Genomic DNA, 41906 nt, shown 5'->3' with positions numbered 1-41906 from the left:
ATGACCCCCTCCCCCCACTTTTCACGAGAGTTGGTTCGCAAGCGTGTGTTCAGAAAGAATGTCTGACGATCTTCTAAACAACCTCTACTACGAAATAAAGTTGTTAGCTGTGTTACGGTTATGGTTGTAGATGTAGCAACTTATAGATAGTGGTTCTAGAGAGAAGGTTCTACCCCCACCCCCTATTCGTGTAAAAACTCTCGTGAAGAATGGGGGGAGGGGGTGGTTTAAAGAGTTCCCACTCATGAAACTCGTGAACCGTGGTTTTATATCATATGTTATCTAGACCTATTGCAAGATGGGTCTGGAGAAGTTTTCGCCGGATAAAACGATCTTCCAAGACGAGAACGTACTCCGTGATTCGTATACTCCAGACCAACTCATCTGCCGTGACGATGAGTTAGCACAGTATCAATCCGCTCTCCGTCCTGTGATTAACGGTGCCCAGCCCAAGAACATCTTCCTCTATGGCGATGCCGGTCTTGGGAAAACACTCGCAACCGAACTTGTCCTTGATCGCCTCCGGACGGATCAGGAAGACTACGACCATCTCGATCTCCATACTGTTTCACTCGTCTGCAAAACGCTCTCCTCTAGCTATCAGGTCGCAGCCAATCTCGTGAATGAATTCCGTCCCCCAGAAGAGCAAATCAAAGCGACGGGATACCCTGCGGGAATGGTCTATAATATGCTCTGGGAGCACCTCAACGACCTTGATGCAACGCACTGTTTAATTGTCTTAGATGAAGTCGACTCGATCGGCAAAGACGACGACATCCTCTACGAACTCCCGCGCTGCAACGATAATGGAAACGTCGATGATACGCTTGTTGGCGTGATCGGGATTAGTAACAATTTCACATTCCGTGATAACCTGAGCGCACGCGTGAAAGACTCATTATGCGATGATGAAATTCACTTTCCACCCTATGATGCGAACCAACTCCGTCAAATCCTCGAACAACGGGCTGAGAAGGCATTCCACGAAAACGTCCTCGAAGGTGATGTCATCCCCCTCTGTGCTGCCTTTGCCGGCCAAAAATACGGGAGTGCTCGGCAAGCGCTCAAACGTCTCTACAAATCGGGTGATCTCGCGCGAGATGAGAACGATTCCATGGTTCGCGAAGCTCATGTTCGGGCTGCCGATCGGATCGTCGAGAAGGACAAAATCATGGCCGAGCTGTCGCAGATTCCGACACAGGAAAAACTCACGCTCTATGGGTTGTTGAAACTCGATGAACAGGATAGAACACCCGCAAAGCGGTCTCATGTGTATGAGCAGTACACGATTGCTGCAAAAAGAATCGACGCCCAGGTCGTCTCTGATCGAACAGTCCACGACAGCCTCAGCAAACTCACGCTTAAGGGATTCCTTGATGTCAATGAGAAGAATGAGGGCCCTCATGGAGGGAGTTATTACGAATATTCGTTCAGTATTCGGCCCGATTTAGCACGTGAAGTCTTATCCGAGGATAGTCGATTGGCGTCACTTGGAGAGTGAGCTGCGTGGGTATTATTCTCTGTGTTAATTCTCTCGTCTTTAGTCACGAGGTCGTTGCACAGTAATCACTGTTAGTCACTTTGGAATTTATGTCCGTTCTATTGGTTGGACATTCATCTTTTCGACTATACAAATAGGCGAATATTCGCCTATTCGAATAGTCAAATTTTATGGGCGAGAAGATAACTTATCAACAGACATCCTCATTTACACCTGTTAAGAATTAGCATACTCTCGTGAAATATGGGGTGTCAGACGTACCGCTGTCTGCCATATCCGATTACAACGCGTCAGTTTCTCCCTAGGTTAGTATCCCATACTAACGTCAGTGTCAGCTTGAGTTACATTGAAGTATTTGATTCATCGTCAGCAGGTTGCTTCTTAGTAGTTGAGTAGTTAGGTCACGCGAAGCTGTGTCAGTTGGGCCATTACTGAGTCTGTCCATCTATCCAGCTCGTGCTGTAGCCACTCCGTGGTTTCTGCGAGTGGTTGAGCGACATGAAGAAATTTGACGCCACCGTTGGAGACAGTGCGTGGATACCGAGTGACCAACTCCTGTTCGTAAAGTGGTTGCAGTTGTTTCCCAATGGTACTCTGATCGCGGTCGAGAATGTCGGCAATTTCAGCGATCGTGCTGTGAGGATGGTCGAGAACGGTGAGATATACACGGAATGCTGCTATATGGATATCACAGACCGTGGCCATCGTCTCCGTGAGTTCCAACTCGGATTTTTCATCCAGTAGCTGCTCGAACCTTACTACGCGTTCGTCTGGGAGTCCCTCCTCCTCTGTCAACTCATTGTCTACAATCTCCATATGTGAGAGGACTAGTGACGGCTAATAGGTCTTTCTCACACACCCACCAAATCTACTGACATAGAAGCGACGAGTATGCTTACCGCGGCCGAAGTTGCATTGGGAGCCCATTTTTCGTCTTCATCGTCATCTCGGGCTCAATTGAAACCGCCTCCTCACCCATCCATTCAAGCGTCCAGTGTTGACCAATCGTCGCTAGCACAAGTGTTGCTTCTAGTGAGGCAAATTCTCGCCCGATACATGTCCGCCGTCCCCCACCAAATGGAATATATGCGTAGTCAGGCAGTGATTCCTCAAACTCTGCTGTCCACCGATCCGGATGGAATGACGAAGGATCGTCGTAGAATCGTTCATCACGGTGTATCGCTAGGAGTGGAAGATGAACTTGCGTATCCGCTGGAATCTGATACCCATCGACTTTGACATCCCGCGTTGTTTGGCGGGGAATTGTGTGTACTGGCGGATACATACGAAGTGTCTCGGTCACAATCCGCTGTGTCAGTTCTAAGTCACTAATGTCCGCGTGTGTCGGTGGCTCACCGCCTAATACCGTATCAAGTTCCTCATGAAACGCCTGTTGAATCTCGGGATTTTGGGCTAATGCGTACCAGGCGAACCCAAGAGCGGCTGCAGTCGTCTCATATCCTGCAAAGAGCATCGTGAGCAGTTGTCCCTCGACCTCTTCGGTACTCAAATGGTCTTGACCGCTCGCTTCGCGGGCCTCCGCAAGTTTTGATAAGAGTGTTTCTTGGTGGAGGCTGTCTGGCTGTGACCCTTCTCCGTGTTCGGTAAGCAGTCGGCGAATTTCCGATCGAAGATGTTCCTTTGACTCAGAAAAGTGGCGGCGTGATGGCGTTGGGATCCAATTCGGCAACAGCCAGGACGTTGGTGCGAACCAGCTATTGAGACCATCTGATGCGGCTCGGAGTTCGTTACCCTCTCCTGGTGCTAGCTCGCGGCCGAAGAGTGTCGTAAAGAGAATTTCGAGGGTGAGATTTTGCATCTCTGATTCGATATCCCGAGTTTCGCCTGCCGACCACGTCTTGAGACGACGCTGTGTTGCCTCAACCATGTAGTCCCCGTAGCCGGCAACTTGCTTGCGGTGAAACAGTGGTTGGAGGATATTCCGCTGTCGGCGCCATTGGTCGCCCTCGGTAGCGAGCACCCCTTGGCCGAATGCCTTCTGGAAATCCTCTGTTTTGCCGAATGCCTCGACGTCGTCCACCAGCGCTTGCCTGAAATAATCGGGATGAGCTAGAACATAGATCTCTTCGGTTGGGAGCACCAATCGATAGATATCTCCGCATTCGTCGATTGCATCATACGTAAACTCAAACGGATCTTGCGCAAATGCGAGAGTGTGACCGAGCACCGGGAGGCCCGATGGGGCCGGTGGTTGCCGCGGTTCTGAACCCATAGTCGCACAACACTCTAGGAGTTAGATAAACCCATTGTACTCCAGGCCAGGCTATGGGTGTGGATGGTACTATTGAAGTGGTCTAATAGGGACAATCCTAATCTCTTATTTCTTGATCCTTATAAATACAGATTCTCAACTAGATTACGGACGATATTCCAAAGCAAATAATATATTAGACTGAACAGCCGAATAAGCACTATCGATACCAAACCGTGATTGCTACCCCTCACGATGTACAGCACCCGCTGATAGATGAAGCACTCACTATTCGCAACGTTATCAACGAGATTGTGGATTCAGCGCGTCTTGCAATGCTTCGTGCCCTTAGGGATCTTGCAACCCCGACTACTCAAACTGACATCGCGAATCATATCGACCTCTCTCGCCAAGCGGTTTCTCCGTATCTTGCCGGGCTACAGGATCATGGGTTTGTCCGCTGTTCTGATTCAGGAGCCGAACTAACCGCTGGAGGAAAACTCCTTCTAGAAGAGATGGAGAAATGTCTATACTCGATCACGGACGAACAGCTTTCCTCTGTAACGCGATCTGCCCACCCACTCATACTCTTACAAGAACTTACAAAGAGCCCCTATCGATTAAGGGATCTTCAGACGACAGCGAGCAACTTGCCGTCGAAAGCTACGATTCGACGTACTCTCACCGAATTTGTGCAGTATGAATGGCTTGAGGAGGATGCCGGACAATACCGAATCACAGCCGTTGGATCAGATGCATTGCAGGCATACAGCGAACTATCTACTGTTGTTGAGCAGCTCATCAAGAAGATACCGTGGCTGCAGCGTCTTCCGCTGGATGCCGCGACGGTTCCAGTAGAAGCACTCGCTGAAGCCGATCTGTCCGTCTCGAACCCTCGTAGTCCCGCATCGGCTCTCTTGACTTGTCTTGATCTCTATGATCCCCATATCCATAAGTTCCGATGTATGTGTTCAGTGTATAATCCCGTACTTTTTCACGCCTACCATGGGTTGCTAAAACTTGGTATTGAATCGGAAGCTATCCTCGATTGGCCAACGTACGAAAAAGCCGCAGACAATTCAAGAACTCACTATGCAGTGGAATCCGAACGGTATGACCACTACCAGCCTCTGGTTTTGGAAGAATCCCAGACAATGGGAATCGGAATATATGACAATCGGAAAGTTGCTATTGCAGCGTACAATGAAGCGGGGGATGGTAACCATATTGCCATGATCCAGAGTTCAGACGATCGGCTTGTCGGCTGGGGCATTGAGTTATATGAGTCATTCCGAGCAAAAGCACGACCGACATCTAAAATCCATTCTGAATGAGTGCATATCTGTGAATCGCCAGTAAGGTGTACTATTTGGTCCAAAATATACCGCTCAGAAATGTTGGAATAAGTTCCAATATTTCATAGGTGTTTACGCCGTAAAGGACGGTGCAAATAATACACCCCGATGAGAAGCGATAGCCACGCCGGAGGTCAATTCCCGATCCAGCAGCCAAGCGATATCGTCGCATGACAATCGCATGGCTCTCAGGTTGGTGTCGGCGGTGCGCAAAGCAGCGAACGTCCGTGGGTCCAATCACTCGTTCGCAAGCGCACCGGCCACCTCTGGCACAGAACACACCCAAGCATCACGCTTAGCTATGTCCCAGAGCACTCGAAACTACGAAGCCCCATCTTGTAAAGTTTCCCCGCTGCCGGATGAGCAGTGCCGACTAGATCAGTGGGCGAATTCCTCGGACGAACAGCAGAGTTCGTCGTCTCCGAATTCCTCCACACCTTCGAGAAACACTCCACAGCGACGGACCTCACTGACGACACCCGACGACCTCGAACACCATCCGTACCGTGATCCAGAGCAGCTTCGGACTGTCTACGACCGAGTGGGAACAATCGTCGGTACTGCCGCGCACTTCGACGTGTCAGAGACGACAGCCCGCAACTGGTTGATTCACCACGAGATCTATGACCCCAGGGTACAGGGCGTGTCATCTGTTGCTGCCCAGCTGGAAGAGCTGTCACCCGAGGATCTTGGACTTCCACCACTGGGTGAGCGTCGATGAGGACGACAGATTTCGGAGGTGAGAACTGATGTCGATCGGACTGTCGTCCGACGAAGCTGACGAGAACGCGGTATCGGACGAAGATTTTGCCGCCGCGATGGGGATAGACATGGCAGAGCCGGGCACCTCGAACGCAGTCACGACCGAGCAGGAGGTCCCAAGCCGAGAAACGATGTGGGCGGTGATCCAGCAGCAGACCGAGCAGATCGAATCGCTCCAGCAACGCGTGGAGACACTGGAGCAAGATCGTGAAACCACCGAGAAGAAACTGGCCGACGCACGAAATCGTGCCGACCGCGCCGAGGCCGTGGCCGACGCCGCGATTGCTCACGTTCGAGGAATCTACAAGGAACTCAATTCACTACGGAAGGGTCAGCAGGGTATCAACAAGACACTCTGGGAAGACCGTGATACCCACGATGGAACGGGGAAAATCAAGTCGTTCAACTCTCGAATCGCCGATTTGGAACACGACCGAGTGGACGTGAGCGACCTGATCAACGCCGACGTTACCCACGACCTCGAAATTCAACGGAAGACGGCCGCACGACTGGCTGCCGAGCGGAAGGACGCTGACTCTCCCCTGTCGGGGAACAAACACCGCATGACGTTCCTGTGGCGCGAGTTCATCGAATCGGCACAGAAAACGAAAGGCGGGAAGCTAGAACTTGATTCGTCATCATGCCGTCGTCGGTTGGAAACCCGCGCAGGGATTCTAGACCCGAACACGAATACGGTGCAGCGATCGATGAAACTGCTGGCGCGTCACACGCGGCGAGACGGTGGCGTCAGTGGGTCGGGCGAGTGGGACGATGAGAACAACCTTGTTCGCTTCGAACCCGGTAAGCGGGGCGGACAGGTTGCCCGCTTGGTCGCTGATGCGGACGAATTCCGTGAGTTCGCTGCCGAACAATCGCGGGCTGCGCTCGAACAGGGGGGTGACGAAGCGCGATAATTACACTGTCGTAATTATCCCCAGAATGCGGGGCGTAATCGTGCCCCGAAGCGGTTCCGGGGGACTTCTCCACAGATGACAAGGGGGGCGCAAGTTGCGCCCCCCTTCGATGCGGAACGAACGGTTGGCTACTGTGGGGTGTAATTACTCCCGCTTTTCCTACCGCGCCTGCGAGGTGGAAAAATGAGGAGGAACAGTTCTGGCGTGATTACGCTTCACTTCCGGGCGTTAATTACGACAGTGTAATCTTGGCCGAGATGGAGATCCGTTTTGGGTGGAACCGTAGAGAGCTACCGACCAAGGAGTCGTGCTAGCAGAGCGGTGCTATGGGGCGCGGTTCGGGAAAACGGTGAGAGCAGCGACAGACGTCGCTACTACGGACGGACTGTGTCCGTCCGTTGCTTCGCATTCGCTGCTACGGAGTTCGTTAGTGGAACAGGCGTAAAAACATTTTATTTCAGTTGAGAGCTTTAAATAGCCCAACTATCAGACGTTCTAATAACTATCCTCCAGAAAGTCATTAAACTCGCCATTCTAGCGGAGTTTCTGGAGACCCGTCTCCACCTCCGAAGCGATTTTCCACCGAGAGGATTTCCCGTGAGTCTAGTACCACTTCAAGACACTGTCCGAGTGAAAAGGTATGCGTGTGAGGAAAGTACTAGAAAGGGCCTCCTCAGCGGTGAGGATCATCAGTCAAAATGGAGTCCGCCACACCGATCTCACTGAATTGCTCCTCAATGACTAGGAGGACGAGAGAAGGGATGTTTTTGTATCCTGGCTACATAGTAGTCCATGGACATGGAGGTGTCCATGGACATGGAGGTGTCCATGAACATGTCGAACACGAACGGCGATACAAAAGTCGTCCAAACCGAACTCAATCCCGCCGAATACGCCCGCTTTCGCCGTCTCGCACAGGAGGAAGGAAAATCGCTGAAAGAGGCACTGCGCGAAGCCGCTACCGAATACATCGACGCCCATGACGCGCCAGACCCGAGCGATCCGCTCTTTGCGGTCGCCGATGAGATGGCCGCACTCAATGAAGGCCGACGTGGTGAGCCGCTCGCCCCGGATGAGCTTGACGACGCACTCTACGAGCGTCCACATGGGGATGACGATGAGTGACGAAGACGACTCGCCACTCGTTCCACCAGCGTTCAGACCACCAGGGCAGGGCGCGACACCACTCTTTCTTGATACAAGCGGCTTGTACCCGTACTTTGATACCCACTCGCCAGTCGCGGAGGCAGCGACCCAGTTTATGCAAGCACTGCCGGACTTACCCTATCGGCCGTTACTCACGAACCAGTACGTCGTTGACGAACTGATCACCCTGCTCGACTCTCACGTCAACCATGCAACAGCCACACGAGCATTCGAGACGCTCCGTGACTCGGAGGCGATCCACAGCTTGGACGTGTCAGACGATCTCTTTTGGGCGGCTGGAGAGCAATTTTGCGCGTACGACGACCACACACTGTCGTTTACTGACCATCTGATAAGCATCCATGCCCGCCGTGAAAACGCCGAGCATATTTTGACGTACGACCCAGACGACTTCGCTACCCTCGGACTGACACCCATTCCACGAGCGTAGACACGGCACGAGAGGCGCCGTCAGCCGATTACTCAATAGTCGGTTAGCCGAAGCTTGCCCTCGACTTCGTAAAGATGGCCGCACATGGAGAGTCGTTCGATGATATCCTCGGCAGCAGGCTGATTTGGATCTTGTTCCTGTACGTTGGCAGGAAGGCCACCGGTCAAAATGGAGTCTGTTACACCGATCTCGCTGAATCGCTTCCCGTGGTAACTGGAAGGGTGGCGAGAGGAGGGATATTATTCATCCGAAATCCGGAGTATTGTACTGTTGATTGTCCACTGCTAACGCCATCAATTCAAGGAGTTCCAGACGTTTTCTCACGCCTCTTCAGGCATCATTCATACGTTGTCTTGTTTCCGTACCACATTCTACACATTCTGCAGTACGATATGGTTCTCGTGAAAACCCTTCTCCATCATCTTCGCCTTCTTCGATTATTTCTATGGAAATCTTGTGCATGGTTTCCCCTTCACAGGTTGCACATTCTTCGACATGGGTTTCGTCATCCATACGAGATCTTCGGCAGCCAACGGTAATTAGCTGCTCGAAAACCCCCAGGCGGAAAGGACAGAATCAACCACTTTGCCATCCGCGGTGACGATATCCTATAAAAACCGAAAAGGGCTTGTCAGTAACTGCAGCGGAGCTTCTTAGTCAATCATCAATTAGGCTTGGGCGAATCTGCGACTCATTTGGCGGTGTTTCACCATCCGATTGGGATACCGTTTCAGGGAGAAGTATCCACACCAAAATTGCTATTGAGGACGTCGAAGGCAAACCGTTCACACTGAGCGCATTTCTGTGCCGTCCCGTCAGTGTCACGGTCTGCGGTGAGTTCGTACTCATGATCTTTTCTGAGTTAATTCTAACCGAGGCCAGTAGATTCTCTTCAAGCACCAAACGTAAAAATCCGGAGACAGCGTACCGCTATAGATCGCGGGGTTGGACGGTTTTACGATCGTTTTCTTCAGCTCGCCGGGCAGCGTTTTCGAGAACCGTTGCGACTTCCTTGTCAAGTGCGTCATAGAAGTCACCGGCAACATTCTGTCCTTCAAGCTGTTCCTTCACTGCGGCTTTGACGATTAAATCAGCCATACAGCCATACAGCCATCCAGACGGTATAATACTACAAAAAGACAGGGGTAAAATAGATGGGAAAACCACTACTTTGTCAACAAGTTCTGTATAGCTTCACTCCTATATCGAGGGTGGAATGGAGAGAAATGACGTATGAGTACACGCCACTTCCTCATAAGCGCGATGAGGGTAATCATTATACAGTAGAGCAGCAACTAGCAGAGGCATGAAAATCGGTCCATTTCACATCCATCGTAAGAAATCGAAAGCCGAGAAACTCGTGAGGGCGGCCAAAGATCCGAAAAAATACGCCAAACGAAAGACGACAGGGAAAGTAAAGCGGAAGGTTCGGAAGAAAACAGGCGCCTCGAAAGCGTCTGGGACTGCACAGAAAGTTAAGAACCCAAAACAGTATGCAAAGCGCAAAGCGAAATCGAAGATCAGATCAGCGTTGAAAAAGCTCCTGAAATAAATTTGTGGCAAACGTTGTAGAGGAGTACGAACTCGTCGCCGAGACCGGGATGACCCTCCAGATCGATGCACCCGAACTCCTTACTGTCGGCCACACAGCGGTGTATTCAGACGAACCCCTCGAGGAGGTCAAGGAGGCCACGCGCCTCCATGTCGAGGCGCTCAACGAGGCGCTTTCGAACGTCCCGGAAGAACAGGTCCGGCTCCACACTTGCTGGGGGAGCTACGAGGGCCCCACCACCTCGACACGGAGCTGGTCGAAATGCTACCGGAAATCTCTGAGGCCGAAATCGCGACCGAGCGCATTTACGAATACATACTCGTGGTACTAATTTCGGTAGGCGTGCTGAATACAGGGCGCAGATCCCTCAACAGACACCGAAATGTTCGGGGTTCTCGCTCTACGATACGTTAGCCGTCATTTTCTGCTTCCACGGCCTGTGCTTCAATCCGAACGTTCTCTATGCTATCTGGGGGGACAGTAACCACATAAAAGACGGTGAAACTTATGGAACCTCAATCGAATCGGTACTACATGGTGAAGACAGAGGCGGTCGGAAACGGGGGAAGGGATGGATTAAACACCCTGTTTGCGAGCCTCGCAAACAGTAACCGTCGCCACCTCCTCGGAATACTTTACGACCAGGCACCCGAGTCCCTGACCCGGCGCGACCTGGCGTCACAGCTCGTTCACCTCGGGACGCCTCGGGATCAAGAATCGAATGAAACGGTTCAGCAGGCGCTCGTCACCTTGCACCATACGCATTTACCAGAACTCGAAGTCGCTGGGTTACTCGACCACGATCCGAATCGAGGGACAGTGACGATCACTGACCACACCGCATTTCAAGATACGGGCATCGTCGATGTTATCAGTGCTGAGGCGAATGCGGATTCCGAATCACTCGATGCACTGTTTGCTGCACTCGCCGATGCCCGCCGTCGAACGATCCTCGACAGTCTTAGCCACCAGTTCCACCCGATTCATATAGAGACGCTGGCCCGCGAGATCTACGCCAAAGAACACGGCATCTGTGAAGCGGACGTACCCACGGAGGAGGTCGAGCAAGTTCTCGTTGGTCTCCATCACGTCCATCTCCCCAAGCTATCCGAGGCGGGATTGATCGGGTACGATGCTGACGAACAGAAGGTTGCCTACGAGGGACACTCCAAATTGCGTGTGCCGTGGATGCACTCCGTTCTGGAGCCGAACTTCAGAGCAAGCTTGACGGGTGAGTCGGAAACGCAAGAGATGGGGGAGATCGAGGGGCGGGAGGAAGTTATCTCATATGGCCAGTCTCTCGGTGAACGGGCCGAGGAAGAATTGTTCTGCATGTTCACGCATAAGGATATGCTTGAAGCAGGGTGTTTCGCCCGCATCATGGATGCTGCCCGTCAGGGCGTTGATGTCTACATCGGAACCTATGATCCGACCGTTCGAGAATACGTCCGCGAGAATGCCCCCGAAATTGTCCTGTGGGAACCCAAAACAGACTGGCTGAACTTGCCCGTCGAAGAAAGCAGAGTCGGACGCCTCCTATTAGCCGATCGGGAAGCCGTCATGCTCGGGACGCTCAAGGAGAAAACTGACGATGGTTTTCCGGAGGAAAAAGCCATCATCGGCGAGGGCACCGATAATACGTTGGTCGTCATGATTCGTCAGATGCTGAGCCCCTACCTCGAACAGATTGACGAACAAACTGAAGACATCGAGTCCCACCTGCCATTCTAACGCAAAACCATGCCACAGCCATCAGATTCAACACAAAGTGAGCCAGGGTATATGTACGAACGACATCCCAATGAACCACCAAGTAAGGCCGTGATTGTCGCAGTCGCTAAAGCGACCGATCAATCGCCGTTAGAGATAGAACCGCTTGCCGAGGTGATTGATCCTGATGCATTGGATGCGTTACTCGGCACGGATAAAAAAGCGCCGTCTATGGCTTTTACCTTCGAGTATTGTGGAAGGCAAGTAACCGTGACGCCGAGTGAAATCCAAATAGACCCGTGAGCGTAAGATTTCTGTGGCTGACAAATATCCTGCTTGTACCGGATTGCTGAATACAGAGGTGTATTCAGCACGCGACTCACATCAACTGCTGAGGATTTCAATAGAGCCATGAGTGTAATAGAGCAGTATTTCGCACCCCAGAAGGGGTGGAGGCTCGATTTAGATGAGCAAGTGACCAGCGATATCGGTGCAGCGGCAGACAGCCTTTAGCGACGATGGCCACCTCGAAATCACGGAGACGAGCATTGAAACCTCACTCGAGGACTTCGGTGTGGAGGTAGATTATCGCGAACGTGATTCGCGACTGGATCGGCCAGCAGCCAGTCAGTTTGGCGTCGGTGATCGTCCCCAAGTAGCGCAATCATCCAAGGGAGACCAGTCGACACTGTTCGCATAAACCGCTGATGATCAGCAAACATTAGTGTGGGACACAGCAAACACGCACTGTCTGTTCGAAGAGTAACCAACAACCATTGGCAGAGTTGACGTTGGTTAAGACGCACTAGTGCGGTTTATATCGCCCTGGAAGGGCTGCGGAGCGACAGCGTCCCGCAGGTGACCTCCTGTGTCGATTCACGAATTGTCAGAGACGACCAAATCAGAGGACTATAGAAACCCACGTTGACCCTGCGACCGTTCACCCATCGCAGCGACATTCATATGACTGTTGACTGAAATTCTTCACGTGATCGTGAATCGTCACCGCGAGAGTAAACATCATCTCGGCTTGCTCTGTGGTCGCAACCGTATCACGATAATACGCCGCTGACCGATTATCGATATAGAGTGTTTTGAGACGGCGAGCCGTATGCTCGGAGAAGACCCCTAGCGCCACAGCTCGGTCGTAGGCTCGTGTATGGTTCTGAAAATTATCGATCGAATCGTTCGATGCAGACAGTGCATAGAACTCAAGAGACCGTTCGATCGCAGCGAACGACATCTCGATTACACTCGTATGGTAGCCGTCATGCTCACGGAGCGTCCGGCACGCGTTGAGGAGTCGGCATGCCTTCCGAAGCTGGATTACTGGTGGTTGGTTTGTCTCGGGGTCAAGGCTTTCTTCAAACTCAGGTGCACCAGTCGTGTACCCGCCAAATGCATCCTCGACTCGATCGAGCGCATCGAGAACCGTCGATGGGTCATCAGGCATTGCTCAGTACCTCCTCTTTGAGCTGTCGGAGCGCCTCGCTCTCCTGAAGCGTGATGGCATCGGTGAAGATATCCCTAAGACGGTCGGCATAGCTGTATGCGGATTCTATCGACTCGACCATTACTTGGAACGCATAGCGCTCCCCGTTGAACTGTTTCTGTCCAAGTTCCTTCGCGATCTCATTGGCTCGGTGCTGCTCGCTTCGTGAGTCTTCCACCAACACCCACAGATCGATGTCACTCTGCCTGTCTGCCTGTCCTCGGGCGACGCTCCCGAAAACGAGGACACCTCGCACATCATCTAACTCAGTGGAGAGTCGGTCAAGCGCAATTCGGACGGGATCGTGGAACTCCGGTTGCGGAATCCAGAGGACAGGATCATTTGGTTTGTTTACTCGGGCTCGATTGATCCCAACGGGGCGACGATTGCCTTCTGGCTGAGTAGTGACAAGACCATTGTCCTCCAGAACGTCGACGGCGCTCTTGATAGAGTATGTCGAGTGGTCGGTGAGGCGACTCAATTCTCGAATTGTGAATGTCTCGTATGGGTTGTCGAGAAGGAGTCGAAGGATATCATTCGTAGCCTTATGTCGGAATAGGTTTGGATTCGGTGCCGGGATTGGAAGTCGGATCGCTGCTGACTCAGTTGTTCTTGTAGCCCCGTCATCCGAGTCATTCTGTTTTGTCATACCTAACGCGTTTGCTCTAACAACACAGTACTTAAAGTATCTTGCGATGGTCTGCCGGGCGATTCGACGTGAGATGTATTTTCTTCCAGTCAGCACCAACACAGCTATCTCACTAACTATGCGTTTACCGGACCGATACCTAGAGAAGCCGTTATCAAGTGCCGACCACGGCGGGGTTCCTCACTACCGCAAAGAAAAATAGAGAGCTACACTGGTGACCGCTCTTCTGAACCGAATTCTCAACATATCCAGTTTCTAAGTTGCTGTCAATAGAGTCTCCCGGGATTCAGACTCTACACCAATATCACCAATGGTAGAAGAGGCACTCACACATCTCCGTGCCCGCTTTGATGCAGATGAATCATTCACCTATGAACAAGCGACAGAGGTGCTGCGAATCCACGATGTGGAACAGCTTCTTGTCGGCGATCTGCTTGAGACATTGTTACTCCGTGGGTATCTCTATGAAGTCAACGACAAATTGCGCATCACGGAGAAATCTACCACGATAAGTGGTATTTGCCGAGTCAAAAAACGAATTCTAGCGAGCTGCCACGCGCGCTGATGATGCGCTCCACGATCGATGAATCCCTATGTTTGAGATAGTTTTTCGGCCCCCAAGGGGTGCGGGGCGCTCGATAAAAGCGTCCGTATTCGAAAATTAATGGCGACGAATACCACCTCTGTGGTGTCGTTTGATGAGTACGACACCCGACGTGACGAGATGCACAGCACGATCGAACACTGGATCGACGACCTCACTGCCTTGACTGACGAGGCGAGAGCGAGTCAACAGTTCCAAGAGTGGTTAGATGTCCAGTCGAAATTCCACGATTACTCCCATCGGAACACGCTCCTGATTACTCTTCAATGTCCGAACGCGACGAAAGTTGCAGGATACAACACCTGGCGGACCGACTTCGATCGTCACGTCCAGGAAGGCGAGAACGGAATCTGGATCTGGGCGCCGATCATCACAAAGCAGTGTCCCGACTGCGAGAACTCGCCCAAGTACCACGAGCAAAGTGATTGTGAATATGACAAGACACCACCTGAAGAGTGGTCAAAAAGACTGGTCGGTTTCAAGCCCACAGCTGTCTTCGATGTGTCTCAGACGGAGGGTGAACCACTTTCCGAATTGGAGACCGAAGCAACAGGAGATGCTGAAAATCTCGTGCCCACTCTCCAAGATGCAGCCGACGATCTTGGTGTGACGGTTCGTATCGTTGACGCTGACGACTGGGAACACGGCAAAGCGAAAGGTGTTTGCAAACAGCGGAGTCTGTACGATCTCCAGCCCATCGTCGAAGTGAAAGCACGGGCAAACCAGGCGGATCTCACGGTGATGCTGATCCACGAATACGCTCACGCACTGCTGCACTTCGATGTTGACGATGAGTGTGAGCGATCGAAACGTGAAGTCGAGGCGGAAGCCGTCGCGTACATCGTTGGTCGGTACATCGGGCTGGACACAAGCGGATCAGCGTTCTACCTCGCGGCGTGGCAGGACGATGATGCGGACGTGATAAAAGAGCGGCTTGGACGAATCCGGACGACGGCAGCGAAGATTATCGACGTAGTCGAAACAAGATGTGAATAAGGTTAAAGATGGCGGCTTGGAGAATCCACTGTGACCCTACCAACGAAGCCATTTACTTTTCAGGTCTGTAATCAGTGAGCCGGAGCTTCCCTTCAACCTCGTAGAGATGGCCTTTCATATACAGGCGTTCGACGATATCTTCGGCAGCGGGTCGCCCAAGATCTTCTCGCTCATTGAGAACCGCATACGCTTCGTCGTAGGTGAGCTCTCCTTCAGCCGGAAGTCCCTTTGCGAGTGCGTCGAGTGCTTCTTGCGCAAGTGGAGTGAGTGGCGACGTCTCGTTTGAAACCATTGGTACTACAAAATCCGTGGTCTCGACAAGTAAACCCTTGGACGGTGTATTTCTGTGAGACTGGTTACTTCAGCTGGACAAGGGGAATGAGCACACGGCGTGGGAGGGTGGGCTTGGGATGAGTACGAGAACCCACGCCATCTGCTGGGTTACGCTAACTGCATTCCCTACTTGAGACGCGATGGATAAAGTCCTAAGCCAACCACAGCGGAAGTGAAACTGAAACGAGTCGACAAGCAACTGTATACATCTACACTTTCTCTCGAATGCAATCTACCACTGAGATCGTCACGGTCGCACCATCCCAGGGCAGTAGTTTTAAAGGCAAGAAAAGCTACACATGATGGATTTAAGGGTGTATCAGTCAACTTCGACGTTGTGATCGAGCTTTTCGAACTGTCGCTCCATCACGGATCACATCAGGGCAGTTTGGACAGACACGTGGGTCAGCAATCCCATCAGGTGTGAAAACACGAGCATAGTCTGCTGTGACAAAGGTCCCGCAGTTTTGACACTCCGGCATACCTAGGCCTTCCAAATTTCGCTATTAATAATTGTTGATTTATCCCAGACGCACAGCATTCGCCCCTCTCGAAAAACATGCGCACAAAAGAACCGGCGTGAAGTTCTCCCTGTAAATACATACCATAAAATGAATCCCATGTGAAAATGTCACCAATAGATAAAATATCAGAATATGAGTTACTAAAACAACAATCGGTACTGTGGATCTTTCTTCTTCTATCCTTCTATGGTTCTCTGGAGGGCAGTGGTTCGTAAGAAGGTATGTGACGACGGTGTTAGGGGTAATTCGAAACGTGAGTAGTTTTGGGCTCTGGGTTGTTTCACGTTCGTCGGGGCGAATTTCTTGACAAGGTATCCCGACATCGGTGATCATGATAATTGGTGGAAAGGTTGTTTGGAAAGCGGCAAGGGTAGTAAGCGGCGACTCGCAGCAAATGAGCACGCATCTCGAACGTGGGAGTGGTTCTGGTGAGAACGCATCTGTAGTGTGAAAGCACGCCGTCCCACGTTGCCGGGTGAAGATTGATAGGTGTTGTTGTGAGCGAGTCGAATTCTCTCCACACCCGACAAAGCATGTTATTCACTCTCATGCTTAGATGCTTTGGCTACATAACGACAACATGAATACAATCGGTTATCCGTTGTTCCACTCGAAATGCGTCGCACGCACGTCTGACTGGATTTATTGGGATTCCAGCACGATTGGTGAGGAAGGGAGGTAGCCGAAATTGCAGGCAAGCCACTACAAAGAAAGAGACAGTATGAACCGATCCCCCTAAGCCGAATTCTTAACTTATTGGATATCGAAATACCCACTAGCATGCTATGATGTCTCCCCGAAATACTGAGACCACACCATTATCACCGATGACAGAAGAGGCACTCACGCATCTTCGTGACCGCTTTGAGCCTCTCGTCAGCCACTGTCCAAGTCGTCAATCAAAGCGACTTATATGAGAGGCAGTTCAGAGCGGTTCCCACAGCCGAGTAAGTGAATCAGTCAGTATAGTGGAGATCAGAAGCTATTCTTCAGGTGAGGAGGAAGATGAGAGCTGAAAATGTCGTGGTATCTCCTGATACTGGCTGGCTTGTTTGAGATCGGGTGGGCAATCGGCCTCGAATATTCAGACGGGCTCTCAAAACCGGTTCCTACGCTCGGTACCGCAGTCGCCCTCATCATTAGTATGGTACTACTGGCACAGGCCATCAAAAACCTCCCCATCGGCACAGCGTATGCTGTCTGGACTGGTATTGGGGCTGTTGGGACAGCTTCGCTAGGGATTATTCTGTTTGACGAACCCGCAACCCTTGCCCGAATAGGGTTTATCAGCGTGATTCTCGTCGGTATCGTCGGTCTCCATTTCTTTTCTGGTGGCCACTAAATCTCTGCTGGTATCGTACGTCTTGTCTCAATCCGAACACACGAATGTGAACTAATTGTTATGTAGGATTACAACCGACCACCAGTATTTCATCACCAGATAAGCTACAACCAATGAAGACGGCCTCGTTACAGAGTCAGTTCGAGACCATCTTCGGCAACGATCACATCTCCGTCGAAGACCGATTCGGCGTTTCGTTGCATTGCGTCGAGGTCGCGATACGGCATGATATGCGTGAGAACGAGTGTTTCCGCACCGGCGTCTCGCGCGATCTCGCCAGCGTCTGTGGCGTCACAGTGGTTGGCGGTCAACGTGGATCTATCTAAGCCCCGTTCTCCTTCAGCGTGCTGTGGCCAGACGAAGTGATCGTCTGGGTTCGGCACACGATTTTCGTCAACGGGAGCCGTGTTACAGTCCTGAACGAGGACATCTGCATCTACGGCGAACTCGGAGAGCGACTGGATTTTCCGAGTATCACCGGAGAAGACGACCGATGAGTTGGACTCGTGTTCCTCGAATCGATATGCGTACGTCTCGATCGAATGTTCCACCGGGAGTGCTGTTACGTCCCACCCGTCCATCTGCCGACTGAACCCGTCCGCAACATGTTCACAGTCAATGGTCGAGATACCGTCGGTCGGATAGATGTCCTTCCGGTACTCGATGTCTTCTCCATAAATATCGTACAATGCATCGACGAGCGAGTCTGTACCGTCCGGTCCATATACCGTGAGTGATTCACGGCCCCCCTCGGTCCAACTCGTGAAGGCGAAGTGGAAGAACGATGCGTTGTGATCCATGTGGTGGTGCGTGAAAAACAGCGTCTCGATGTTTCCCATGTCGATGCCGGCATCCATCAATCCGTAGACCGTCTTCGGCCCACAGTCGATTAGCACCGTTTCGTCAGCAATGTCAATAACGAGGCTCGTGCCACCACGCTCTGGAATCGGAACGGGACTTCCGGTTCCAATCAAGGTAACGTCCATGTCGGACGGTAGCACGCGCTCGCATTAGTTTGTTCGTGTTCTTACCCTGTCACCCAATTTGGGTGTTACTCACGAACTGAAAAAGTAACTCAGGGAGTTTTCCGTCATCTATCGCCATACCGGCCCCACACGGCAGCGAGCAATCCTGCGACGACAACGCCGGTAAACGAAAACGCGAGAACCATCGTGAGGACGTCTGGGTCGGCAAAACTCGTTGTTGCGATAAATAACGCGATTGCCGCGTTTCGAGCGGCGGTCGTAGTGGCCAGCACTTCTCTCGTGCTCCGCTCAGGCCCTCCAAGAACGTACCCGAACAGTATTGCAGCTCCGACGACGATGGCCGAGACGAACAGCGTTCCTGTACCGACGAGTAGAAGCATCTCGTTGAGATAGACGACGAGCAATAGAACAATCAGCCCGACGAATGAGTAGTCAGAGAGGCGTTGTACCGGCGGATACAGACGGTCAGCGATGGACGGGCACCGGGCATCGATTATGAGACCGGCGAGCAGCGGGAAGAGTTGGACAACGACAACCAACTGGGCGATCCTGATCGGATCTGCAGTCACGTCGCCAGGCAGGAGTAGCGCCGCCGTTATCGGGATCGTCACGACGGAGACGAATCCCAACACGGCCATGAGACCGCTTGCAAACGCGATGTCGCTTGCAGAAATTTCGGCGAGCTTCGGTCCAAACGGCGCGCCAGGTGCCATCGCTATGAGCAGGATTCCGGCTGCGTACCCGGTTTCCATAGGGAAGGTAATGACGAGCGCATAGGCGAAAAACGGGATGATGATTATATTTACTGCTAGGGATTTCGCCATAAGTCGTCGCTTGTTCAGCGATGCGACTAGTTGGTTGGGGGTCAATTCGAACCCCATTGAGAGCATCGTCGTGAGGACAAAGATTGTTGTAGTGAAATCGACTATTGCCTCAACCGTGATCTCGACCATCTAGATTCCCTGTTTGGCCCCCACGGAAATACCTGGCATGGTTGTTCGTGTTAATGAACATCCATAGTCAGTCCATTGTGACGCATTAGCGAGGCAGCGATAAAGGCCGGAGGCGAAGCGCTCATCAGGCTTGCTATCCTGGCTTGAACCAGTGACGCAGGAGATCGTCGACGCACAGTTTGTTGATCCATTCGCCGTGATGAACACGATTGGACTCATCGCGTTTGCGCTGGTCGGCGCAACCAAGGCGATACGCGAGGAGTTCGATCTGTTCGGGGTCACCGTGGTCGGCCTCGCCACGGCATTCGCTGGTGGGATGACCCGTGACCTCCTCGTTAATCGGATTCCGCTTGCACTCAGCTCACCAATCGAGATCGGTCTTGGCTTGGTCGGGGTTGGGCTGGCAATTGGGGTAAGTATTGCACTCGAGTCAGCCGACAACCATCCACTGGCACTGCTCTCGGATGCGATCGGGCTCGCCGCGTTTACTACCACAGGCGCCATCGTTGCAACGCAGGCCGGCATCCCGGCCTTCGGCGTTGTCGCGATTGCGACAATCAACGCCGTCGGGGGTGGTGCCGTTGCGGATATCCTGCTGGATCGCTCACCATTCATCTTGCTTGATGACTTTTACGCCAGTTGTGCGGTGCTAGGTGGCAGCACATACTGGGTTGTCGTCACTGCCGGCGGCTCGGACGTAACCGCTGCAGCGGTGTGTGCAGCGATGGTCGTTGGAGCACGAATTGCGGCACTCATCTACGGATGGTCGCTCCCGACAGCACAAGTACTGGGCGTGACACGCGAGTAGCGCCGTTCGAGATTCCCGAGCTGCAATGTGACCCCGATGTCATCGCCCTCTTCTGGAAGTAATCGACATGGGAACCATTCTAACGGATGCAGTCGATACCGCCTTTCTCTGCCCTAGAGGGAGAGCAGATCGTCAATCGGTTCCAGATGAAGGAGCTCCCCAGTATCTCCAGGAAGTCATCTAGTCGGGCAAATAGCGTTAGATTGATGTACTCTAATGCGCTTTTTTGTTCTATACCATACGTTGATGGACAGAATAGAACATCATACTGCCCGTATCTGTGAGGGCGAGAACCTCAAAGCCGAGGCTACTCGAGAAGTGACACACCTCCTATTCAAGGAGGCAACCGAGACCCAGATCGGTGCACTGCTCGCTGCCCTCCGTACGAAAGGTGAAACTGGAGCTGAAATCGCAGGATTTGCGCGAGGAATGCGCGACGTAATGAGGACGATCGAGCCCGACCGTTCCCCGCTGGTCGACACCTGTGGGACGGGGGGAGATAATTATGATACAATCAATGTCTCAACGACGAGCGCGATCGTGGCAGCTGGCGCGGGTGTAGCGGTCGCGAAGCATGGGAGTTACTCAGTGTCGTCATCGTCCGGCAGCGCCGACGTCCTACAGGCTGCCGGCGTCGATATCGACGCCGAACCTCGAGAGGTAGAAGCAATGATCGAAGCGGACGGGATTGGATTTCTGCTCGCATCCAAATTCAATCCGGCGATGAAGCGAGTGATCGGCCCCCGTCAGGAACTCGGTGTTCGCACAGTTTTCAATATCCTCGGCCCACTGACGAACCCCGCTGGCGCAGAGGCACAGTTGGTCGGAGTCTATGACCCGGATCTGGTACCAATCGTAGCTGACGTACTCGCTCGATTAGCTGTCGATCGTGCCCTAATCGTACATGGGGCAGGGCTGGACGAAATCGCGGTTCACGACGAAACGACCGTCGCCGAAGTGTCGGGGAGCTGCATCGAACAATATAGTATTGGTCCTAAAGATATCGGCGTCGAAGCACACGATATCGAGGCGATTGCTGGCGGGTCACCCGAGGAAAATGCGGCGGACCTCGAGAGTATCGTCACCGGAGCCTCGACTGGTGCGAAACGGGACATAATACTCGCAAATGCGGGTGCGACGATATACGTTGCTGGCCTCGCTGAGTCACTGGAAGCAGGTGTCGCCCGAGCCCGCATGGCAATCGAATCAGGTGCAGCAGCCGCCAAATTCGACGACTTACGTGCCAATTAGTGATTGCGAATCACCCTGGGGCCGTGCACGATGAGGTCAGTTGCGGAAGTCTGAGACAAAATTTCCACGTAGCGAGCAGATTAGCCTGTGAAATGGTTGCGTTAATTGATCCAGTCCTCGCCCCAGGCGTCGAGCGACTCGAACACAGGACAGAGGGCATCCCCCTTCTCGGTCAGCGTGTAATAACTCGCGACCGGCGATTCGAACTCCTTTCGATTCTCGATGAACCCTTGCTCCCCCAAATCATCAAGTACACGCGAGAGCGTGTAGGAGCTCGCGCCTGTCGAGCGCTTGAGTTCGTTGAACCGTTTTTCACCGTCACGCAGGTCGTTGAGGACAATAAGCTTCCACTTCGCTCCCATCTCTTCGACAGCCCTGACGACATTGCAGACGTCTGCGTTCCGTCGTTCGACGTCGGTGGCTTCGTCAGTATCAGCCGTTGGTGGTTGGGTCGCCATTACTTGGTCACACTATTGTTGCCTGAGCTATATATAGGTTTGGGAGCAAACTAGGTAACGTAATGGAACTACAACACTCAACGGTGCTCGTAACCGGTGCCACTGGCAACATGGGCCCGTACGTGACGGATTCGCTCATCAACAGTAAGGCCACCGTCATCGGGACCTACGTCACCGAAGCGGCGAGAGATGACGTCGAGACCCGCGCTGAGCACGCCGACGCAGTAGCGTACCAACAGATCGATCTGACCGATCAGACGGCGGTCGAAGCCTTCGCTGAGACTGTTGCCGACGAACATGGGTCGATTGATCACATCGTCGGTCTCGCTGGCGGCTTCTCGATGGGCGGCATCGACGATACCGACGGCGATGCGTTCCAAAACGCGCTGAATCGCCACGCCACGACGGCGTTTCTGACCGTCAAGGCCTTCGTGGATCATCTCACTGCGCAGAGCGGTGTCGTCCTATTCAGCTCCGACCGCGCAATCGATCCGGTCCCGGGAACGCTCGCGTACAACGTGGGGAAGGGCGCGGTCCGCACGCTGACCGAGTCGCTCGACGTCGAACTCGATGCACGGGTTAATGCAATCGCCCCGTTCCTCATCGACGTGCCGGGGAATCGTGAGGCAATGCCCGATGCCGATTTCTCAGCGTGGACGGCCCCCGAAGTCATCGTCGATGAAGTGCTTCACCTGCTGACGAACCAAGGCGTAACGGGGCAAATCGTCCAGATGACCGGCGGTCAACCGGAGGGAGCGGCTTGATGGCGCTGGAGACCACGGCTGGCGGTCTCGCTTTCTTGATGGGTCGACTCGTCTTCGGCGTCCTGCTCGGATTCATGGGGCTCAATCACTTTACGAGCCTCGACGGAATGAGTGGCTACGCCACGGCCAAGGGCGTTCCAGCTCCCCGGCTTGCCATCATTGTGTCCGGCCTCATGCTCATCCTGGGCGGGCTTGCCATCGCGCTCGGTGTCTACCCACTCGTCGGCGCAGTGGTGATCGCGCTGTTCTTCCTCGGTGTGACTCCGGTCATGCACGACTTCTGGACGGTTGACGATCCCGAACAGCGTCAGTCCGAAATGACGGACTTCCTGAAAAACGCCACGCTCTTTGGCGCTGCACTCGTACTGGTCGCAATTAGTAGAACCACCTGGCCATACGCGCTCAACATCGGCCTCTAAGATGCCCACTATGCCCACACCATCGAAGACAGACACGCTCCCGCAGGGGACACGTATCGGACGAACTGCACTCCGTGTCAATGACCTCAACGAGCTGACCGAGTTCTATCGAGACGTTGTTGGCCTCAGTGTGCTCAACGAATCCGATACCCATTCGGTGCTCGGTGTTGCGGACACCCCGCTACTCGTCTTGGAGGGCGATGCAGACGCACCCACACGGCATCGGTCAGGCGCCGGACTCTACCACACTGCCTTCAGAGTGCCTTCGCGAGCGGCGCTCGGTGACGCGCTGGCTCGGATACGGGACCACTGGCAACTCGGCGGTGCATCCGACCACTGGGTTAGCGAGGCCCTGTACCTCACGGACCCGGAAGGAAATGGAATCGAAATCTACCGCGACTTCCCCCGCGATGACTGGCCCCGTAGCGACGACGGTCGTGTTCGGATCAGCACGGAGCCGCTCGATCTCGAGACTATCGAAGCCGCGGCCACAGGGAACACCCAGGCTCCTCCCGGAACGGATATCGGACACATCCATCTCGAGGTTTCTTCGCTAGACGCGTTCAGGGACTTCTACGTGGACATACTCGGGTTCGAGGTGCAAACGACCCTGCCCGCCGCAGCCTTCGTGTCCGCCGGTGGATACCACCATCACATCGGCGCGAATACGTGGCATCACCGAACGGCCCCTATCAACGGTCGTGGGCTGTCGTGGTTCGAGGTGCTCGTCCCGGATCAGAGTGCACTCAGCGCTGTTCAGTCGCGACTGGAAAGCAGCGAAATACCAGTCACAGAGACGGATGGCAGGCTCGTCATCAACGATTCCGACGGGATCGAGGTTCGAATTCAGGTCGAATAATCCCCTGTAGACCAGGTATAGATGGCACAATTGTCGTAAAACGGGGGTTCTTACTCTCGTGAATCGCACTAGAGGAAGTATCGTAGCCGCAGTTCTCGAGCCACGGTTCAATCCAGCCACGTCGGGAGAGACGGCTGCCCGTCCTGCCAGCGAATCGATCCTAGCGCTAGAGGCAACTGCTGGAGTCGGTCATCAAACACGGAGAGTGGGTGCGCATTGAGAAACGCCGCCTCATGCCGATCGACGGGTCTGTCTTCGAAATTAAGCTGGATGTGGCAGGGACCAAGATTTTCGTGATCGGCATCCTGATGGAAGCCGAGCATCAGGTTCCGGTCTGGTTCGACCCAGTTGATGCGATAGTATTCGTACTCCACACTGGCCGGATACCAGAAGCGAACCTCCAGCCGGACATTCTCGGCCTTGTACGAGTCACCCAAGAATACAGTCGTATCGATATCTGCGATCACGTAGCGAGGGCGGCGACGAGACGGACAATAACGGACGTTCTCACAGCCAGCTTGGTTCGCCAACCGATCATGGATATCTCGGAGGAGGATTCGTTGCGTAAGACGGTCGCGACCAGCAAGAAAGATCATAGAATGGTGAAAACCGATTAGCTCGTGGCACGGTCGGCCACATTCGTCATGTGCTCGCGTGCGGATTCGACATCCGCGTACAGCTCCAGCGCATGCTTGATGAGTCGACGGTCTTCCTCGTTCTCGCACCAGAGCGCGATCACATCGCGGCGTTCGCGAAGATCAGCACTCGAGAGGTCACCGTCAGCAAGCGACTGTTCGAGGTCCTCCCACGTCTCGACGTCGTAGGTCGCCTGCCACGCCTCGATCTCCTCGGTGATCGCCGCTAGCTCATTTCGGAGTTCCTCACGTGAGTTTTCCTCAATGAGCGTGCGGATTTCGTCGAAGAGCAATTGCGTGTAATCCGGCTGATAGAGTGTCGTCTCGCCGGCCTCGACGCGGCGCAGCTGTCCTTGATTGACGAGGTCTTGCAATTCCTCGTTAGTCGTACTCCAGGCGGCGTCCGCCTGGTCGCTGATCCAATTGACCGACCGGGGTTCACGAAGCGTTTCAGCGACCGATCGAATACGTTCACGGGCGCTCATCGACTCGGTCCACAACTGGACATCATCCCGTGAGGGCTCGGACATTCTGGACACCTCTACCAACAGTGTTCGTGCTATACTCCCATATATGTTTGTATCTTCGTATATAATCGAGAAGTGATCGCGAGCACGGCACCCTGACGTTGAAATACGATCACGGCAGAACGTACGAGCCAATCGATGTATAACCGATATTCAGACATCGAGGAACTACGTCCAACGGGAGAAGCGTCCCACATTCTAGACAAGAAGTTCAACGAGGGTGTGACGGCGAATCTCGACGGCAACGCATTGCAACGAGTACGGGTGGCTACCCCCGACAAGCCGACGGAAGCTGGCGGTGAGTGCCGGTCCTGTGGCGCGTCGGTTCCAGTTGGGCAGACAAAATGCCGGTTCTGTCTCACCAACTGTCTCGGTGACGAAGCTACCGGTACAGACGAGCCAGCAGACGCGACGCTCCTCGGGATCGTCCATCTAGTCGTCGAGTTGATCACGTTCTACGGCGCCGTCGCGAAGGGCGGGGCCGCCGCGAATCTCCTTACCTCGAACAAGACGGAACCGGCTGTCGACGACTACATGCTACTCTACGATCTCGACGAGGTGCCTGCAGCTAGCCGCCCGATGTCCTTTACTCCCCGCCGCGGTACAAGTTGCGTCAGGGGAGGGTAAGCAACTTCTCAGAGCCGCCCGTGACCGGAACAGGGTGGAACGGGCAGGCAGCGTCGGAGCACTACCAGGCAGTCACGACGCGGCTTACAACCAGCGTGGAAACGGTATCTGCGACGAGTCACGTCTCAGGACTATGGTGAATTGGGCGAGTGGGCGTAATCGCGAGAACTATTTACGCACGCCGTCTTGAGTCTACTTGAGACCACAATGGAGGTCGCACTACTCGGTCCTGAAGGGACGTACACCCATCAAGCAGCAGATCAATATTTCTCCGACTACGGCTACACGCCAACCTTCTATTCGACGATCACGGACATCTTTGACTCAGACATCGAGACCGCGATCATCGCCTTCGAGAACTCCCTCGGTGGCGGCGTCGAAGGGATGATTGACTTACTTCGGGAGCGATACATAACAATCACTGGAGAGCAGATTCTTGAGATTGATCACTGTCTGCTCTCTCGAGAGAGTGATTTTGAGGCGATTGAACGAGTTCGATCCCATCCACAGGCACTCACCCAGTGTAAATCACTCATTCAGGAACACGGCTGGGAGACTGTCGAAGCATCCTCGACTGCGAAAGCGGCGAGCGAGGTCGGGGCAAATGAGGCCGCGCTCGCATCACCGCTTGCTGGAACGGTTCACGGTCTGAACGTCCTCGGGGAAGGCGTTCAGGACACGAAATCGAATGCTACCCGGTTCTTAATTCTGAACGGACCGATGGACGAAGAGAATGACAAGACATCACTGATACTGGACCCACCTGAAGACCGTCCAGGCCAACTCCACAGTATTCTCGGCAGTTTCAGTGGACATGAGATCAACCTCTCATACATTCAATCGCGGCCAACGAAACGCGAACTCGGCGACTATTATTTCTACATCGAGGCCGAAATTGATCAGGAGAGCGAGGCGTTCGGGAAAGCCCGTCAGTGCCTCGAGACATACACTGCAGTGGATGTCCTGGGTTCGTACCCAAGCGCAAACCATCCATAGCGGAGTTGAAAGCGCATTTCGGACCTTATCCTCTGCTAGGTGCCAGTCAGTTTGACCGCTGAATCCGTCAGTGGGTCCCCTGTACAGACCATTTGTCGGATGCCGCACAGTGGTGTGAGAACTCATTTATGATACTCGTTGTCCGCCGAATGCAGTGGGTCACTGCGCGTCGATTCCGGCTGAACCTATGATTCGTTACGGTCCACCCCACCCGCCGCTGCCGCCCTCCGGTCACCGTTCGTTACCGAAGTGCTCTATGCGGTCGCGCCTCGCTCCGCTCGCGACCGAACAGGGGAGAGGGCATGGAGTCTCGTAGCACCCTCGTCAGCGCGCGCTGTCGCTCCAGGGAGTCATCCCCGAAACAAGCGACAAAGCGAGCCATCGGCTTCTCCACGGTCTTCCCACTCATTGTAAACAGGTGACCGACAGGTTGGAACAGACAACTGATGATCTATCCAACGTAGTCATTCCAATCCTTGGCATCGCCTATGGCGACTATATCCATGACTGCCGCAAGTTACAGACGCAATATGAGGAAGAGAGTCACGACCAGCTCCACACAATTCTCGGTGATTTATCGTCTGATTTAGAGAACATCGATGTTGCTCGACAATACTTTACGACCACGTTCATGAAAGAAGAACTCGCGATGTTTTCTCGCTCACTCCTCTATATCGGAATCTTGGCCGTCTCCACGCCGCTTGCTCTCCTCACCCAACTGATTTCTTACACTACTGCGACTCCCCCTACGCCGACACTGTTCGCCCTCACTGTCTTGACAGTAGTATTCGGCTTGGCGCCACTTGCACTCTTGATAGCATTCGTCATTCGGATTGCAACAGTCACACAATATATCGCAGGGATTACGCCGTTCGAGGCGTGACAACGCGTCGTGATGGGTCATCGATGCTAACACGCGGGTACGATTTAGAACTTCTAGTGACCTGTGCTACCCGCTGTCGGCACATGGTATTAGCGTTACTTGCCTCGCTGTTGTCGCCAGACCAATTCGATGAGAAGGGTCGATTTGTATGCTATCGATTCCATCACTAATCTCACCTTGGTATGAGAATTTTTGTTCGTGGTCACAATCGACGAGTGGCGCAACGCCGCCTGCGTATCGGTCGGATTCATCTGAAACAATTTATCATCGAGACCGTAACGGGCTCCGTGTGGTTTCAGATACTCACCCTCTGTATTGAGATCGGCTTCCTCACATAGACGCTCGATTGATGACCGTGCGCCCTCCGTCAATAGCGCAGGGTGCACGATATTGTGTTCTCAAATCGGTGGAACATAGTATCTTCTCTGAGCGCTATTTCCCCGGCCAGCGAAGAGCAATGATTTATTTGATAATTCATCAATCTACGTCAGTATATCACTACCTACGAGTAACTGAGAATGCTGATTTCGAGTTCTGGTAAATTGACACTCAAAAAATAATTCGACAAAGACAAGGGGCCGTCGCCGCGATCAAAATGTACGAAGATGGCTACGAAAAATTCCACAATTAGAGAGCGAAGGCAATGTTGCATGATCGAAGGTACCGATGTAGATCCAGTCGTGTATCGTAGACAACAGAAAACCATCACAACCAAGTAATGACTGAAGCAAGACAGCTCGCGAATGAACACGATGTTACAGGGACGCCTAAACGCGGACTTATCATGTCCACGCTCGTCTTCTATGCGGGTCTGACCACCATCGTGTTCTACGGGGCGGCAGGGCCAGTCCTCGAAGAACATCTAGCGCTTGCCGGCGTCCTTCATGGCCTCTTGCTGGGCTCACCGCACCTCAGTAAGGCGATTCTCAGGATTCCATTCGGTGCATGGGTGGACGAAGTCGGCGGACGGAAACCGCTCCTCATCCTCATGGCCTCGACGATCATCGGGACAGCAGGCCTGGTTGTCACACTGTTCCTGACCTATCCAGAGAATTTCGACATGAGTCTCTATCCTGTTCTGGTGTTTTTCGGATTCCTGGCGGGTGCAGGTGGAGCGACGTTTTCTGCCGGAATCACACAAACCTCCTACTGGTATCCCAGCGATAAACAGGGATTCGCACTCGGTGCGTTCGCTGGCGTCGGCAATATCGGCCCGGGGATGGTCGTTTACGTCCTTCCCGTCCTCATCGGCATCTGGGGGCTGACGATGGCCTACTCGACGTGGTTAGTGTTCCTGCTGGTGATCACCGCAATCTACGCAGTGTATGCGGTCGATCCGTACTACTTCCAGCTCCGCAAAAATGGAAAAACGCCGGAGGAATCACAAGAAATCGCTGACGAACTCGGCCAGGACATCTTCCCGTCGGGTGGCACGTGGGACTCGCTGAAAACGTCCGCAAGAAACCGCCGAACATGGATCCTCGTCTTCCTCTACACCGTCTCCTTCGGTGGCGGGTTCACCTCCCTGTCAGCCTGGTTCCCCACCTACTGGGCAGAGTTCCACGAACTCGGGCTCACAATGGCCGGCCTTCTCGCAGGTATCTTCATCGTCTACGGGTCCCTCATTCGGGTTCCCGCCGGGAGTATCAGTGACCGATTTGGCGGGGAACTCGTTGCGATCATTAGTTTCGGTGTGATGGCCCTCGGCGGTGCAATTATGACCTTCTTCACTGAATTCTGGCCCGCGATCCTCGGCATGATGGTCCTCGGAACGGGGATGGGGTTCGCCAACGCAGCCGTGTTCGAACTGGTGCCGAAGTTCGTCCCGGAGGCCGTCGGTGGAGCTTCGGGCTGGATCAGCGGTATCGGCGGTGGCGGTACTCTCGTTATCCTCCCGCTGATGGGGCTCTTCGTGGATATCTATGGGCACATTGGATATGCGAGAGGATTTGCCGTCTTCATTGTCTTAAGTGGACTCTGTGTTATCGTTGCAGCCGCCCTCAAATGGCTGATCTCGGAACCTGAAGAGACCGCAGACGAGGCTGCTCTTCACTAAACTCCCTTCACACCAACCCTTACTGAGAAGCCGCGACAGGTTAGCGTCCGAGCCTTACTCTTCGGGGTCTCGGTGGACAGTTAATACCGGAATCTCGGAATGGCGAACGACGTTTTCGGTAACGCTTCCGAGGAGGGCTCGTTTGACTCCAGTGCGTCCGTGCGTTCCCATGACGATGACATCGATACCGTTGTCGTCTGCGTACGTGAGGATGTCGTCATTCGGGTTCCCGCGACGAACCGCTGCTGTCGTCTCGATATCTCGCTCGCTGGCTTGTTCGACGACAGCTTTCGTTGCCTGTTGGCCCCGATCTTCAAGCGCATCCATGAGGTCATCCAGACCGGAGAATCCCTCCCCCATGCCGGAGACTGACGTGGGCTGATCAACGATATAGAGCACGTGGAGCGTTGCATCATGGACTTCAGCGAGGTTGATCGCCATCTCTACCGCGGGCTTGGCTGGGTCACTACCGTCCGTTGGAATGAGTATTCGGTCGAACATGCTCGGAACGTTCCTTGTCCACACGGATAATATTGTTCACCGGAGTTTGCCAGCTCATGATGTGGCTACACAAAGCTACACGCCTATGAGAGTCTCGCTCCAAGTTAAGTTGAGGCTCGTATTTACAAACGGTATTGGTGATAGAACGTTCCTGTGAGATAGACGCTCTCTATTCAGCACGCCTTTTTGTCAGTCTAAAACCATTTTAACAAAGCCGTAATTCTGGGAAACAAATTGAGCTGCCGTTGCATCATCTTTTCTCGAATTCTCCGATTCTTTCTGTTACTCTCCGTTGTGTAGGAACTCCTGACCATCGTCAGTCAAGCAATAACGGCCACCGCCGATCGTAGTAATATATTCATCGTCATGGAGTTGTGAGCATGCTTGATCAACGGTGATGGGATGCTCATCGATTCGATCGGCAATTTCTGTGATGTGTAAGGGATCGTCAAGAGAGAGTGCGCGGAGAATGCTTTGTCTCATACTTATTCCCTCGACTGTCTGCCTTGTGCTTCGAGGAGTTCTTGGTAACGGTTTCTAATAGTAACTTTACTGACGTGAGCAGCATTACTCACCGTTTCTTGCGTAAGGGCTTCGTTCGTCAAATGGGTTGCAGCGTAAAGGGCAGCCCCTGCAAGTCCAGACGGACTTTTTCCACTGTGAACACTCTGTGCTTTCGCCGTTTCCAGGAGCTCACGTGCGACACGCTCAGCCTCGTCGCTTACGTCGAGTGTTGATGCGAATTGTGGGATGTATTGCACTGGGTCGGCCGGTTCAATTTCAAGACCAAGTTCACGAGAAATGTATCGGTATGCACGGTGAATGGGTCGTTCCTCGACACGGCTGACGGTCGCAAATTCGGCCAACGTGCGAGGCGATCCCAGCTGGCGGGCAGCTGCGTACAGACTAGCTGTCGCCATGCTCTCAATCGAGCGACCTGGAAGCAATTCTTCCTCGACAGCTCGACGATAGAGCACACCCGCGGTCTCCCGAACATTTTCCGGGAGATCGAGGGAACTAGCCATCCGGTCGATTTCGCCGAGGGCTTGTTTAAGATTGCGCTCCTGCGCGTTTTTCGTCCGGAATCGCTCATCCCACGTACGGAGTCGCTGGAGTTGTGCTCGCCGATTCGAAGAAATAGGATTTCCTTTTGCATCCTTATTTTGCCACCCGATGGTCGTACTGAGTCCCTTGTCGTGCATGAGGTGCGTGAGTGGTGCCCCCACTCGACTTTGGTTTGCTGTTTCTTTGGAGTCGAATGAACGCCATTCTGGACCGCGGTCTATGGCGTTTTCATCAAGGACAATACCGCAGTCCTCACACGCTGACTCACCGTGTTCCTCATCGTGGATTATCCGTCCGCTACATTCAGGACAAATTTCGTGCGTTTCCTCATCGGGAACATTGTTCTTGGAATCACGCGTTCCGGCGTGATTCTTGTGTTCAATGGATATTTTATTCATGGGTCTAGTTTCCTAGGGTGATTACGTTGCTCAGACCGAGTGTGTCTCTAGCATACTACTGGAGGCAACTAAGGTAAAGAATCGGTGGAATCTCATATTCTGAGAATCAGGCTACAAAGAACATATGTCGATGAAAAACATCAATGGGAAAATCAATGCAAATTTTTCAGCGAAGCAGGTACTCTTCTTCAATTCAAATACAGTTTGATAGTTAAATTGCATCACCAGAGAGCATATGTTCCTAGAGATAACACTCGAGGTGACAACCAAGCCTGAACAAAGTCAACGCATTGAATACTCTAGCGATAGATTTTCACTCAGAAAGTGAAGCTATCAGACAACTTTCTGAAAAATCGCCATCATATTGAACTTCAATCTAAAAACTATTGTTAGTTTCCTTCTCCGGTTCTCAATCCGAATGACTGTTCGGCAGACTATAATTTACTACCTGCAGTATAGCACTGAAAACAGCACATAAGCCACTGAACAGCCCAGTTGGGAGCCAAGAAATACCTCTTTAGCTCAATCAGAGAAATGCCGCCCGAACCGATTTACTTACAGCCATCGTACTATGAGGCATGATTCCATATATCTTGCTGCAACTCCAACCCGTAGAGTTCACCGAAAACCAAGTCAGCCGAGAGAGGGAGGCTTGCCAATGACGAACAACTACCCACCTATTGAGTCATACGGAATCGTCGGAAACTTGGAGACCTGTGCGCTTGTCGATCCGACTGGCGCAATTGCGTGGTACCCATTACCGCACATCGAGTCACCAAGCGTTTTTGCGGCCATCCTCGACGCCGATCAAGGCGGTCATTTTCGAATCAGCCTGCTCGGAGCGTACGAAACTGAACAACGATATCTTCCCCAAACGAATGTCTTGCAAACCGAGTTTCGAACCGACGATGGCACGGTTCAGATAACCGATTTCATGCCACCAACCGAGGCCGGGATGCAGGAACCCTGTCGGGCACTCTATCGCAAGATCAAATGCACTGACGGGACGGTCGACCTTGAGGTCGACTTCACTCCACGACACGATTACGGTCTGGCGGACATGGAGGTGTCTTCTAACGATGGTAATATCACCGCGAAAGGTGGTAACCAACAACTCACTCTCTCAAGCGATATCGATCTCCAAACGGAAACCGATTCGATGAATGCGGCCGCCACCACCCAACTCGAAGCGGACGAAAGCCGATGGCTCGTCTTGGCGCATGGTGACGGGTCCCCACCAGACGCCACAGGATGTGACCAAGCACTTGAACGAACGATTTCGTACTGGCGCGAATGGACCCACAACTCCGATGAAGCTCCACTATTTTCCAGCGACTTCGACAGTTCTTGGCAGGAGATCGTCATCCGCTCAGCGCTCGTTCTAAAGCTACTGACGCACACCGAGACAGGTGCCATTGCGGCGGCTCCGACGACATCATTGCCCGAGGAGATTGGTGGTGTTCGTAACTGGGACTACCGCTATAGTTGGCCGCGTGACGCTGCCTTTACCGTCCAAGCACTCACGCAGATGGGTTATCTGCAAGAGGCAGACGCGTACTTTGAATGGTTTCTCGAACTTTGCCGGATGCCACCTGGCGAAATTCAACCATTATACGGCCTCCACGGCGAAGTTGACCTCGAAGAACGAGAACTCGATCATCTCGAAGGATATCAGGGTTCGAGTCCCGTCCGCACTGGGAACGCTGCTGCCGATCAGCGCCAAATTGACGTTTACGGCGAACTCGTCCTTGCGGTGTCAGTGGCCGTTCACCACGGCTGGGAACTTGGAGAGAACGACTGGCGTGCGTACAGCAATATCGTCGACTACGTGATACAGATTTGGGAGCAACCTGATAGCGGTATTTGGGAGGTTCGAAGCCAGCCACGTCATTTTGTCCACTCGAAGGTAATGTGTTGGACGGCACTCGATCGTGCTATCGCATTGGCCGAACAGAGCGAGTGGGACGCTCCACTCGATCGGTGGCGAGACTCTCGCGAGCGTATTCGGACGACCATCCTCGACCGAGGATTCAACGAGGAACGAAATACGTTCACTCGTGCATTCGACGGTGAGGAACTTGACGCAACGGCACTCCTGATTCCGATGGTTGGCTTTCTCCCCTTCAATGACGAGCGCATCCAAGGGACGATTACGGCCATTCGCCAAGAGCTCGAAACTGATGAAGGATTCGTACGCCGTTACAATGGAGAAGACGGACTTCCGGGTGACGAGGGTACATTCGTACTCTGTTCGTTCTGGCTTGTTGATACATTAGCACTTTCTGGGCAGATTGAGGAGGCTTGTGAACGTTTCCAGAGTCTTCTCGAGTATGTCAGTCCGCTTGGGCTATTAGCTGAAGAGATTGACCTTGCTGACGACGCCAGCACGCATCGTGGGAACTTTCCCCAAGCATTCAGTCACATCGGAGTGATCAACAGCGCACTCTACCTCAATTGGTTGAGTGATTCCGAGACGACCGCTCCTGAACCAGTTGGTATCTGGTTGGGTGAAGGAGTAGCCATTCCCGACTGACATTATGTCAATCATAGCGGGTGTACTCCTTCCATTTTGCATGGTTATTTCACTGATTTTCTTCTGCATTCAATGACCCAATTGAACGCGAGGGAATAACGAATGAGCTATTGTAAATTCCAAATCGGTCTAAACAAACGCTCAAAGAGGTCCGCGAGAATATGGAGACCCTCCGAGAGTACATCCACGATCTCGCCGAAGGCGCCCACCAGATCCAATCAGGAGACGATAACGAGTTGCGGGCCGGTGCTGTTTCTTATCGCCTCAGAAAGCATGGAGGTGGCCTGCAGTGAGCGACACGGGAGAGCACGACCCAGATTCGAGTGAACTGTCCCCGGGATAGCGTCTCGACCCACCAAATACGCGACTCATCAACGCCGGCATCATGACGATCAACGACATGGAGACACTGCGAGCGCGTGTCACCTACGAGAGCGCCCACCAGCAACGCATCTAGATCCTCCGCTGGCTTGAAGACCTGGCCAGTGGGATTCGGAAGGAGGATACCTGAAGGGGTGCTCGCGAACTGTTTGTCGGCATCATCACGAGTGAAGGTTTGAAACAGATAAACGACCAACCCGAGATCGAGATCCAATGACAGACTGCATTCGAAGTCGATGGCCAACTTGAAGTTACAGAGATGAGCGTTAAGACCTCGCTCGAGAACTTTGGCACAAACGTCGAACACTACTACTGGGATTCGCGGCTGGATCGATCCAAACCAGTGAGTTCGGCATCGATGATCGACCCGAAGTAGCGCCGTCCGCAGTGGGTGATCAGTCCACGCTCTTCGCGGATACGGACGCCGACCAGCAGGCGCTCACCGTTAGTGAAGCAGCGATACAGTGTCTGTTCGAGGATTAACCAACAATCGGCTGAGATAGCGTGAAGAGTTGGTTAAGAAAGAGAGCGCCAGAACACCAGTTCATCTTTGATTGAAAAACAAGAGAGTAGTACGACAGCTACTTTCAGGAAACATTGCTAATCGGAAACGAGTACGAACATCAGCGGTTTCTCGTTCATAATTTACTCTGCTCCTCTCGGGTTGAATAACAAACACCCATATCTATTCTGGGGTTTAAAGACTAACTAGTCATGATTGGGCGACTCAATTCAGTACTGCAGAGGTGGACCCACCTCAAAATCGCCACTAAACTATCTTCCAACCGGACTTTGGCTGTCGAATGATGGGCTTATCTCCATCCGTACTCGACGGTTCCTCTGTCTTACTTGTCGGGGCTGTTGAGTGGGTCAAACAATTCGCAGAGACACTTGAAACATGGACTGACGCGACAGTCTATATAACCGAAACCGAGGCGGAGGCACTCGACGTCTTCCGGACCGAGCCACTCGACTGTCTCATCAGCGCATACAGCCTTGACGGGAATACTGGAGTAGACCTACTCCGTGAAATTCGCACCGAAACCACCACGCTTCCCGTCCTTCTCGGGACTGCCGCTGGGAGCGAAGCCATCGCCAGTGAGGCCATCGAAGCCGGCGTCACCGATTACATTGCGGTCACAGACCCAGCCAAACAGGTGACCGACGAGCTCGTCGAACGAACTGAACGTGCGATTCGGTCCGCACAACGGTCGGCCACCCAGCGGGAGCGCGCCAGACAATTCGACGCAATCTTTAACGATTCACGAACGGCAACCTGGGTGCTCAACACGGATGGCTCACTCGTTCGTGTGAACCGGACCGCACGGGAGATGATCGATGAGAACGTTGACACAATTGTCGGCGAGCCATTCTGGACGCTCCCATGGTGGTCACAGCTGGGTGCGGCGAACGCGGATGTCCAACAGATCGTGGAGAAAGCACTCGACGGGACGTTCGGCAAGGCGGTCGTCTCACAGCTGCCACACGTCGATGACCCACGCGTTATCGACCTCTCCGTACGCCCCGTCGAGAATGAACGTGGTGAACTCGTTTCGGTCGTCGTTGAAGGCGTCGACATCACCGAACGCGTCGACCTTGAACGGAATCTCCGACAATCGGAGGAACTCCATCGCGTCACGCTCAACAACATGACCGACACTGTCCTCATCACGGACGAAGCCGGCGAGTACACCTACGTCTGCCCCAATGTCCACTTCATCTTTGGGTATACAGCTGAGGAGATACGTGAGCTAGGAACAATCAATGACCTCCTTGGCGAGGATCTCTTCGACCGGGAGGAACTCGCGGAAGACAGCGTTCTCAAAAACATCGAAACCACGGCGACAGACAAGGCTGGTCGCGAGCACACGCTTCTCGTCAACGTTCGTGAGGTCTCGATTCAGGACGGGACGCTTCTTTTCAGCTGTCGGGATATCACAAAACGCAAACAACGCGAGGAGGCACTCGCTACGCTCCACGAGACAGCCCGTGATTTCCTCTACGCCGAGACTCATCAAGAGATTGCCCAACACATCGTCGATGATACACCTGGAGTGCTCAATCTCGATGCAAGTGCAGTCTATCTCTTCGATGCCGATGCCAACGACCTCCGACCTGCAGCACACTCGGTGACAATGACTGAGCTAAACGGACCGCTCCCGACTGTCCACGCCGATGGTGAAACGCTCCCGAGCTACAGTTTCGTCGAGGATAAAGTGCTGTTCTTCGATGATGTCCACGATGCAGACCGGCTCGGAAACCATGCCACCGACCTCCGAAGTGCGACCTACATTCCACTCGGACACCATGGCGTTTTTATCGCGGGCTCAAACCAGATCGGAACCTTCGACGATGTGACGGAGGAACTGGCCGACCTGCTTGCAGCCACCGCCGAGGCAGCCCTCGACCGCGTCACGCGGGAATCACGACTCCGGGAGCAAGACCGGACACTCCAGGCGCAAAACGAGCAACTAACCGCCCTAAATCGCATCAACGAGACGATTCGGGAGATCGATCAAGCCCTCGTACAAGCGGAAACGCGCGAGGAAATCGATCATACGGTCTGTGAATTGTTGACCGCTGATGATCGGTTCCGGTTTGCCTGGATCGGGACGGTCGATCCAACGACCGACACCCTCGAGCCACGGGCCTGGGCCGGCACCGAACAGGGGTATTTAGATAGCCAGACGTTCGCCGTCCAAGCGTCAGGTGCAGAGCCAGCCAGCCAAACCGCAGCCACCGGCGATGTAACGATGGTGACGAACGTTGCTGCTGGTCTCCGTGACGAAGCGTGGCGGAAGGACGCTCTTTCTCGTGATTACCTCTCCGTACTGAGCATTCCGCTCGTGTACAACGACCTTACGCACGGCGTCTTGACGGTGTATGCACCGACCCAGGATGCATTCAACAAGACGGCGAAGGCTGTCCTGGCCGAACTCGGCGAAACCATCGCGTCCGCCCTGAGTGCGATTGAGCGGAAGAATGCCCTGCTCACGACGTCAATAACGCGCGTCGAATTCACCATCGACGATCCAACGTTCGTCCTCTCACGGCTCGCGCAGAACGCGGGATGCACACTCTCGTATCAGGGTGGCGTCCAGCAATCCACGGAAGGAAGCTACGTGTTCGTGACTGTCGACGACGGGGCAATAAATGATGTTGCAGACGCCGCCTCGCAGATGGTCGGCATCGACGAGGTACAACAGATCAGTACGGATGGTGAGGGTGGCGTACTGCGGCTCCGGCTCACACAGCCGTTTCTCGCCTTAGAATTGGCTGATCATGGCGCCGTCTTCCGCGAAGCGACTGCGAATCCGACCATGACGTCGCTCGTCATCGATGTCCCGGATAGCATCGACGTCCGAACGATCACGCAACTCGTCCGTGAGACGTTTGCTGATATCGAACTCCGCGCCAAGCAGACGCTCGATCAGTCGATAGAACACGACCTATACTCGAAGTTCCTCGAGGAGCTGACAGAGCGGCAACTTGAGGTGATCCAGACAGCATACTATAGTGGCTACTTCGAGTCACCGCGCAGGAGTACTGGCGAAGAAGTTGCGGAGACGCTCGAGATCTCTCCACCTGCATTCTATAAGCACGCCCGCACTGTTCAACGAAAATTGTTCACAACGCTCTTTGAGGAGAACAATCTCTCTATCGCGGGGGCGGTCAGGTTCAATAACTAACCTCTTGTTCTGAGATCGGTATAGTAATTAACCGTGGAATATTCCCTAATACACTTACTACCTCTACACAGAGTGCCAAGGTTACTTGCTGGCACTCGTGATTCCACAATGAGAGATGTCAAACCCGAACCGGACAAAGAAACCCCATACGAGTGCTTCGAGTGTGGCAACATCATCATCGCAGTGAGTGGCCCCAGTCAGTGCCCTGATTGTGGCGGGCCAATGCGAAACCGTCGAATACCGCTGGAATAACTATGACATCCCAAACCGATGCTACCTGCGATGAATCAAATAATGCGCCAATGGAATCGACCGAATCAGAGTCAGCGCTCGAAACGGCTCGCCGACAGCTGTACCATGCCGCCAATCACCTTGATATCGACCCCAATATCGTCGAACGGCTCAAATATCCGAAAAAGGTCCACGAAGTAACGGTTCCAATCAAACGGGACAACGGAACCGTCGAGGTGTTCACGGGCTACCGAGCCCAGCACGACAGTGTCAGAGGCCCATTTAAAGGCGGGCTTCGGTACCATCCTGAGGTGACTCGGGATGAATGTGTCGGGCTCGGCATGTGGATGACTTGGAAGTGCGCAGTCATGGATCTCCCATTTGGGGGTGCCAAAGGAGGTGTTGCTGTCAACCCGAAGGAGCTGAGTTCGACCGAAAAAGAGCGGCTCACTCGACGGTTTACACAGGAACTTCGCGACGTTATCGGCCCCAACCAAGATATTCCCGCCCCCGACATGGGAACAGATCCTCAGACGATGGCGTGGTTGATGGACGCGTACTCGATGCAGGAAGGCGAAACAACACCGGGTGTAGTCACTGGCAAACCGCCAGTCATCGGTGGCAGTGAAGGCCGCGAAGAAGCACCCGGACGGAGCGTTGCAATTATCACGCAACTAGTCTGCGAGTACTATGATCGGCAGCTTGAGGATACCACCGTGGCAGTCCAGGGCTACGGGAGTGTCGGGGCGAATGCAGCTCGACTCCTCGACGACTGGGGCGCGACCGTCGTTGCAATCAGCGACGTGAATGGAGCGATGTACGAGCCAGAAGGGATTGATACGGCCTCAGTCCCATCGCACGACGAGGAGCCAGAAGCCGTCACCACATATGCAGACACCGTGATTTCAAACGACGAGTTGCTTACGCTCGACGTCGACGTTCTCATTCCAGCCGCACTGGGGAACGTGCTCACCAAAGAGAATGCGGAAGAAATCGCCGCAGATCTCGTCATCGAAGGTGCGAACGGCCCGACGACATCCACGGCTGATTCAATTCTTGCAGAGCGGGATATCGCTGTAATTCCCGATATTCTCGCCAACGCTGGCGGCGTCACAGTGAGCTACTTCGAGTGGCTCCAGGACATCAGTCGGCGGGCGTGGTCACTCGGACGGGTGAACGATGAACTCGAAGCAGAGATGAAGGCTGCCTGGCGTGCCGTCCAAACTGAGTTCGAGCAGCGTGACGTTACTTGGCGTGATGCAGCGTACATCGTCGCACTGTCCCGCATCGCGGAAGCACACAAAGCAAGAGGGTTGTGGCCGTAGTAGATGCCCCAACCTTCAACTATGCGAGCGTGGCATCCATCAACGCCGCTTGAGCGAGGGCTTTATCAAGTATTCCGGCTGTCATTGGTTGGGAGCGCAGTGACAGTGATCGGCTTCGTCGGTTATCTTTGCATCGGCATTGCTCTCCATGTAGCTGGTGTCTATACGCCCTCATTCCCACTGTTGAGTTTCTCAGATCCCGTGTTCACGATTCAGGGGTTTCTCATCGGGGGATTCATCTGTCTCCTCTCTGGGTCACTCACACTTCTCATACTCCTTGCGAGTGTGAAGGATGCTAACGCCAAATTTGTCCTATTTATGAGTCTCATCGCCTTCGGATTCGGCGCAGCCACGGTCAGGGTCACGGCTGGGCCAGTTCTGAGTTGGCTTGCTGTAATGGGACCGGTGTAACGCCCAGAAAATAACGGATTTCCCAGACCGCTACGCACGAATTCCAATACGAACATCTCCAATAGCGCCATGTTTCAAAACATGAACAATCCGACTGTAGCTGTCCTCCGACCCGATGACAATCGTATCGCCGACGCAGTTGAGTATCTCTGTTCACTTGGAGTTTCAACAGTGGCTGATCCAATGTTGACAATTCGTCCGACCGGAGAGACACCATCGGCAGCAGATTACTGTGTTTTCACAAGCCAGACCGGAGTAAAGATAGCTGTCGAACAAGACTGGCATCCAAGCGGTTCAACGGTGTGTGCCGTCGGCCAGCAGACCGCTTCGGCATTACAAGACTATGGTGTTTCAGTTGATGTCGTGCCGTCGACGTTCACGTCCACATGTCTCGTGGAAGAACTCGCTGTTGAGGTCGACGGATCGACTGTCGAGATCGTTCGGAGTGCACATGGGAGTGATGTACTCGTCCAGGGGCTCAAGGCCGCCGGTGCAGATGTCCATGAGACGCAGTTGTATCAATTGGATCGCCCGACGACTGCTGGTAGATCAGTCACCCTCGCAATGGACGGACAACTGGATGGGATACTTTTTACGTCACCGAGAACAGTGGACCATTTCTGCGAAATCGCTGTGGAGCAAGACGGTCTACCCGCACTCCAACGAGGAGTAGCGGGGACAATTATTGGGGCCATTGGGACACCGACAGCTCGTGCTATCCGGAAACATGGTGTCACGGTGGACGTCATACCGGACACAGTAGGTTTCTCTCAGCTCGCAGAGCTTACCGTGAAGGAAATCGGTTCCCGTAATTAACCCTATGTCCTCATACCCCCTCTGAGCGGCAGTATAACCACTCCAGGAAGGGGTAACCGAAAATATGTGTGAGCTCCTTTCACTGAAGTGCATACCCAGAGAGTTCGTCGAGAATTTTTTACAGTGCTAGCGTCACGCGTTGTTCATCCGCTGGTCCGTCGTTTCGCGGCATATTTGACATTGTGGATGTCCTACCTGCTGGAGCATCAACGGCTTAGGCCAGCCACACCTCAACTCTTGCACGATCACAGAAGCCCCCATCGGACAGGGTCGACACAGACGTCCACCGAGAGGTTGACTACGCTGGGCTCCAAACGGCTAAGACAGAGATCATGATCACTTCCGACCTCCTCGATGATACGTACGTCGCAGCGCTACAGCATGATCTCGTGGACATTCCTGCGAAGGCTACGCTCGTGGGTGTGGTTCGACGGCCAACTGGCTGGTTCAGATCAACAATCGATGAGAACCATCCAGCACTCGGTCCTCCGGTAGACCTCCTCGACGAGTTCAAACAGCGTCACAAAGATTTTAAAATGCAGGGAATGTGTGACGAAGGGGCACATAATGCTGCCTGGGACGAGGTTGGGTTTGAGGACCGGTACCGATCACATCTCTCTGAGGCCACGGGTGCTCAGGAGGCGATCGCTGAACTCACGGACAGGCTTCGTGACGACGAACAGCTCATCTTCGTCTGTTTCGAAAACACCGACCAGAAACGATGTCACCGAACGCTGCTTAAAGAGCACATCACTGAGCAACAGTAGTCAAGGTTTGTCGTGTAGCTCTCT

General features: G+C 53.5%; 40 protein-coding genes and 6 pseudogenes. 31 read left to right on the top strand and 15 right to left on the bottom strand.

Translation table 11 applies throughout. From position 1 onward, the window contains the following. Positions 1-298: 298 nt before the first annotated feature. The gene (locus tag LIX00_RS24215; protein ID WP_227357272.1) at positions 299-1501 is read left to right on the top strand and encodes a Cdc6/Cdc18 family protein; all 1203 of its coding nucleotides are present in this window, start codon (positions 299-301) and stop codon (positions 1499-1501) included. A gap of 396 nt (positions 1502-1897) precedes the next feature. Here LIX00_RS24215 and LIX00_RS24210 read toward each other — a convergent pair whose 3' ends face one another. Next, entirely contained in the window at positions 1898-2317 is a 420-nt protein-coding gene (locus tag LIX00_RS24210; RefSeq protein WP_227357271.1) for a helix-turn-helix domain-containing protein, read from the bottom strand. A gap of 79 nt (positions 2318-2396) precedes the next feature. Next, positions 2397-3734, bottom strand: coding sequence for a cytochrome P450 (locus LIX00_RS24205; RefSeq protein WP_227357270.1), 1338 nt, complete (start codon positions 3732-3734; stop codon positions 2397-2399). A gap of 215 nt (positions 3735-3949) precedes the next feature. Here LIX00_RS24205 and LIX00_RS24200 point away from each other — a divergent pair, with 215 nt between their 5' ends. The 4 genes from LIX00_RS24200 (at position 3950) to LIX00_RS24185 (ending at position 8341) form a co-directional block, all read left to right on the top strand. Beyond that, a complete protein-coding gene (locus tag LIX00_RS24200) occupies positions 3950-5047 on the top strand; it encodes a transcriptional regulator FilR1 domain-containing protein (RefSeq protein WP_227357269.1) in 1098 nt (365 codons plus the stop codon). A gap of 770 nt (positions 5048-5817) precedes the next feature. After that, positions 5818-6744: a hypothetical protein gene (locus tag LIX00_RS24195; RefSeq protein ID WP_227357268.1), complete on the top strand. Its 927-nt coding sequence runs from the start codon at positions 5818-5820 to the stop codon at positions 6742-6744. An 810-nt stretch (positions 6745-7554) separates the two neighbouring features. Further along, entirely contained in the window at positions 7555-7869 is a 315-nt protein-coding gene (locus tag LIX00_RS24190) for a ribbon-helix-helix protein, CopG family (RefSeq protein WP_227357267.1), read from the top strand. Then, positions 7862-8341: a type II toxin-antitoxin system VapC family toxin gene (locus tag LIX00_RS24185; protein WP_227357266.1), complete on the top strand. Its 480-nt coding sequence runs from the start codon at positions 7862-7864 to the stop codon at positions 8339-8341. Before LIX00_RS24190 ends, LIX00_RS24185 begins: the two co-directional genes overlap by 8 nt. 330 nt (positions 8342-8671) lie before the next feature. Here LIX00_RS24185 and LIX00_RS24180 read toward each other — a convergent pair whose 3' ends face one another. Further along, positions 8672-8854 (bottom strand): DUF7835 family putative zinc beta-ribbon protein, encoded by a 183-nt coding sequence (locus LIX00_RS24180; protein ID WP_227357265.1) that lies wholly within the window; start codon positions 8852-8854, stop codon positions 8672-8674. A 417-nt stretch (positions 8855-9271) separates the two neighbouring features. After that, positions 9272-9439: a DUF1931 domain-containing protein gene (locus LIX00_RS24175; protein WP_227357264.1), complete on the bottom strand. Its 168-nt coding sequence runs from the start codon at positions 9437-9439 to the stop codon at positions 9272-9274. Between the two features lie 208 nt (positions 9440-9647). On the opposite strand from LIX00_RS24175, the gene LIX00_RS24170 reads away from it, so the two are divergent. From LIX00_RS24170 to LIX00_RS26430, 5 genes and pseudogenes are all read left to right on the top strand, one after another. Further along, on the top strand, positions 9648-9893 hold the full coding sequence (locus LIX00_RS24170; RefSeq protein ID WP_227357263.1) for a hypothetical protein: 246 nt from the start codon (positions 9648-9650) through the stop codon (positions 9891-9893). A 13-nt stretch (positions 9894-9906) separates the two neighbouring features. Beyond that, positions 9907-10184: pseudogene (locus LIX00_RS24165) on the top strand (methionine synthase); the annotation flags it as partial. A gap of 243 nt (positions 10185-10427) precedes the next feature. Then, complete coding sequence (locus LIX00_RS24160; protein ID WP_227357262.1) at positions 10428-11624, top strand: DUF7344 domain-containing protein; 1197 nt, start codon at positions 10428-10430, stop codon at positions 11622-11624. Positions 11625-11633: 9 nt separating this feature from the next. Continuing rightward, positions 11634-11906: a HalOD1 output domain-containing protein gene (locus LIX00_RS24155; protein ID WP_227357261.1), complete on the top strand. Its 273-nt coding sequence runs from the start codon at positions 11634-11636 to the stop codon at positions 11904-11906. Between the two features lie 181 nt (positions 11907-12087). Continuing rightward, positions 12088-12369, top strand: a pseudogene (locus tag LIX00_RS26430) (hypothetical protein). Positions 12370-12543: 174 nt separating this feature from the next. Here the strand turns inward: LIX00_RS26430 and LIX00_RS24150 are convergent. Both LIX00_RS24150 and LIX00_RS24145 read right to left on the bottom strand, forming a co-directional pair. After that, entirely contained in the window at positions 12544-13056 is a 513-nt protein-coding gene (locus LIX00_RS24150) for a DUF8154 family protein (RefSeq protein ID WP_227357260.1), read from the bottom strand. After that, entirely contained in the window at positions 13049-13744 is a 696-nt protein-coding gene (locus LIX00_RS24145; RefSeq protein WP_227357259.1) for a nucleotidyltransferase domain-containing protein, read from the bottom strand. The genes LIX00_RS24150 and LIX00_RS24145 overlap by 8 nt, the downstream gene beginning before the upstream one ends. A 310-nt stretch (positions 13745-14054) precedes the next feature. Here LIX00_RS24145 and LIX00_RS24140 point away from each other — a divergent pair, with 310 nt between their 5' ends. Then, a complete protein-coding gene (locus tag LIX00_RS24140) occupies positions 14055-14309 on the top strand; it encodes a hypothetical protein (protein WP_227357258.1) in 255 nt (84 codons plus the stop codon). A 99-nt stretch (positions 14310-14408) separates the two neighbouring features. Next, positions 14409-15344, top strand: a complete 936-nt coding sequence (locus LIX00_RS24135) for an ArdC-like ssDNA-binding domain-containing protein (RefSeq protein ID WP_227357257.1) — start codon at positions 14409-14411, stop codon at positions 15342-15344. 52 nt (positions 15345-15396) lie between these two features. Here LIX00_RS24135 and LIX00_RS24130 read toward each other — a convergent pair whose 3' ends face one another. Together LIX00_RS24130 and LIX00_RS26425 are read right to left on the bottom strand one after the other, a co-directional pair. Beyond that, entirely contained in the window at positions 15397-15636 is a 240-nt protein-coding gene (locus LIX00_RS24130) for a type 1 periplasmic-binding domain-containing protein (protein WP_227357256.1), read from the bottom strand. Between the two features lie 364 nt (positions 15637-16000). Further along, a complete protein-coding gene (locus tag LIX00_RS26425) occupies positions 16001-16159 on the bottom strand; it encodes a DUF7563 family protein (RefSeq protein WP_438267122.1) in 159 nt (52 codons plus the stop codon). A gap of 1060 nt (positions 16160-17219) precedes the next feature. Between LIX00_RS26425 and sugE the strand changes: the two genes are divergently transcribed. Next, positions 17220-17543, top strand: coding sequence for a quaternary ammonium compound efflux SMR transporter SugE (sugE, locus tag LIX00_RS24125; protein ID WP_227357255.1), 324 nt, complete (start codon positions 17220-17222; stop codon positions 17541-17543). 128 nt (positions 17544-17671) lie between these two features. Here sugE and LIX00_RS24120 read toward each other — a convergent pair whose 3' ends face one another. After that, entirely contained in the window at positions 17672-18529 is an 858-nt protein-coding gene (locus LIX00_RS24120; RefSeq protein WP_227357254.1) for an MBL fold metallo-hydrolase, read from the bottom strand. 104 nt (positions 18530-18633) lie between these two features. Next, the gene (locus tag LIX00_RS24115; RefSeq protein WP_227357253.1) at positions 18634-19482 is read right to left on the bottom strand and encodes a bile acid:sodium symporter family protein; all 849 of its coding nucleotides are present in this window, start codon (positions 19480-19482) and stop codon (positions 18634-18636) included. Positions 19483-19681: 199 nt separating this feature from the next. On the opposite strand from LIX00_RS24115, the gene LIX00_RS24110 reads away from it, so the two are divergent. Continuing rightward, positions 19682-20290: a trimeric intracellular cation channel family protein gene (locus LIX00_RS24110; protein WP_438267124.1), complete on the top strand. Its 609-nt coding sequence runs from the start codon at positions 19682-19684 to the stop codon at positions 20288-20290. Positions 20291-20536: 246 nt separating this feature from the next. Continuing rightward, the gene (gene trpD, locus LIX00_RS24105) at positions 20537-21541 is read left to right on the top strand and encodes an anthranilate phosphoribosyltransferase (RefSeq protein ID WP_438267121.1); all 1005 of its coding nucleotides are present in this window, start codon (positions 20537-20539) and stop codon (positions 21539-21541) included. 101 nt (positions 21542-21642) lie between these two features. Here trpD and LIX00_RS24100 read toward each other — a convergent pair whose 3' ends face one another. Next, complete coding sequence (locus tag LIX00_RS24100) at positions 21643-21999, bottom strand: winged helix-turn-helix transcriptional regulator (protein WP_227357251.1); 357 nt, start codon at positions 21997-21999, stop codon at positions 21643-21645. A gap of 62 nt (positions 22000-22061) precedes the next feature. Here LIX00_RS24100 and LIX00_RS24095 point away from each other — a divergent pair, with 62 nt between their 5' ends. The 3 genes from LIX00_RS24095 to LIX00_RS24085 are packed head-to-tail and all read left to right on the top strand — an operon-like array spanning position 22062 to position 24041. Next, the gene (locus LIX00_RS24095) at positions 22062-22763 is read left to right on the top strand and encodes an SDR family NAD(P)-dependent oxidoreductase (protein ID WP_227357250.1); all 702 of its coding nucleotides are present in this window, start codon (positions 22062-22064) and stop codon (positions 22761-22763) included. After that, a complete protein-coding gene (locus LIX00_RS24090; RefSeq protein ID WP_227357249.1) occupies positions 22763-23182 on the top strand; it encodes a DoxX family protein in 420 nt (139 codons plus the stop codon). Before LIX00_RS24095 ends, LIX00_RS24090 begins: the two co-directional genes overlap by 1 nt. A gap of 10 nt (positions 23183-23192) precedes the next feature. After that, the gene (locus LIX00_RS24085; RefSeq protein ID WP_227357248.1) at positions 23193-24041 is read left to right on the top strand and encodes a VOC family protein; all 849 of its coding nucleotides are present in this window, start codon (positions 23193-23195) and stop codon (positions 24039-24041) included. Positions 24042-24148: 107 nt separating this feature from the next. Here the strand turns inward: LIX00_RS24085 and LIX00_RS24080 are convergent, their stop codons facing one another. Further along, on the bottom strand, positions 24149-24637 hold the full coding sequence (locus LIX00_RS24080) for a hypothetical protein (protein WP_368410787.1): 489 nt from the start codon (positions 24635-24637) through the stop codon (positions 24149-24151). A 17-nt stretch (positions 24638-24654) separates the two neighbouring features. Then, positions 24655-25206, bottom strand: a complete 552-nt coding sequence (locus LIX00_RS24075; protein ID WP_227357246.1) for a DUF7342 family protein — start codon at positions 25204-25206, stop codon at positions 24655-24657. 135 nt (positions 25207-25341) lie between these two features. On the opposite strand from LIX00_RS24075, the pseudogene LIX00_RS24070 reads away from it, so the two are divergent. From LIX00_RS24070 to LIX00_RS24055, 4 genes and pseudogenes are all read left to right on the top strand, one after another. After that, positions 25342-25972, top strand: a pseudogene (locus tag LIX00_RS24070) (biosurfactant protein 1); the annotation flags it as partial. A 65-nt stretch (positions 25973-26037) separates the two neighbouring features. Next, entirely contained in the window at positions 26038-26826 is a 789-nt protein-coding gene (gene pheA / locus LIX00_RS24065; protein WP_227357245.1) for a prephenate dehydratase, read from the top strand. Positions 26827-27160: 334 nt separating this feature from the next. Further along, positions 27161-27709 (top strand): DUF7972 family membrane protein, encoded by a 549-nt coding sequence (locus LIX00_RS24060; RefSeq protein ID WP_497007358.1) that lies wholly within the window; start codon positions 27161-27163, stop codon positions 27707-27709. A gap of 784 nt (positions 27710-28493) precedes the next feature. Next, entirely contained in the window at positions 28494-29765 is a 1272-nt protein-coding gene (locus LIX00_RS24055) for an MFS transporter (RefSeq protein ID WP_227357243.1), read from the top strand. A gap of 54 nt (positions 29766-29819) precedes the next feature. On the opposite strand, the gene LIX00_RS24050 is transcribed toward LIX00_RS24055, so the two are convergent. Continuing rightward, positions 29820-30266, bottom strand: a complete 447-nt coding sequence (locus LIX00_RS24050; protein WP_227357242.1) for a universal stress protein — start codon at positions 30264-30266, stop codon at positions 29820-29822. Between the two features lie 485 nt (positions 30267-30751). After that, complete coding sequence (locus LIX00_RS24045; RefSeq protein ID WP_227357241.1) at positions 30752-31729, bottom strand: transcription initiation factor IIB; 978 nt, start codon at positions 31727-31729, stop codon at positions 30752-30754. A gap of 658 nt (positions 31730-32387) precedes the next feature. Between LIX00_RS24045 and LIX00_RS24040 the strand changes: the two genes are divergently transcribed. The 9 genes and pseudogenes from LIX00_RS24040 to LIX00_RS24010 all read left to right on the top strand — a co-directional run bounded on the left by LIX00_RS24040 (position 32388) and on the right by LIX00_RS24010 (position 41882). Continuing rightward, positions 32388-34262 (top strand): glycoside hydrolase family 15 protein, encoded by a 1875-nt coding sequence (locus LIX00_RS24040; protein WP_227357240.1) that lies wholly within the window; start codon positions 32388-32390, stop codon positions 34260-34262. A gap of 134 nt (positions 34263-34396) precedes the next feature. Then, positions 34397-34555: pseudogene (locus LIX00_RS26575) on the top strand (DUF7389 domain-containing protein); the annotation flags it as partial. After that, positions 34552-34719 (top strand): annotated as a pseudogene (locus tag LIX00_RS26570) (DUF8129 domain-containing protein). The pseudogenes LIX00_RS26575 and LIX00_RS26570, both read left to right, overlap by 4 nt. A 108-nt stretch (positions 34720-34827) precedes the next feature. After that, positions 34828-35126, top strand: a pseudogene (locus LIX00_RS24035) (hypothetical protein). A gap of 323 nt (positions 35127-35449) precedes the next feature. Then, positions 35450-38332: a bacterio-opsin activator domain-containing protein gene (locus tag LIX00_RS24030; RefSeq protein WP_227357376.1), complete on the top strand. Its 2883-nt coding sequence runs from the start codon at positions 35450-35452 to the stop codon at positions 38330-38332. 108 nt (positions 38333-38440) lie between these two features. Continuing rightward, a complete protein-coding gene (locus LIX00_RS24025; RefSeq protein ID WP_227357239.1) occupies positions 38441-38584 on the top strand; it encodes a rubrerythrin-like domain-containing protein in 144 nt (47 codons plus the stop codon). 2 nt (positions 38585-38586) lie between these two features. Further along, positions 38587-39888, top strand: coding sequence for a glutamate dehydrogenase GdhB (gene gdhB, locus LIX00_RS24020; protein ID WP_438267120.1), 1302 nt, complete (start codon positions 38587-38589; stop codon positions 39886-39888). 492 nt (positions 39889-40380) lie between these two features. Beyond that, positions 40381-41115: a uroporphyrinogen-III synthase gene (locus LIX00_RS24015; protein WP_227357237.1), complete on the top strand. Its 735-nt coding sequence runs from the start codon at positions 40381-40383 to the stop codon at positions 41113-41115. A 332-nt stretch (positions 41116-41447) separates the two neighbouring features. Then, entirely contained in the window at positions 41448-41882 is a 435-nt protein-coding gene (locus tag LIX00_RS24010) for a DUF488 family protein, N3 subclade (protein WP_227357236.1), read from the top strand. Positions 41883-41906: the final 24 nt, after the last annotated feature.

The organism is Haladaptatus salinisoli, assembly GCF_020614375.1.
Taxonomy (GTDB): domain Archaea; phylum Halobacteriota; class Halobacteria; order Halobacteriales; family Haladaptataceae; genus Haladaptatus; species Haladaptatus salinisoli.
This window is presented reverse-complemented; position numbering and strand designations above follow the sequence as displayed.

Coding starts and splice junctions, on each gene's coding strand:
- LIX00_RS24215 (WP_227357272.1), top strand. CDS start 299: ATGGGTCTGGAGAAGTTTTCGCCGGATAAAACGATCTTCCAAGACGAG.
- LIX00_RS24210 (WP_227357271.1), bottom strand. CDS start 2,317: ATGGAGATTGTAGACAATGAGTTGACAGAGGAGGAGGGACTCCCAGAC.
- LIX00_RS24205 (WP_227357270.1), bottom strand. CDS start 3,734: ATGGGTTCAGAACCGCGGCAACCACCGGCCCCATCGGGCCTCCCGGTG.
- LIX00_RS24195 (WP_227357268.1), top strand. CDS start 5,818: ATGTCGATCGGACTGTCGTCCGACGAAGCTGACGAGAACGCGGTATCG.
- LIX00_RS24190 (WP_227357267.1), top strand. CDS start 7,555: ATGGACATGGAGGTGTCCATGAACATGTCGAACACGAACGGCGATACA.
- LIX00_RS24185 (WP_227357266.1), top strand. CDS start 7,862: ATGAGTGACGAAGACGACTCGCCACTCGTTCCACCAGCGTTCAGACCA.
- LIX00_RS24180 (WP_227357265.1), bottom strand. CDS start 8,854: ATGGATGACGAAACCCATGTCGAAGAATGTGCAACCTGTGAAGGGGAA.
- LIX00_RS24175 (WP_227357264.1), bottom strand. CDS start 9,439: ATGGCTGATTTAATCGTCAAAGCCGCAGTGAAGGAACAGCTTGAAGGA.
- LIX00_RS24170 (WP_227357263.1), top strand. CDS start 9,648: ATGAAAATCGGTCCATTTCACATCCATCGTAAGAAATCGAAAGCCGAG.
- LIX00_RS24160 (WP_227357262.1), top strand. CDS start 10,428: ATGGTGAAGACAGAGGCGGTCGGAAACGGGGGAAGGGATGGATTAAAC.
- LIX00_RS24155 (WP_227357261.1), top strand. CDS start 11,634: ATGCCACAGCCATCAGATTCAACACAAAGTGAGCCAGGGTATATGTAC.
- LIX00_RS24150 (WP_227357260.1), bottom strand. CDS start 13,056: ATGCCTGATGACCCATCGACGGTTCTCGATGCGCTCGATCGAGTCGAG.
- LIX00_RS24145 (WP_227357259.1), bottom strand. CDS start 13,744: ATGACAAAACAGAATGACTCGGATGACGGGGCTACAAGAACAACTGAG.
- LIX00_RS24140 (WP_227357258.1), top strand. CDS start 14,055: ATGGTAGAAGAGGCACTCACACATCTCCGTGCCCGCTTTGATGCAGAT.
- LIX00_RS24135 (WP_227357257.1), top strand. CDS start 14,409: ATGGCGACGAATACCACCTCTGTGGTGTCGTTTGATGAGTACGACACC.
- LIX00_RS24130 (WP_227357256.1), bottom strand. CDS start 15,636: ATGGTTTCAAACGAGACGTCGCCACTCACTCCACTTGCGCAAGAAGCA.
- LIX00_RS26425 (WP_438267122.1), bottom strand. CDS start 16,159: ATGCCGGAGTGTCAAAACTGCGGGACCTTTGTCACAGCAGACTATGCT.
- sugE (WP_227357255.1), top strand. CDS start 17,220: ATGTCGTGGTATCTCCTGATACTGGCTGGCTTGTTTGAGATCGGGTGG.
- LIX00_RS24120 (WP_227357254.1), bottom strand. CDS start 18,529: ATGGACGTTACCTTGATTGGAACCGGAAGTCCCGTTCCGATTCCAGAG.
- LIX00_RS24115 (WP_227357253.1), bottom strand. CDS start 19,482: ATGGTCGAGATCACGGTTGAGGCAATAGTCGATTTCACTACAACAATC.
- LIX00_RS24110 (WP_438267124.1), top strand. CDS start 19,682: ATGAACACGATTGGACTCATCGCGTTTGCGCTGGTCGGCGCAACCAAG.
- trpD (WP_438267121.1), top strand. CDS start 20,537: ATGGACAGAATAGAACATCATACTGCCCGTATCTGTGAGGGCGAGAAC.
- LIX00_RS24100 (WP_227357251.1), bottom strand. CDS start 21,999: ATGGCGACCCAACCACCAACGGCTGATACTGACGAAGCCACCGACGTC.
- LIX00_RS24095 (WP_227357250.1), top strand. CDS start 22,062: ATGGAACTACAACACTCAACGGTGCTCGTAACCGGTGCCACTGGCAAC.
- LIX00_RS24090 (WP_227357249.1), top strand. CDS start 22,763: ATGGCGCTGGAGACCACGGCTGGCGGTCTCGCTTTCTTGATGGGTCGA.
- LIX00_RS24085 (WP_227357248.1), top strand. CDS start 23,193: ATGCCCACACCATCGAAGACAGACACGCTCCCGCAGGGGACACGTATC.
- LIX00_RS24080 (WP_368410787.1), bottom strand. CDS start 24,637: ATGATCTTTCTTGCTGGTCGCGACCGTCTTACGCAACGAATCCTCCTC.
- LIX00_RS24075 (WP_227357246.1), bottom strand. CDS start 25,206: ATGTCCGAGCCCTCACGGGATGATGTCCAGTTGTGGACCGAGTCGATG.
- pheA (WP_227357245.1), top strand. CDS start 26,038: ATGGAGGTCGCACTACTCGGTCCTGAAGGGACGTACACCCATCAAGCA.
- LIX00_RS24055 (WP_227357243.1), top strand. CDS start 28,494: ATGTCCACGCTCGTCTTCTATGCGGGTCTGACCACCATCGTGTTCTAC.
- LIX00_RS24050 (WP_227357242.1), bottom strand. CDS start 30,266: ATGTTCGACCGAATACTCATTCCAACGGACGGTAGTGACCCAGCCAAG.
- LIX00_RS24045 (WP_227357241.1), bottom strand. CDS start 31,729: ATGAATAAAATATCCATTGAACACAAGAATCACGCCGGAACGCGTGAT.
- LIX00_RS24040 (WP_227357240.1), top strand. CDS start 32,388: ATGACGAACAACTACCCACCTATTGAGTCATACGGAATCGTCGGAAAC.
- LIX00_RS24030 (WP_227357376.1), top strand. CDS start 35,450: ATGGGCTTATCTCCATCCGTACTCGACGGTTCCTCTGTCTTACTTGTC.
- LIX00_RS24025 (WP_227357239.1), top strand. CDS start 38,441: ATGAGAGATGTCAAACCCGAACCGGACAAAGAAACCCCATACGAGTGC.
- gdhB (WP_438267120.1), top strand. CDS start 38,587: ATGACATCCCAAACCGATGCTACCTGCGATGAATCAAATAATGCGCCA.
- LIX00_RS24015 (WP_227357237.1), top strand. CDS start 40,381: ATGAACAATCCGACTGTAGCTGTCCTCCGACCCGATGACAATCGTATC.
- LIX00_RS24010 (WP_227357236.1), top strand. CDS start 41,448: ATGATCACTTCCGACCTCCTCGATGATACGTACGTCGCAGCGCTACAG.